The following is a 57,671-nucleotide window of genomic DNA, read 5'->3' on the forward strand; positions in this document are numbered from 1 at the left end:
ATTAGTGTATAATCCAGTTAGGCCTTTAGTCTCCAATCTTCGCTCCCAAGCAAAGATGGTGCTCGGGGCTGATATGTTGAAGAAAAGTGCTGTTTCTGGATACGAACTGTGGTTAGTGTGCATCCAATGCAGCACTTTTCGTTTATAATTTCCAGAATATACTTTAATTGGTTTTCTTACAATCAAGCCTTTAATGCCGAAGGCATTATACATATGAATCCAATTTAAAATAGTTGTTCTACTTTTAATATTATATTTTTTAGCAAGACTAGTAGAACCAATTCCTGCAGAAAAATATTTTTTAACTATTTTTTTCTTTAACTCAAAACTAAATTTTGCCATACAAAACCCCCTAAAGTGTTGTTTCACTTTAGGGGTTCACTTCAAGTGTGATTATTTTTATGCCCTAAAAGGGACTCGAACCCATACTTAGAAAAACTAAACAACGATCTGAACGTTGCGCGTCTGCCAATTCCGCCATTAGGGCATATAGTACATATTGTATACCTATATCATGGCTTTTAACAAATTTTAGCAGGAATATTATACTTTACAGAATTCTTTATATGTTTATACTTAATAATAGTTTGTGTACTAATTAATATTGTCTAACAAATTTTATGATTTATGGTTCATATTGCATAACATTTGGTACAATAATATTAGTAAGAATTTAAAATTAAAAATAAACTATAAAATAAAATTATTATGTTATATAAAAGGGGATAAATCGACATGTGTGGATTTTGTGGATATGTAAATCAAAAAGATGTTCCTACTGATACTATCAGTAAAATGGCAGATCGAATTAAACATCGTGGTCCTGATGATGAACAATATTTTCAAGATGAAAATATTTCAATGGGTTTTAGAAGATTATCAATTATTGATTTAGCCCATGGAGGTCAACCTTTATTTAGTAAAGATCAAAAGAAGGTATTAACCTTTAATGGTGAAATTTATAACTATAAAGAAATTAGAGCAGAACTACAAGAACAAGGATATGAATTTGAAACTGATGTTGATTCAGAAGTTTTAATTCGTGGATATGAAGCTTGGGGTTCCGGTTTATTAAAAAAACTTCGTGGAATGTATGCATTCGTTATTTATGATAAAGCTAATAATGAAATCTTTGGTGCAAGAGATCATTTTGGAATTAAGCCATTATATTATTATGATGATGGTAATACATTTATGTATGCTTCTGAAATTAAAGCTTTTTTGAGTAACCCAGCTTTTAACAAAGAATTGAATATTGGATTATTACCTATTCATTTAAGCTTTGAGTTCATTCCTTCAGAGGAAACAATGTTTAAGAATGTTTATAAAGTAATGCCCGGTACATACTTTGTTCATCATATCGATAGTAAACAAACAGAAACCCATCGTTATTACCATTTCAATTACGATCATATTGATAATTCACAAACTGTTGAAGGCGATGCCAAAAAAATCGAGAGTCTTGTGAAAGATTCAGTTAAAACTCACATGGTTTCTGATGTTGAGGTTGGTAGTTTCTTATCTAGTGGGGTTGATTCAAGTTACGTATTAAACGAAGCTTCTAAATTAAAACCTATTAAGTCATTTTCACTAGGCTTTGATAATTCAAAATATAGTGAATTATCTTGGTCAACTGATTTTGCTCACCAAATTGGTCAAGAAAATACACCAATTAAGATTACTGATGATGATTATTTCAATTTCTTACCAACCATGATGTACTACATGGATGAACCATTATCTAATCCTTCAGCTATTCAATTGTTTTATTTATCAAAAGGGACTAGAAAACAAGTTAAAGTTGCTTTATCTGGTGAAGGTGCTGATGAATTCTTTGGTGGATACAACACTTATCTTGAAGCTAAACCATTCGAAAGATATCAAAAATATGTTCCTGGATTTATTAGAAAATCATTAGCTTCAATGGTTACTAAGTTACCAAGATTTCATGGTCGTCGTTTCTTAATTCGTGGTGCGCAACCATTAAGTGAACGTTATTATCGAGTTAATTATGTATTTAATTATGATGACAGAAATCGTTTATTAAAAGATCCTAGTATAAATCGTGATTCTGGAGCATATTCAAAACATATCTTTGATGAAGTTAAAGATAAAGATGAAATGACCCAAATGCAATATTTTGATATTAATACTTGGTTACCATTTGATATTCTACAAAAAGCTGATCGTATGAGTATGGCTAACTCTCTTGAAGTAAGAACACCATTGGTTGATAAAGAAATTGCTGAATTTGCTTCAACAATGCCAATTAAAACGCGTATTAATGATGAGGGAACTAAAATTTCATTGAGAAAAGCTGCTGAAAATGCACTTCCTGAAAAAGTTGCAATGAAAGAAAAATTAGGTTTCCCATCACCAATTGCTTCTTGGATTAGAGAACCTAAATTCCATAAGCGTATTGTTCGTGCATTTACTTCAGATGTCGCACAAAAGTTCTTTAATACTGATGAATTGATGAGAATTCTTAAAGAGCATGATGAAGGTAAATCTAGTATGCAAAAAATTATGACACCTTATCTATTTATTATCTGGTATGAGGTTTACTTCCCAGAAAATACTGATGCAGATACTATTAATAAAGTAGAATTACAAGCATAAATTTAAATGTTAGGAAATGAATTTTAATGTCACTTGGAATTAATGAAATCAAAACAATTTTATCTGAACATAATTTACTAATTAAAATTGTTCCTAATAAAAATGAACAATTTGATGATGTGACTTATGATTCAAGAAATGTTCATAACAATGCTTTATTTTTTTGTAAGGGAAACTTTAAACCAGAGTATTTAACAATGGCTAAAGCTGCTGGTGCTTCTGGCTATGTATCTGAAAAAAAATACGCAGAAGGAAGCAACTTAACGCAAATTATTGTAAAGAATGTACAAAAGGCAATGTCTCTTATAGGCGCTGCCTTTTATCGCTATCCAGAGAATGACTTATTTACGATCGCTTATACTGGGACAAAAGGTAAAACTACGTCTTCATATTTTGCCAGAAGTATTTTAGATAATACTACTAATAACAAAACAGGATTACTATCAACAATTGATACCATTGTTGGCAATAATCCTGATCAACAATTTAAATCACATCTTACGACACCTGAGTCTTTAGATATCTTTAAATATATGCGTATGGCTGTTGATAATGGGATGACTCATATGGTTATGGAGGTTTCTTCTCAAGCATATAAGAAAAATCGTGTTTATGGTCTTAAATATAACATCGGATTATTTTTAAATATTTCTCCTGATCATATTGGGCCTAACGAACATCCAACATTTGCTGATTACTTGCACTGTAAAGAACAACTTTTAGTCAATTCAGATATTTGTATTATTAATGCTGATACTGATCATTTTGAAGATATTTATATGGCTGCCAAAGTTACTACTCAACCGGAAAATATTTATTTATTTAGTGATCATGATCAATCTTTGATTGACAATCGTCATCCAGATTTTATCTTTGATAGTATCTCAGACACTATTAGTGATAATAAAATTAAGCTAGTTTCTAATAATAAAAAAGCTAAAGCCATGAAATTGGACGGCGAATATAAAATTGCTGTAGCAGGAGATTATAATGAATCTAATGCGACTTCAGCAATTATTGCTACTGGATTGTCTGGTGCAAGCAGTGATGATGTAAGCAACGGATTATCCACTGTATTTGTTCCAGGTAGAATGGAATCTTATGATGCTAAAAGTCATGGGAACGTTTATGTTGATTATGCTCACAATTATGCTAGTATGCATGCATTATTGAGTTTTTTAAAACATGGTAATCCTGATGGAAAAGTAATTGTAGTTGTGGGTAGTCCTGGTAATAAAGGAGAAGATCGTAGAAAAGGATTTGGAATGGCATTAACTGAAAATGCGGATGAAGCCTTTTTAACGACCGATGATCCTGCATTTGAAGATCCAGCTACAATTGTTGATGAAATTGATTCCTATATTAATCATGATAAAGTTAATGTGCATATTGAATTAGATCGTCGTTTAGCTATTAGTAAGGCTATTCATTCTGGCGATAAAAATTCTATAATAGTAGTAGCAGGTAAGGGCAGAGACCCCTATCAAAAAATAAACGGTGTTGATACTCCTTACGAAACCGACTCCGTTGTAGTCAAAAATGTTTTGAAAGGAATAGAAAATGAGTAATAATACATCAAATTTTACGGTTATACTATTAGGTAGTGATTTTAATGCTTATGGTATGGCTAGATCTTTATATGAAAAATATGGTAAGCCAGTTAAAGCTTATGCTGAAAAAGCTTTGGCACCTACAAGATATACTAAAATTGTAGATTTATCTTTAATTGATGGGTTTAGTGAAGATCCTAAGTGGATTGAAGAGATGCTTAAACTAAAACAAAAGTATTCGAAACATTCTGAACCAGTAATTTTAATTGGTTGTGGTGATGGATATGCAGAGTTAATTTCTAAGCATAAGGATGAATTAGACGATGTATTTATTTGTCCATATGTTAATTATGAATTGATTAAAAAATTAAACAGCAAAGAGAACTTTTATAAAGAATGTGAAAAGTTTTCTTTACCATATCCTAAAACCAGAATTATTAGTAAAAGTGAATATGAAAGCGATGAAGATATTGAACAGCCATTTGGCTACCCAGTAGCTTTAAAACCTACTAATAGTGTTGAATGGCTAGATATTCATTTTGAAGGGCGAAAAAAGGCCTTTACGATTAAATCAGAAGCTGAATTTAAAGATATTGTTAGCAAAATATATGATAATGGATATACATCTGACCTAATTTTGCAAGACTTTATTCCTGGCGATGATAGTAATATGAGAACTTTAAACGCTTATGTTGATAAAAATCATAAAGTTAAGATGATGTGTTTGGGTCATCCTTTATTAGAAGATCCATCACCATCTTCAATTGGTAATTATGTAGCTATCTTACCTGAATATAATGAGAAATTATATTCAATGGTAAAAACTTTCCTAGAAGCAATTAATTTTACTGGATATGCTAATTTTGATATGAAATATGATATTCGTGATAATTCATTTAAACTATTTGAAATTAACTTAAGACAGGGGAGAAGTAGTTTCTTTGTTAGTTTAAATGGCTATAATCTTGCTGATTGGGCTGTTCAAGATTATGTTTTTGATAGCTTAAAGGATAAAGATACAGTTTATGCTAATAAGGACAAATCCAAATATTGGTTATGGTTAGGTGTTGGTAAAGAAGTCTTTAAAAAATATGCTAAAGATAATGAAGACAAAGAATATGCCATGAAACTAATAAATAATCATCAATATGGAACAACTTTTTGGTATAACAAAGATCGTAACTTCAAACGATGGATGTTGGTAACTTGGATGAAGCATATTTATGCTAAAAATTTCCAAAAATATTTTACAAATAAATAGGAAATGATTTTATGAAAAACTTTTTTTCAATTATTGGTGGAATGGGGACAGAAGCAACTGAAAGTTATATTCATGTTTTGAATAAGCGGACCCCCGCTCATTCTGATCAAGATTATTTAAATTATATATTAGTAAATCACGCTACGATTCCTGATCGTACTGATTATATTTTGGATAATTCTAAACCCAATCCATTAGTACCACTTATGGATGATATTAAACAGCAAAGTTCTCTAAAACCTAATTTTTTTGTTATTCCATGTAATACTGCCCATTATTTTTATAGTAAACTTCAATCAATCACTGATATACCTATTTTGCATATGCCCAAAGAAGCAGTTAAAGAAATAGGGCGAGTATATCCTAAAGCAAAAAAAGTTGGCTTAATTGCTACTCGGGGAACTATTTATGACGGTATATATGATAATGAAATTAGTAATTTCAATTATGAATTAGTGAAACCAACTAAGCATATTGAAGATGAAACTATGGATTTAATTTATAAATATATCAAAGAAAAAAATATAGTGAATGCTGAACTATATCATCATATTTTGGATGAAATGATTAATGAAATGAAATGTGATGTAGTTATCCTGGGATGTACTGAGCTATCATTAGCTCAAGAAAGAGCTTCTGATCATAATTATCCTTTAGTGGATGCACAATCTGTGCTTGTGGATCGAACCATTGATATGGCTTTGCATAATGAACAAAAATAAAAATAACGTAACTCTTATATTTTGAGAGTTACGTTATTTTTTTACAATTATTAGATTGAAAGTTAATAGTAATAGTATGGATAATATAAGAAGTAGCATATTTATAGTCATTAGATGACTTCTTTGCTTATTTGAATAATTTATTTCTACCATTATGGATGAAATTATTACTAAAATAACAGTAATAAATGATTCTATATTATTGTTGTGAAAAACTCGTATTGATAAAATGCCATCGAACATAAACAACAGTATATATAAAATTCTATTAATGATTAACCAATTAATAATTCTTTTGACTGAAATTCTAGTGAGTCCTATTAATATTGATAATATATATATAAACATTATTGTAAACACAAGAAATATAAGCATTCTATCATCTCCTTTTTAGTAATTTTAACATAAAAGTTATTTATAGTTTGAATTTATAAATTATAAATGGTAATATAAGCGAAAACTAAAGATAGAAGTGATTTAATTTGACTAGAAAAATTGGTGTAATCGGAATGGGACATGTAGGATCTACAGTTGCCCATTATATCGTTGCAAGTGGTTTTACTGATGATTTAGTATTGATTGATAAAAATGAAGAAAAGGTGAATTCAGACGCATTAGATTTTCAAGATGCAATGCCTAACTTACCATTTCATACAAACATCTATGTTAATGATTACTCAGCTTTAAGTGATGCTGATGTTATTATTTCAGCTGTAGGTAATATTGACTTGATTAGACAAGCTAATGGAAATGATCGTTTTGCTGAATTATCAAATAACGTAGAAGCAGTTAAATCGATATCTACTAAAATTAAAGATTCTGGATTTAATGGTATTTTAGATGTCATTACAAATCCAGTGGACGTTATTACTTCAATTTATCAAAAAGAAACGGGCTTACCTAAAGAAAAAGTTATTGGAACTGGAACTTTACTGGACTCTGCTAGAATGAAGCGAGCAGTGGCTGCAAAACTTAATATAGACTCCAGATCTGTTGATGGATATAATCTGGGTGAACATGGTAATTCTCAGTTTACCGCTTGGTCTACAGTAAAAGTATTTGGTGAACCCATTACAAATTTAGTTAAAGAAAATAATTTAAACTTAGATACTCTTGATAAAGATGCCAGGGATGGTGGCTTTGAGGTCTTTAAAGGTAAATTTTACACTAATTATGGTGTGGCAACTGCTGCAGTTAAATTAGCAAATGCAATTATTTCGGATGCTAAGTCACAATTAGTAGTATCAAATTATCGCAAGGAATATGGTGTTTATTTATCATATCCAGCAATTGTTGGTAAAAATGGAATTGAAAAACAAATTAACCTAAATTTAACAAAAGAAGAACTAGAAAAATTACAATATTCTGCTGCCTTTATTAACCAAAAATTTGAAGAAAATAAATAATATATATTTATTACAATTTATTCTTGCTATTGTTGAAATTGTTTGATAATATCAATAACACAAATTTATCAAATGAGGTGAAAACTTTGGCTGAATTAAAAATTGGTGACTATATATCTGCTCCACGTTTTGGTTATTTGAAGCATGATTTCGCTGGAACTGTTGACAAAATTTATGAAAATTCTGTAATGGTTCTTATTAATGAACATCATAAAGATGATGATGTAGTAATTAATGAATATAACCAAAGAGCAATTGTAAGTAAAAAGAAAGCAAAAATTGCTAAAAAATAATATCAACTAAATTGTATATGCATTATTGTGCAACGTATGATATAATTTATTTGTATCTGCGGGTATAGTTTAGTGGTAAAATATAAGCTTCCCAAGCTTAAGTCGCGGGTCCGATTCCCGTTACCCGCTTAGTGATTATCACTACCTAAGTGGATTTTATATATTCTGTAATAAAAGATTAGTAGGTATGTTTTGATATTTAGCGACTTCGGATTTGGTGAAAGCCGAAGAATCAAGCATATTGAATTCGTACTTTTTAGAATATTTTATAATAAAATAAGCGGATATATAATATCAAATAGAGTGGTACCGCGGGTTATCTCGTCTCTTGCAGTCTTTTTACTGTAAGAGACTTTTTTATTGGAGGAAAATATAATGGAAAATAAAGAACTAGTTGCCAAAGCATTGTCCAATGCTTTAGATGGTACATTGAATGTTGAAGACATTGTAAATAAAATTGAACGTCCTAAAGATTCAAAAATGGGAGACTTAGCTTTTCCTACTTTTATTTTAGCTAAAAAATTCAGAAAAGCACCTCAACAAATCGCATCAGATATTGTAGAAAAAATTGATCAAAATGATTTTGATCATGTTGAAGCTGCAGGACCTTATGTTAACTTCTTCTTAGATAAGGCTAAATATAGTGAAAATGTTATCGCAAATGTTTTATCACAATCATCAAATTATGGTCAGAATAATGATGGTAATGGTGGTAACGTTACTATTGATATGTCATCACCTAACATTGCTAAACCAATTTCAATGGGTCATTTAAGATCTACTGTAATTGGTAATTCAGTTGCTAATATTTTAAGCAAGAATGGTTATAAACCTATTAAGGATAATCATTTAGGTGATTGGGGAACTCAATTTGGTAAGTTAATTACTGCATACTTAATGTGGGGTAATGAGGAAGACGTCAAAAAGGATCCTATCAATAATTTAGTTAAATACTATGTTAAATTCCATAAAGTTGATAAAGAAAAGCCTGAACTAGACGATGTGGCTAGAGATTGGTTTAGAAAACTTGAAAATGGTGATGAAGAAGCAACTAAGCTTTGGAAATGGTTCCGTGAAGTATCTATTGAAGCATTCGAAAAAATATATGATAAATTAGGTGTTTCTTTTGATACTTATAACGGGGAAGCTTTTTATAACGATAAACTTCAAGGGGTAGTTGATGACCTTGATAAAAAAGGCCTATTGACTAAGTCTCAAGGTGCTACCATTGTTGATTTGGATAAATACAATCTAAATCCAGCACTTATCTTAAAGAGTGATGGTGCTTCATTATACATTACTAGAGATATTGCCACTGCAATGTATAGAGATGAAACTTATCATCCAGCAATGAATTTATATGTTGTTGGCTCAGAACAAACATATTACTTCAAACAATTGAAGGCTGTTTTAACTGAAATGGGTATTCCTTCAGCTAAAGATTTACATCATATTCCATTTGGCTTAATTACAGTTAATGGTAAAAAACTTTCAACTAGATCTGGAAGAATTATTTTATTAGATGAAGTATTAGATGATTCGATTGAAATTGCTAAGAAACAAATTGCTGAAAAGAATCCAGACTTACCTAATAAAGATGAAGTTGCTAAAGAAGTTGGAGTTGGAGCAATTGTCTTTGGTGATTTACAAAATGAAAAGATAAATAATATTGATTTTAACCTAGAAGATCAACTAAGATTTGAAGGGGAAACAGGTCCTTATGTACAATATGCACGTGCACGTGCTGAAAGTATTTTAAGAAAATCTGGTAAGACCGAATTCAGTATTTCTGATAATAAACTTAATGATGCAGAATCATGGAATATTGTTAAACTGCTTAATGATTTTCCTCAAATGGTTAAATTGGCATGTTCTGAATTTGAACCTTCAGTTATTGCTAAGTACTCATTAAGACTTGCAAAAGCATTTAATAAATATTATGCTCACACCAAAATCTTAGATGATGATGATGAAAAAGATGCACGTTTAGCATTAGTTAAATCTGTATCTATTGTTCTAAAAGAATCATTAAGAATATTAGGTGTTAAATCTCCTGAAGAAATGTAAGATATAAGAAAGCACCATTTAACTTTTGTTAAATGTGCTTTCTTTTTTTACCCATATTTTGTCATTTTGGGTTAAAATAGAACTATTATAATTTCCTACTAACTAAAGGAGAAAATTTAATATATGAAAGAAAGTTATACTAAAAAGCATCAGCTAAAAAATATATGGCATAAATATCAAATTACAAGATGGATTATTGTAACTATATTATCCTTTATTTTTATAGTAAGTGCTTATTGTACCTATGTAGCCAAGACAACCGATGTTCGTAATTTACAGTCTTCGCTTGAAAAATCTACAGTAATTTATGATGCTAATAATAACAATGCTGGTAAAATATATTCACAAAAAGGAACTTATGTTGGATATAAAAATATTTCTTCAAATCTTCCTAATGCTATTTTATCTACTGAAGATCGTAATTTTTATCATGAATATGGATTTTCTGTAAAAGGCTTTTCAAGAGCTATGTTATCAGTTGCTAAAAATAAAATTATGCATCGTAATTATATTAGTGGTGGAGGTAGTACTTTAACTCAACAATTGGTTAAGAACGCTTATTTAACTCAAGAGCAGACTTTTAGTCGTAAATTAAAAGAACTATTTCTTTCTATTCAAGTAGAAAATATTTATTCTAAAAAAAGTATTTTAACTATGTATATGAACAATGCCTATTTTGGTAATGGAGTTTATGGTGTTCAAGATGCATCTAAGCGATATTTTGGTATGGATGCTAAGGATTTACCAATACAAGATGCGGCAGTGATTGCCGGAATGCTAACTAATCCAAGTGCATATAATCCAGTTGATCATCCAGGATTGGCTTTTCAAAGAAGGAATACAGTATTGCAGCTAATGGTGGAAAACGGTAAATTAACCCAAGCAACTGCTAATAATCTTAAAAAGATGCCAATTCATGTGGTAAATGATTACAAATATACTGATAGTTATAAATATCCTTATTATTTTGATTCAGTTATTGATGAGGCAATTAATCAGTATGGACTTTCCGAATCGGATATTATGAATCGTGGTTACAAGATTTATACTAATTTAAATCAAAATCAGCAATCTAATATGCAAAATGATTTTGCTAACGATAGTATGTTTCCTAGTAATGCTAGTGATGGAACTAAAGTACAGGCTGCTTCAGTTGCTGTTAATCCAAGTAATGGTGGGGTTAGTGCAGTTGTTGGTGGTCGTGGTGAACATGTCTTTAGAGGATATAACCGTGCCACCCAAATTAAAAGGCAGCCTGGTTCCACTATGAAACCTTTAGCTGTTTATACTCCAGCTCTGCAAAATGGTTATAATTATGATTCCACTTTGGTTAATAAAAAACTGTCATATGGTAAGAATAAATATACACCTGAAAACTATGGTAATTCTTATACAGGTAGCGTTCCAATGTATAAAGCTTTAGCTGATAGTATGAATGCTCCTGCTGTATGGTTATTGAATAAAATAGGTGCCAATGAAGGATATCAATCAGTTAAATCATTTGGATTACCTATTCATAAAAGCGATAATAATTTAGCTTTAGCTTTAGGTGGGCTTTCAAGTGGAGTGTCACCACAACAAATGGCTGGTTCATATACCGCTTTTGCTAATAATGGTAATATGACTACACCTCATTATATTAGGAAAATTGTTGATTCTTCTGGAAAAGTAATTGTAAATAATGATCAAAATCAATCCAAAAAGATTATGTCCAAAAAAGTTGCACAACAAATGACAAGTATGATGTTAGGTGTATTTAATAATGGGACTGGTGTTGGTGCTAAGCCATATGGATATCAGATTGCCGGTAAAACAGGTAGTACAGAAGCAGATAATACAGGTGATTCTGATGCTACTCGTGATAAATGGATAATTGGGTATACTCCTAAAGTAGTTGTTGCTACTTGGGAGGGATTTGATAACACTAACAAAAATCATCATCTAGAAAACCTTAGTGGTAGTGGAGTTGGTCCTTTATTTAGAAATGAAATGCAACATATATTACCTAATTCAGGTGATAATAAATTTGATGTACAGGATGCTCAAACTCAATATGAAGATGAACACCAACCAAAAGCCAAAAAATCTCAATCTGGTATTTGGCATGATGTACAAGAAGGCGCAAGTAATTTCACTAATAATGTTGGTAAAGGATTTAACAGTTTAAAAAAGGGTGCTAGTGATTTATTTAATAGTGCAAAAAAATATATTGACCAATAGAAATTGACCAATATATACAAAACGTCGTATCATTAATATACTAATGATACGACGTTTTATTTATAAGGAGTTATTACATTGAAATTTATTCATGCTGCAGATTTACATTTAGAAAGCCCATTTGAAGGACTTATGGATGATGAAATACCACAAAAATTATGGGAACAAATCTTTAATTCAACTTTTTTGGCTTTTAGTAATCTTGTTCAAGATGCTATTAATCAACAAGTTGATTTTATATTATTGGCAGGAGACTTATTTGATCGTGATAACCAAACTCCTAAAACTTATAATTTTTTTTATGAAGAATTAGATAAATTGAATGCAGCTGACATTAAAGTATTTATGATATTTGGAAATCATGATTATTTAAATATATCTGCTTCTGATCTAAAATTACCCAACAATGTTTATGTATTTGGTAATCAGGTTGAAACTAAAACTTTTAATTTAAATGATAAGAAAATTGCAATTACTGGTTTTAGTTATGAAAATCGTTGGATTAACGATAAAATGATTGATAATTATCCTGTGAAATCAAACGTTGATTTTCAGATTGGGATGTTGCATGGTAGTGAAGCTAACACTGGTGATAACTATGCACCATTTACTATTAGTGATTTATTAGATAAGAAATATGATTATTGGGCATTGGGTCACATACATAAAATGCAACAACTTAATGCCAATCCTCCTATTTATTATTCTGGAAACATTCAAGGACGTCATAAAAATGAGTCAGGAAGCAAAGGGTACCTTTTAATCAACGATGTAAATGGTAATTTGGATGTTTCATTTCATGAAACATCAGTTATTATTTGGGATAATTTAACAATGAATATTAATGAAAATAATACCAATCAAATTATCAATGATTTGATGAGCCAAATTTATAAAAATAAATATTCTAAAATTCATTTATTAGAGATTACATTTAATATAAAGCAGAATCTATTGAATATTAATCACGATGAATTATTATCAAAAATTCAAAATACATTAAGAGAAGAATATGATAATTTAAATGCTTGGGTTTATGATATTCGATTTAGTATTAACGATAATGAAAAAATATCAAGTATCGATGATGATATTTGGCAAGAAGCTGCTGAATCTATCTTTACTAAAGATAATATTATTTATATATCAAAAAGTTTATCTAAATATGATTTCATTCAAAACCACTTGGATAATGATGATATTCAAGATAATCTACTTAAACAAGCTAAAATTAATTTGTTGGGCAATAAGGGGAATATAGATGAAGATTAATCAGATAAAAGTTTATGGATATGGTAAATGGCAAAATCAAAGTTTTAATTTAAATAAAAATAATTTACAAATTATTTATGGAAATAATGAATCAGGTAAAACAACATTATTAAGTTTAGTAATTGGTATATTATTTGGATATAAAGATGGTCGTGGACATTCTTATGAGCAATATATTCCTAAAGAAACTAGTTCTTATGGTGGCAGCTTATCTATTACTACAGACGATAATCGCAATTTTTTAGTTAAAAGGATATCTGGAACTTATGGTGGAAAAGTAAGTGTTTATGATTTAGATAATGAGTGTGATACGGATTCAAATATCTTGTCTGATATATTAGGACCAATTGACCGTGAAACTTTTGAACATATCTTTTATTTTGGCGATTTAAAAATTAAAGATATTTCAAAACTAAATAACAATGAATTAATTGAAAGAATTCAAAAGGTAGGATTTGTTGGTAGCAATGAATGGCTTGCAATTAATGATAAATTAGATAAAGAATCTAGGTCTCTATATGCTCCAAATGGTAGGAAACCACCGTTAAATAAAAAGCTAAAAGATTACGAAAAACTATTAACCAAAATTAATGATAGTAAGGGTAACCTTAATGAATATGAAAATTATTTATATAATAATCAATTAGCCAATAAGAAAGTTGAACAGTTAAATAATCAGATTAAAGATTTAGATAATAGAATCTATACATTAAATAATCATAAAAATAATTGGTCTTTATATGAGCAATTAAATAATCATCAAAGCTTAAATTTAAAGTCTGATTTTGATGATGCTTCTAAAAATAAATTATATTCAATTGAAAATAATATTGAATTAAATAATAAGCAAATTGAAATTATTAATAACCAGATAAATGATGCTAAAGATAAGGTTAATCATAGCGATCAATTAAATTTTTATGAACAAAGTGAGGATAAAATTGATAGACTATATAATTTATCTGACTCCATTAACGATCTGGTTACTTCATTTAATACTAAAAAACAACTAATAAATGATTATCAAACTAAACAAGAATCATTTATTAATGAACATAATGTTGAATTAAGTATAGCTGATAAAAATAATATAATTAGGCTAAACAACTTTAACAATAATAGGGAATCTAGTAATTTAATGAATACTATCAAATTAATATTAATTTTTTTAGGAATAATATTGGTTGTACTTTTACCTGGTATCTTAAAAATAATAGGTTTATTTTTAGCCAGTTTATCCATATATTTATATATTATTAAATATAATCAATCGAATAATTTTAATAAAAAAATTCAATTTTACAAAGACAAATATGGCTTTAGTAGTAATGATCCTAAACAATGGCTTGTGCAAAATAATAATATAACTAATAATTTTCAAGATGATATTAATAAATATAAAAATGAATTAGTTGAAATTCAGCAAAAAATTAATAATTATTTTGATAATTGGCATTTTGCTGAAGAATATCTTAAATTAGACGATAATTATGGTAATAATATGTCTATAATCGATGACTTTGTTAAAAAAAATAAAAAAAATATCGATGAAAATAATAGTTTAACAAAGATAATTAATAAATATTTATTTCAAAAAAATGAATTAGTAAATAAAAAAGAAAAACTAAAAAATCAATTAATTAAATTTTTTGAGCAAAGAAATATTAATACCTCGAATGAATTTAATGATGAGTTTAATAAACAACAGTCCATTATTCAGGAAAATAACAGACAGGCTGATATTAAAAAGCAACTTGGTGAAAATGAAATTCAATTACTTAAAAATTTCAAAAGTAAAACTGAAATTGAAGATAAATTAAATGAGTATCAGATTTTACAATCGAATGTAAAACAACAAATGCTAGATAATAGTAAAAATATTGAAAAAAATAAATTTAATATTAAACATTTGACCTCAGATGGTACTTATCAAGATTTAGAACAAAAGAAAGCCAACTTAGAAACTGAAATTAATGATATGGTTGATGAGTGGTTGACTATGAAATTATCAGGACAATGGATTGATAAGTCATTGAATATTGCAACTGCAGATAGAATTCCAATGTTTCAAGAAAAAGCTAATGAATATTTTGGATTATTAACCAATCATAATTATATAAAAATAACCTACTACAAGAGTAAATTGAAAGTTACTAGAAAAGATAAATTGCAATTCGATGCAGGAGAGTTGTCAAGAGGAACAATCGAGCAATTATACTTATCATTAATATTATCATTATCAGTTGTATTTGGTCGTGATTATAAAATGCCTATTATTATTGATGATGGTTTCAATGAATTTGATTTTGATCGTTCACATAATGCGTATAAATTACTTGATAAAATTAGTGAATCATTACAAATAATATATGTAACTTGTAATGAAAATGTTTTTGAACATTATAATCTAGATAATATAATCAATCTAAATGAAAAATAAAAGAGGCTGTGACATAAGTCTCTTAAAAATAATGCTCGTTGGAACTTAAGTTTTCCAACGAGCATTATTTATGTATAATAAAAACGATATCGACACAACCGATATCGTTTCAATAAATTCCCCCAACGAAAGGAAATTTCAATGAATAATTATATTTTAAATATTCAAAATTGGCAACCTAAAAATAATCATCAAGTAAAAATTATCAATCAAATTGTTGAAATGATTGGTTTAGAAGAAAAATATATATTTGGTAGACCACGAAAATATGACCTACGGTCACTATTAAAATTAACCTTATTTGCCTATTCAAAAGGAATTTTTAGTAGTCGCCAAATTAGTGAGTTGGCAGAAGAAAATTTACCTGCACGTTGGTTAACTAAAAATTCATTTCCTTCATATCGAACAATCTGTCGATTTAGGATTTCAGATGAAGCAGAAAATTTAATTAGTAAATGCATGAATCAATTAACTAAATATCTCAGAAAAAATTATTATATTGATGATGTAAGTTTTATTGATGGGACTAAAATACTAGCGAATGCTAATAAGTATTCTTTTGTTTGGCGTAAAAATATAATCAGATTCGATAAATTAAATCGCGAAGCGATTATAAAATTACTACATGACATGAATGATGTTAAATATTTAGGTAAACTTCCAGATAACTCTGACATTTCAACAAGTGAGTTAGATGAAATTATTATCCATTTAGAGAATTGTTTAGCTGATTTAAATTATCAAATTAAACAGAATAAAAAAGTATCACCTAATCCCAATAAACAAAATCGTCGTAAGTTAAAATCCATTAAAAGAAAACTTCGTTTTCGTAAATGTAAACAAATGGAATATCAAAAAAGGTAATAAAATATTTGCTAATCGTAATAGTTATTCTAAGACTGATCATGATGCTACCTTTATGCGTATTAAGGAAGATCCTATGTTAAATGGAAAACTTAAACCTGCTTATAATCTACAAATTGCTACTAGTGGACAATTCATAACTAATTTTGATATTTATCAAAATCCCACTGATACTCGTRCTTTAATTCCATTCTTAAATAAACAAATTGAGAATAATAGTTTGGGTAAATATATTGTTGCCGATGCTGGTTATGGATCTGAAAGTAACTATCGTTTTATGGARGATAAACTAACTAATCACATTCCTTTAATTCCCTATGGAACAATGTTAAAAGAACAAAGTCGTAAATGGAAAAGTGATGACCGTAAGGTCATGAATTGGTATTACAACGAAAAAGATGATTATTACCTAGATCCTAATGGTATTCGATTTAATTTTAATGGTTATCGTAAAAGAACTGATAAGAATCAATTTACGCGTGATTTTAAAKAATATGAGTCCGAAAAATATGATATTAATCAAAATATAGATTCTAATGCATTAACCAAATCTGGTAATACCAGAAAAATTAGAATTAATTATGCATGGGAATATTTTAAAAATAAACAAAAAGAATTTCTTTTGGCACCAAAAACAAGTGATATCTACGCAAAAAGAAAAATAGATGTAGAATCAGTTTTTGGTAGGCTAAAGGCTTCTTTGCGTTTTAATAGATTCTCCATTAGGGGTAATCGAAAAGGTAAAAAAAGAAGCTGGGTTTGCTATAATGGCATTAAACATAAGAAAGTTAATGACAAAAGTCATTAATTTTATAAAATTATATACAAAAACAGGATTTACGTTAAATATTAAACGTAAATCCTGTTTTTGTAGAGACTTATGTCACAGCCCCTTTTATTTTTCGCTTTAATTAGTTATTTGAATTGCTTAGGAATGAAGATAAGATGTTTTGTAGATCCTTATCTTTAATTTCTACTCCACCATTCTTAAGAATCTTAGCAACAACATTCTTTTGAAGAGTAGGGTCTTTGATTTTACTTTCAGCAATTTGATCTTTTAATTCTGAAGTATAATCTTTGTATGATGAACCTTTCTTAGGATGGTTAACCATTTGAATAATTTGGTATCCAGCCTTAGTCTTTACAGGTTCTTTGGTGTATTCACCATTTGATAGCTTGTATGCAGCCTTTACAAATGATGAGTCAAGACTTGTATTTGTATTATCAAATGCAGCTAATTTACCACCATTGTTCTTGTTAGAAGAATCCTTGGAGTACTTCTTAGCTAATTCAGCAAAGTTTTTGCCTTTCTTGTCGTTAAGTTGGTCAATAACCTTGTTAGCAGTATCTTTATCTGATACTAAGATTTCATTAACAGTAACCTTAGGTTCAAATGATTTGAATTGCTTTTCAAGATCTTTATTTGAAATTTTAACATTGTCTTTTAATGCAGCTTGTAATAATAGATTAGATTTAATTCCATCTTTGTATGATTGTTCAGTCATACCTTGTTGTTGTAAAGCAGCATCAAATTGTGAACCATATTGACTCTTAGTTTGGTTAAATTGAGCATTGATATCTTTTGATGAAACTTTATCACCATATTGTTTGTTTAAGACTTTGTCTAAAATCATTTGTTGTAAAACTTGTTTACCATTAGAAGTGTTTTTCATACTACTATAGTATTCACTTTGTGTAATTTTACCACCATTGGTAACAGCAACTGTTTTGCTACCACAAGCAACTAATGAAACACTCATTAAAGCAGCAGCCATACCGACTAACCATTTTTTATTCATAAATTTAACACATCCATTTCTAAAATTTAGATAACCATTTTTAACTATAACATACCAATGCATATGATTTTAATAGTATAAAATACTTTTATAAATTATTTTTGTAAGTGATTTATTCTATCTTTTATCATATCTATTCTTGGAGATGTTTTAAATTGAAAATCATTAATATCTTTTTGCAATTGTTCAATAACTGGGGTAGATTTTTTAAGTTCTTGTTGTAACTTTTGAACATTTTTTTGTAATGATTTTCTAGAATCATTGACTCTTTTTGATCTTTCAAACGATTCTTTTGCATCTGTTGATAGATTTTTAAAGAAATTTTTTGGATCTTTCTTATTTACATACAAGTATGTAGCTAATCCAGCAGCAGAAATCCCCATTATTTTTAAAATGTTTTTCATTTTATTAACCCTCCAAATTTTTTGAAATATTCTTTTGAATGTGGGTCAATGTTTCTTCATTGTATTGATTAGAGTTATCAGTAAACTTTAATGCAAATCCATCATCTTCACTATATCTTGGAATCAGATGGAAATGGGAATGAAATACTGATTGCGAAGCAATCTTCCCATTATTATTAATAATGTTCATTCCCTTGATATCTGGAGCAGAATTTTTAATAGCTCTAGCAATCTTAGGAATTCGAGCAAAAACTTGTTCAGCCATTTTTGCATCGTAATCATAAATATTAGCAACATGCTTTTTAGGAACAACTAGAGTATGACCAGGGGTTGTTTGTGAAATATCTAAAAATGCTTTTACTATATCATCTTCATAAACAGTATAATTAGGAATTTCATTATTAACTATTTTACAAAAAATACAGTCATCCATATTAAAATCTCCTTCCTTTATTAATTTACCGTACTATAACAATAATAACATAAAATAAACTTAAAATAACTTAACTAAAATTATGATATAATTGCGATAATAATAAGTTTTTAAGGGGCGATATTTTATGGCATTAGATGTTTCGCACTTGGTAGGTGGATATTCACAAATTCCAGTTCTTAAAGATATTTCTTTTAATATTAAAGATGGTGAATTAGTGGGCTTAATTGGCTTAAATGGTGCTGGTAAATCTACTACTATTAATCATATTATTGGAATTTTAACTCCATTTTCTGGAGAAGTTAAAATCAATGGAACTTCAATTACTGATGATGTTAATAAATATAAAAATCAAATTGCATATATTCCTGAAACACCAATTTTATATAAAGAATTAACTTTAAAAGAGCACATTGAAACTACTATTATGGCATATCAATTGGATGAAAATGTTGCTTGGCAAAGAGCTAACAAACTACTTAAGATGTTTAGACTTGATAATAAGCTTGATTGGTTTCCAATTAATTTTTCAAAAGGAATGCGTCAAAAAGTTATGATTGTTTGTGCTTTCATTACTAACGCTAAATTGTTTATTATTGATGAACCATTTTTAGGATTGGATCCATTAGCAGTGAATGATTTATTGAAATTAATCAATAATCAAAAAGAACAGGGGAGTAGTATTCTTATGTCTACTCACGTTTTAGATACAGCGCAACGTTTTTGTGATCGCTTCGTTCTAATTCATAATGGGCAAGTTAGAACAGAAGGCGATTTAAATGCATTAAAAGATAAATATGGTGATGAGAATAGCTCTTTGAATGATATATACTTAAAATTAGCTGAGGAATCAAATAATGAATAGTTTATTTAAAAATCGTTTCAATGCCCATTTAATTGAAATAACTAAGTATCTTAAATATGTATTTAATGATTTTTTTGTAATTGCTCTAATGTTTATCTTTGGTGGATTATTATATGAATATTCAATTGCTATAAAACATTTATCAATTGGTATATGGTGGAGCCAACCATTAGTATTAATAATTCTATTTATATCTTTACAATTAGGTGGTTTGGCTAATTTTATAAAAAAAGCTGATTATGTTTTTTTATTGCCACAAGAGAAGCAATTTTATAATTATTTTAATTCAGCAATGAAATATAGTTATTTAATGGCATCTATTATTCAAATATTTATATGGTTGATACTTATTCCGTTAATATCTAAAACATTTGTTAATTTTAGTAAGGTTTATATAATAATATTATTAATATCGTTATTAGTTAATAAATATATAATACTAGGAACATCTTTTATAGATATGTACAATAACTTTAGTAATAAAAGAAATTTAATTTTTAAAATTGTTTTCCCCATTATTAGTTTATCTATTTTTATATGGCTTTCTGATATTTTATCGATTGCTTTATCTTTAATAGTTTTGGGTTATATTATTGTATTAAAGAAAAGATGTGTTAGCTTATCAATTCACTGGAATAAAGTTATTAATAATGAAAACAGTAGAATGCATCGTATATATCAATTTTTTAATATGTTTACTGATGTGCCAATGCTTGATGGAAAAGTTAAGCGTCGTAAATATTTAGATTCATTCTTGAAATTGTTTAAAAATGATAATGTTTTTTCATATCTTTTTATAAGAGGAATATTCAGAGATAAAGAAATTAGTGGATTATATACTAGATTATCTTTGATTGGTTCATTACTAATACTTTTTATTAACAATAAATATGTTGTAATACTATTAAGCATGTTATTTATATACTTAACAGTATTTCAAATGATTCCTTACTATTTTAATTTTGATGAAAATGTATTTACTTATATCTATCCAATTAGTAACAAAAATAAGTTAAGTAGTTTTGTTAATATCATTAATAAATTAATGTATCTAACAATTGCTTTGTTCTTTGTTGTATCAATATTTAGTAATGGGGTTTATACAGCTCTGATATTATTAATAATTGATCTTGTGGAACTTTTCTTATTAACCCATTTATATATGAATAAAAAAATCAATAAGGCTGAATTAAAAAGTTAATACTGTCTTGACTGAATGATACAGTAAACATTAAAATGAAAGATAGTATTTTATCGATAATTAATTTGGCATATTCAATGGTCAAGACAAATTGTTTTGACCATTTTTTATAAGGAGGATAAATTTTTGAGAGTAAGAAATAAACCATGGGCAAAAGATTTTATTAAAGACCATTCAGAATATATTGTGGATAATCCAGAACAATGGAAAGGAAAATGGTCTAATCGTTTTAATAAAAAGCAACCTATCCATGTTGAAATTGGGACTGGTAAGGGTCAATTCATTGTTGAAATGGCTAGAGAACATCCAGAAATCAATTTCTTAGGAATTGAAATTCAAGAAACGGTAATTGCCATTGCATTGAAAAAAGTTGTTGCATCAGAATTACCAAACTTACAAATGGTGCATACAGATGGTGCTGGTATTGATACTTTCTTTGATGAACATGAAATTGACACCATTTATTTGAACTTTTCAGATCCATGGCCTAAGAAAAGACATGCTAAGCGCCGCTTAACTTCACCTAAATTCTTGGATAGTTATAAAAAAGTATTGAAGAAAGATGCACCAATTGTTTTTAAAACAGATAATCGTGGTCTCTTTGAGTATTCTATAATTACATTTAATAACTATGGAATGTATTTTGATTTATTATCTTTAGATTTACACAATAGCGAATATATGGAAGATAATATTGAAACTGAATATGAACATAAATTTAGTGCTAAAGGACCTATTTATAAAGTCATTGCATATTTTAATAAAAATAAAGAAGACTAATATTGATTAGTCTTCTTGCCAAGATAGTTGGTATTTATTATTTATTACAAAGGGATGTTCAATAATCTGTTCATCTTTTTTGATGTTAATGGCGCCAACCCAATAGTTACTCTTTTTCATAATCCAATACCCATAAATTTCATTATTATTAAAAGTCATTTTTGCATTATTCACTTTAGTCTGAATAATTTTTTCTATATTATAATTTCTATTTTTATTTAATGCATAAGTAATAGTGATTATGCCTCCTACAATAGCTCCAATGTAGAAAGATTTATAATGTTTAATATTCATTACCTCCAAATTTAAATGTTATATAATAAACATTATAATCAAAGTTTTCAACAATATCCATTTTATAAGTTATAATATAACAATATTATAATATATAAGGAGTGAATATTTATGGAACAATTAGCAAAAATGGATTTAACAGATTTAAAAAAGAAAATTGAGAAGGGCAAGTATATCTTATTCTTCTCAGCTGACTGGTGCCCAGATTGCTCATTTATTAAACCTGCTATGCCAGAGATTGAAGCAGAATATAAAGATTACAATTTCTTAGCAGTTGATCGTGATGAAAATATTGATTTAGCAGCTGATTTAGGTGTTATGGGGATTCCCAGTTTTGTTGCTTTTAATAATGGTGAAGAAATTGGTCGTTTTGTAAATAAGGATAGAAAAACAAAGAAACAAGTTGAAGAATTTATTGATTCTTTAAATTAATGATTTGAGAGGTAAAATTGAATGTTAATTGCAAGTTACAACCCTAAACAAAATGGTGACATTTTGGTCGTAGTTTTGGATGAAACAACTGGTGAACAAAATGTAGAATATAAAGATGATGTAGTAATTATGTCTGATAAAGATAGTGGCAAAATTTTAGGATATAATTTTTTGAATGCTAGTCATATTCTGCCTAATTTATCAAACATGAATGGACAAATTAAATTAACTTCCAATGATGTTGATTTATTAAATTCATTTTTAAAAAAACAAAGCTTATCAGCTAACATTGAGTTAGATAATGATCCTAAGTTTGTTGTAGGCTATGTAAACAAAATTAGCGAGCATCCAAAGTCTGACCATTTAAAAATTACTGAAACTACGGTTGATGACGGTAAAACTCTACAAATTGTAAGTGGATCTCCAAACATGCAAGCAGATATTAAGGTTGTTGTTGCTAAAGTTGGTGCTATGATGCCTGACGGATTAATAATCTGGCCTGGTGAATTAAAAGGGGAAGAAAGTAATGGAATGATTTGTTCTGGTCGTGAATTACACTTACCTAATGCACCACAAAAACCAGGAGCATTAATTTTACCTGATAATTATGAAGTAGGAACTAAATTTGATTTTGATAAAGCTGCTACTTTGTTTGACAAATAAAGAGATATTATATCTCTTTATTAATACATATATAATATTAATTATTTTGAGGATGACAGTTATATGGAACATTATGATGGTCCTGCTTTTTATCGCAAGTATCGTATTAAAAACAAGAAGCAGGAAAATAGACATATAAATAAAATAAGTGAAAATAAAAAGCATAACTATGATCGTAAAAAGGATGTTAATCAATCTGATATCGTTGATGATGAAAATCCTATTGCGCAAAGAGCTGCTGCATTTAAACCAACGAAGCAATCTCAAGCTAGTGATACTCCATACTATAGTTTAAAACTTTCTTATCCTTATCAAAATATTAAAAGGAATTTGAAACAATCTAATGATGATTTGATTCTTTATGCAGATGAATCTAATGATTCAATTGACTTAGATAGCTATGAAACAAGCGAAAATGAAGATTTAAGTTCTTTAGATGAAGTTAATGAAAATAAAAATATTGATCATTCAACAATAGCAGATAAAAATTTAAAAGAACAGAAAACTTATGGAGATTCTGATTTAGCAAATAATGATAATGAATCACAAATTTCTAATGATAATGATAATTTAGATAGTGAAGAAAATGTATCATCAAAGTTTGAAGATAATAATTTTGATCAATCTTCTAATGATGATAGTGAAGAAGTTGATGTTAAACCAGTTGAAGATGAAGAAGATTACGATTATGAAGATTTAAAAAATACAACTCCATATAGTAAGTATGTAGATTTATATTCTAATGATTTTGAATATATTAAAAACAAAGAAACTCAAGGTAAAGATTTTGTTGCTGCTAAGCCTGACGATGTGAGTGGCTTAGATAAACCAGAAGTCTTTGATAATGATGAAAACTACTATAATGATAAATCTTCTGAATCAAATGATTCTGAAGATGAAATATCGGGTGTTCCAGAGGGATTAAATGAATCACCAAATAATGATAACCAATCATCTGAAATTATGGAGCAAGATGATAAAAGCTCACATAAATCACATTCTAATAATATAGATTCTGATTTAGAAAATGGTAATGACAATGCCGTAGAACCAAAAGCGAAAGAAGAGTTTGGATTAGGGCATTCTTTGTCATCAATATTGGATTCAGAGAATGATGCTCAAAAAGATCTATCTTTATTTAAAGATGATGATAAAAAAACTGATGATAATGAAGACAATAATTTAATAAATCATAACTATCAATTCCCTAGCCTAGATTTATTATCAGAGCCTAACAATGATAATGATGATAGTTTAGATGATTGGATTGAGAGTCAAGCACAAAAATTAGACGATACACTTAGTGCATTTAATGTAAATGCTAACGTTGTAGATTGGACAAATGGGCCAACTGTAACTCAATTTCAAATTAAGTTACAATTAGGAGTTAAAGTAAGTAAAATAACTAATTTAAATGATGACTTGAAAATGGCACTTGCTGCAAAGGACATTAGAATTGAAGCTCCAATCCCTGGTAAGACAACCGTAGGAATTGAAATTCCTAATCCACATCCAAGACCAGTTATGCTATCTGAAGTTCTAGATTCACCACAATTTAAAAATAGTAAAGATCCATTAACTGTAGCCTTAGGAGTTGATCTAACGGGTAAACCACAAATGACTGACATTCGTAAAATGCCTCATGGATTAATCGCTGGTGCTACTGGTTCTGGTAAGAGTGTATTTTTGAATAGTTTATTAATTTCTTTACTTTATAAAGCAACTCCTGCTGACTTAAAATTAATTTTGATTGATCCTAAAGCTGTTGAAATGGCACCTTATGATAACTTGCCACATCTACTTTCTCCAGTTATTTCAGATCCTAAGCAGGCTTCAGCAGCTTTGAAGTGGGCGGTTAAAGAAATGGATGAACGTTATGAAAAATTAGCTGCTGCTGGTGCTAGAAATGTTGAACAATTTAATAAGATGGCAGAAGAACATGAGGACTATGGACTTAAAATTCCTTATATTGTAATTGTTATTGATGAATTAGCTGACTTAATGATGGTTGCATCTAGTGAAGTACAAGATTACATTGTTAGAATTACTCAAAAAGCAAGGGCTGCTGGAATTCACTTACTTGTTGCTACTCAAAGACCAAGTGTTGATATCATTACTGGAACTATTAAAAATAATATTCCTACTCGTGTTGCATTTATGGTATCTAGTCAAGTGGATTCTAGAACCATTATTGATACTGCTGGAGCAGAAAGATTACTTGGAAAGGGTGATATGCTTTATTTAGGTAGTGGTTCTAGCCAAGCAACTAGACTACAAGGTACTTTTGTTACTGATGATGAAATTGAAAACATTACTAGTGAAGTCAGAAAGCAAGGGAAGCCTAAGTATGCCTTTCAACCTGATTCATTATTAAAACAAGTTAATAAAGTAGAACAAGAAGATGATTTAATGCCACAGGTATTGAAATATATTTCTCAAGAAGATAATGTTTCTACTTCAAAATTACAAAGAGTATTTTCTATTGGGTATAATCGTGCTGCTAGTTTGATTGATACCTTGGAACAGAGTAATTATGTTTCTGGACAACATGGCTCTAAGCCAAGAGATGTATATTTAACAGAAAAAGATTATAAAAAATTGAACATTTAGCTACTATATTGAAAAAAGTTTGCTATGATTGAATTAATGACAATTAAAAAGGGGCGTTTAGATTATGGATACAAGTAAGACATATCATTTTGTAGGAATTAAGGGTACAGGTATGTCCGCAATGGCCAGAATTCTTCGCGATAGAGGATGTACAGTCCAAGGTTCAGATATTGAAAAATATACTTTTACTCAAAGAGGTTTAGAACAAGCTGGTATTAAAGTTTTACCATTTGATGAAAACAATATTCATGAAGGTTTAGTTGTGATTGCTGGAAATTCATTTGATGATGATCATCCTGAAATCAAAAAAGCCCATGAAATGGGACTAGAAGTTTATCGTTATCATGAATTTTTAGGTAAAATGATTGAAGGTCACACTAGCATTGGAGTTTGTGGGGCTCATGGTAAAACTAGTACAACTGGTTTATTGGCACATGTTTTATCAGGTATTGCGCCTACTGATTATTTAATTGGTGATGGTACTGGTAAAGGTGTTCCTAATGCTAGATTCTTTGCATATGAAGCTGATGAATATAGAAGACATTTCTTAGCCACTAAACCGGATTATGCTATTATGACTAATATTGATTTTGATCATCCTGATTATTATACCGGAATTGATGATGTTCGCAGTGCATTCCAGACTTTTGCAAATCAGACCAAAAAAGGTATTTTTGCATGGGGTGATGATAAGAACCTTAGAAAGTTAACTGCTAATGTACCAATATATTATTATGGTACTGGTGAAAATGATGATTTTAGAGCAACTAACATTACTCGTAGTACTTCAGGATCTTCATTTGATGTTGAATATCATGGTAAAAAATTAGGTAATTTCCAAATTCACTTATATGGTGAACATAATGTTTTAAATTCATTAGCAGTTATTGCAGTTTCATATTTCGAGCATGATAACTTAGATGAAATACGCAGAGAATTAGAAACATTTAAAGGTGTTAAACGTCGCTTTGCTCAAAGAAAAGTTGGCGATATGACCATTATTGATGATTATGCTCATCATCCATCAGAAATTAATGCTACTTTAGATGCTGCTAGACAAGAATATCCAAGTAAAAAAATTATTGCGGTTTTTCAACCACATACTTTTAGTAGAACTATTGCTTATCTAGATGAATTTGCAGAGAGTCTAAATAAAGCTGATTATGTTTATATTACTAAAATTTATAGTTCTCCCCGTGAAAAAGCTGGTAAAGTATCCAGTTCTGATTTAGAAGCAAAAATTACTAAAAATGGTAGCTTAATTAAAGCTGAAAATATGTCTCCGCTTTTAGATTATCATGATGCAGTGGTTGTATTTATGGGAGCTGGAGACATTCAAAAATATGAAAAGATTTATGAAGAATTATTAAATGATGTTACAAATAATGTAAATTAAAAAACTTGTATTATTAGCTCTTTGTTTGGTAAAATATATTAAACCTTATACTTTATATAAAGGAGGATTAATATATGAATGATTATGATCAAACAGGTCGTCGTATGGTAAATAATTCATTTGGTATGAATAAATTTTTAACTAAAACATATGGATGGATGGCTTTATCAGTGTTCATTTCAGGAATAGTTTCTTATTTAATGGGTTCTGTTTACCATGCTTCTTTAGGTCTTATTCCTAGTATTGTTGGAATTGTTATATGGTTTGGCCTTGCTATGGCTACTTCTTCTGTTGCAATGAAGAATTCTTCATTAGGTTTTATCCTATTTATGGCATTTTCAGTGCTAACAGGAGGTCTGTACTCATATATCTTTATATCTTATAGTACAACTGTTATTGCACAAGCTTTTCTAACTGCTACTGTTGATTTTGTTGTAATGGCTTTAATAGGTATTACTACTAAGAAAAATTTAGACAAAATTGGGACACAAGCATTGGGGGCACTTATTGCATTAATTATTGTAAGTATTATTAATGCATTCTTAAGAATTCCTGCATTTGGCTTTGTTATTTCAATTATTGCAGTTATAATTTTTACAATTTTAATTGCATATGACAGTCAAAAAGTTAAAGATGCATATAATGAATATGGATCAGATATTCCAGAAAATGGTTTGGCCATTTATGGTGCTATGACATTGTATTTAGATTTTATTAATCTATTCTTACAATTATTAAGTATCTTTGGTGGCAATGATCGAGACTAATAATAAAAAAGATGATGTTTTTACAACATCATCTTTTTTATTTTGTATATAATTAATAACATGAAGAAAGTGTTAAAATTTAGTTAATATATAAATATAAAAGGAGAATTTTATGGCTGAAAAAAGATTATTATTGATAGATGGTAATAGTATAACTTATAAAGCTTTCTATGCTTTAATTAAACAAGTTGAACGTTTTACCAATAATAAAGGTGTTCATACAAGTGCCATTTATGGTTTTAACAATATGCTGGATATTATGCTAGATAAAGTAAATCCAACACATGCGTTAGTTGCATTTGATGCTGGAAAAACAACCTTTAGAACGAAAATGTACTCTGGTTATAAATCTGGAAGACATAAGACTCCTGATGAATTATTGGAACAATTTAAATATGTAAAACAAATGTTAGATGCTCGTGGTATTAAGACCTACGAATTAGATAATTATGAAGCAGATGACATAATTGGAACCTTATCAAAAAAAGCTGATGAAGCAGGATTTGAAACTACAGTTGTAACTGGTGATAATGATTTAACACAGTTATGTTCAGACAAGACGACAGTCTCTATTTCTAATCGTGGAGTATCAGGAGTGACTCATTATGATACTGATTATGTCAAAAAAACTATGGGGATAACGCCTTCACAAATTATTGATTGGAAGGCATTAAAAGGTGATTCATCCGATAATTATCCTGGGGTTCAAGGTGTTGGGGATAAAATCTCTTTAAAGTTAATTAAGCAATTTGATAGTGTAGAAAATTTATACAATCATTTAGATGAAGTAAGTGGTAAGAAATTAAAAGAGCATTTAATTGATGATAAAGAAGAAGCGTTTTTGGATAAGAGATTAGCACGCATTGATCGTGATGCTCCTATTGAAATAGAATTGGATAATCTTAATTACTTAGGTGATGATCGTGATAAATTAGTAAATTTCTATCGCGAAATGAATTTTAGAAAATTTCTTAGTCAAATGGACTTCGATGAGTCAGAATCTATGAAAAAAATTAAATATTCAGAAATTAATAATGATAATTTAAAAGTGATATCTGACAATGTTCCATCTGAAGTTACTTTCTATTTGGGAATAGATGGTGAAAATTATCATATTGATCCATTTATTGGTTTTGCTATTAAAATTGATGAAAATATTTATGTGTCAGATAATATTGATATGTTAAACAGGCCAGAAATAAAAGAAATTTTAGAAAATGATAAAATAACCAAAAATTTATTTGATGCTAAAAGAACATATGTTGGCCTAAATAGATTAGGTATTAGTTTAAAAAATGTAAGATTTGATTTATTATTAGCATCTTATTTACTTAATACCAATGATAATAGTAATGATTTGGGAAAAGTAGCTAATGAACACGATTATTTTGAAGTTCAATCTGATGATGATGTTTATGGTAAAGGTGCAAAACGTAAAATTCCATCTGAAGATAAATTATTTGAACACTTTGCAAGAAAATTGATGGCTATTAATTCTTTAAAAGATAAATTATTTAGTGAACTTAAAGATAATAATCAATTAGATTTATACAATAATATTGAATTGCCACTTACATTTGTTTTGTCTAGAATGGAAATTGCTGGAATTGTTGTCGATAGTGATGTTCTAAAAGAAATGAGTAGCAAGCTTACTGAAAGATTGAATGAAATTCAACAGAAAATTTATAATGAAGCTGGGACTGAATTTAATATTGCTTCGCCTAAACAGCTTGGTGAGATTTTATTTGAAAAGCTTCATTTACCAATCTTGAAAAAAACTAAGACGGGTTATTCCACAGCAGTTGATGTTTTAGAAAAACTTGCTCCAGACTATCCAATTGTGCAGGCAGTTTTAGATTATCGTCAAATTGCTAAAATCCTATCAACTTACGTTGAAGGATTATTAAAAGATATACATTTAAATGACCATAAAGTGCACACTAGATATCTACAAACACTTACTCAAACTGGTCGTTTGTCATCAGTTGATCCTAATTTGCAAAATATTCCGGTTAGGACTGAAGAAGGACGAAAAATTAGACAAGCTTTTGTCCCAAGTCATAAAGACTGGGAAATATTTTCATCTGATTATTCACAAATTGAATTACGTGTTCTAGCATCTATTTCAAATGATAAAAATATGCAAGATGAATTTATTCATAATGATGACATTCATGCATCCACTGCTAGAAGAATTTTTGGCTTATCTAATAATAATGAAGTTACTCCTGAGCTTAGAAGACAAGCAAAGGCGGTTAATTTTGGAATTGTTTATGGAATCTCTGATTTTGGCCTAGCTAGGAATACGGGCATTAGTCGTTCAGATGCCAAAAAATTTATTGAAAAATATTTTAATGAATATCCAGATGTTAAAAATTATATGGATAATATTGTTCAAAAAGCTAAAGAAAATGGTTATGTTGAAACCATTTTAAATCGTCGTAGGTATTTACCAGATATTAATTCTAGAAACTTTCATCAAAGATCATTTGCTGCTAGAACTGCAATGAATTCACCAATCCAAGGTAGTGCAGCTGATATTATTAAGATTGCAATGCTAAAAATGGAAAAGGCTTTAAAGGATAATCATTTAAAGGCAAAAATGTTATTGCAAGTTCATGATGAATTAATATTTGAAGCACCTAAAGAAGAAATAGCAATTTTAAGCAAATTAGTACCTAAAGTGATGGATTCAGCTGTTAAATTACAAGTACCATTAAACGTTAAGAGTCATTATGGTAGTAATTGGTACAATATTAAATAAAGAAATGAGGTTTTTTAAATGCCTGAATTACCAGAAGTAGAAACTGTTAGAGAAGGATTAAATCAATTGGTTAAAGGATCACATGTTAATAGCATTGATGTTTTATATCCTAAAATGATTAATGTTACTCCAGAAAAATTAAAAGTTACTTTAACTAATCAAGATATAAAAAAAATAGATAGAAGAGGAAAATACTTACTTTTCCGTTTTTCTAATGACATGACATTAGTTTCCCATTTAAGAATGGAAGGAAAATATGATGTTGAACCCGAAGGTACAGAACCAACAAAACATACACATGTCATTTTTCATTTAAACGATGATCGAGAACTAAGATATAAAGATAGTCGAAAATTTGGCAGAATGTATTTGATTAAAAATGGTGATGAACATACTTTATCAGGACTTGGAACAATTGGTCCTGAACCTACCGATGATGATTTAACATTTGATTATATGAAATCAATTATGAATAAAGGTAGAGGTAAAATAAAACCATTTTTATTAAATCAAAGTCACATTGCTGGTTTAGGTAATATTTATTGTGATGAGGTTTTGTGGTTAAGCAAAATTCATCCAGAAACCATTACTAACACAATTTCTGATAATCAAATAATGGAACTTAGAAAAAACATCATTGAAGAAATTAAAATGGCTATTAAGGGTCATGGTACTACTGTTCATTCATACTCCAATGCATATGGAGAAGCTGGTCAATTTCAAAATAGCCTTCATGTTTATGGAAGAGCTGGAGAGCCATGTGAAAGATGTGGAACTAATTTGGAAAAAATTAAAGTAGCTCAAAGAGGAACAACTTTTTGTCCTAACTGTCAACATAAAGTGACTAAAAATGGTTAAAGTAATTGGACTAACAGGCGGAATTGCAACTGGAAAATCTAATGTTTCTGATTGTTTATCAAAAATGGGATATCAAATAATTGATGCTGATAAAATAACTTATCAGCTGCAACATAAGGATAATGATTGCTTAAATGCAATTACAAAACATTTTGGTAATGATATTCTAGAAAAAAATGGTGAATTAAATCGTTCTCGTTTAGCTAAACTTGTTTTTGCAAATAAAGAAAACCTAACTAATTTAGTGCGAATTATGGATCCATATATTAGATCCAACGTTCAATCAATTATTAATAATACTCATGAAAAACTAGTTGTATTCGATGCGCCTACTTTATTTGAAAATGGTTATGCTTTTATGTGCGATAGGATAATTGTTGTTACTTGTACACCTATTAATCAGTTAAATAGATTACAAGTTAGAAATAATTTGAGTATTTCTGATTCCATTAAGCGGATTAAAAGTCAATGGCCTTTAAATTTTAAGGAAAAATTGGCTGATTATTTGATAGATAGTAATGGTTCTATTATGCAAACTCGTAATCAAGTGATAAAATTGTTTAATAAAATAGATAATTAAAAATTTGGGGTGAAAGTAAATGCAATGTCCTCATTGCCATAAAAATTCATCTAGAGTAGTAGATAGTCGTCCCACTGAAAATGGACAAGTAATTCGTCGTCGTAGAGAATGTGAAAAGTGTGGCTATAGATATACTACCTTTGAAAGAATTGAACAAACACCATTATTAGTAGTTAAAAATAATGGTAATAGAGAAGAATTTAATCGTGAAAAAGTTTTAAAAGGAATTATCAGATCAGCAGAAAAGCGTCCAGTTTCTATGGATTCTATGAAAACAATTGTTGATAATGTCGAATCGAAAATTAGAGCTATGGGTGAAAATGAAATTCCAAGTCAATCTATTGGTGAATATGTGATGAAAGAATTAGTAAATGTTGATGAAATTGCATATATTAGATTCGCTAGTGTATATCGACAATTTAAAGATATGACTGTCTTTTATAATGAATTAAAAGAAGTCTTAGATAATGATCATCAAAAGAGTCAAAAAAATAACGGAGAATAGACATGGAAGAATGGCGTAATATTAGTCCTCAAGATAATTTTATTCTAACTTCTGATTATTTCATTTCTGATTTAGAAAGAAAAGCTTTAGACATTCTTTATCAACCAATTATTGGGATTAATGCTTATGCTTTAATAAATAATCTTTGGAGAATGTATGAACGAGATAAAGATTTTGAATTACATGTTAATTTTGAACTGCTTGCTTATTTAAACATTGATATTCAAGCATTTTATGAAGCTAGATTAAAGCTTGAAGGTGCCGGATTGGTTAAAACTTATGTAAATGATAACCATCGTTATGTATATAAGCTTATAAAGCCGCTTGATATTAATCAATTTTTTAGTGACGATTTGTTAAGTGTTACTTTATTACAGACCATTGGTGAAAATCGTTATGAAGATATCGTTAATGATGTAATAACAGATAATTACGATTTAGAAAAATATAATGATATCTCAAAAAACTTTTTGCAAGTTTTTCATATCAAGAGCAGTGAATTATCTAATACACCTAAGGATGTTAGCGAAGCCAAATCATTAGTTGTAAACTCCACAAAACCGGGTACAAATGATGTTAATTCTGATGACGATTTTGATTTTAGTTTGGTTTTATCAATACTAGAGCAATCTTTTGTAAATATTTCTGATGTTAAGAAAAATCATCATTTAATTCAATCTGAGCATTTATTATACGGAATTAATGAACCAGAGATGGCCAGATTTATTGAAAAAGCCACTAATGTTAATAATAATGTTTTTGATCCTAATAAACTAAAATTATTGGTTGATAGGGACTTTTCTAATAATAATGTTAATCTTAATGAAGATAATAGAAAATCTTATGTTGCTAACGATGATAATAATCTTAATCAAGGTGAAAAACAGATAGTTAATATGGCTAAAGAATTTTCTCCCTTAGATTTTTTGCAGGGTTTAAAAAAACAAGTAGATGGCTTTGTTCATGATAATGAAATTAGAACTATTCGCGATGTAATGGATGTTTCTGTATTAAAACCAGAAGTTATAAATATGGTAACTTATCATATAATTATTGATCAAAAAAAGTCAGGACTAAGTAGAAATCTTTTTACTACCATTGCTGATAATTGGTCTCAAAAGGGTATTAGAACTGCTGAAGATGCAATTTCAGAAATTAGAAATCGCAAAAAGACGTCTGATGAAAAGAAGCGTGAGCATAAGAGAAGTTATCGTAAACCAATTAAGGAAGAACTTCCTGACTGGGCAAAAAATAATGATGCAAAAGATAATTCTGTGAAAAAAGACAAAAAGAATACCCAAGATAAAGATTCGATTCCGGATGAATCTAGAAAAAAAGAATTAGAAGGTAAACTAAAAAGAATTAGAAGTTGGGGTAAAAAGTGAGGGTAGACAATGGAAAATTTAAGTGATGAGCTATCAAGGTTAATGATTAATAAGAAGTTTGGTGAGCAATTTAAAAAGCTTGCTAATAATGTTTTAAAAGACAAAGATGTAAATGAATTTTTGAATGCTAATAAAAATAATTTAGATCACCAAACAATTATTAAATCTATTTCTAAATTATATGAATTTGTTAATGAACGAGATAAAGTTATTTCTGGTAAAAATTCTACAATTCCAGGATACGAACCTAAATTAGAGCTTAGTAAGGACTCAATTAATGTTGCTTATGTTCCAACAAAAAGTAAACTAGCTTCTATTAAGAATGCAAAAATGTTAAAGAAAATGCATTTAGTTTCTTTGCCCAATGCATTAAGAAAAATTGATTTAAAACAATTTTATACTGATAAAGATCAGGAACGTATAGATGCATATAACGATATATTGCAATTTATTGTTGATTATGAACAAGATTCTAAAAAATATCATCAAGGAATTTACCTTCATGGTGAATTTGGAGTTGGGAAAACATTTCTAATGGCTGCAATGGCAAATGAACTAGTTCAAAATGGATATGAAGTAATGCTATTACATTTTCCTAGTTTTGTTACTGAAATGAAAAATTCTATTAAAAACAATACTGTTGCCAAAAAGTTAGATAGAATTAAGAAAATGCCTTTACTCATATTAGATGATATTGGTGCTGATGATATGTCTTCTTGGATTCGGGATGATATTTTTAGTGTAATATTGGAATATAGAATGCAAAATTCACTGCCTACATTTTTTACATCTAACTATTCAATGAGTGAGTTTGAGCATAATCATCTGAAATTTAATAATAAGGGTGATGAAGAGCCATTGAAAGCTCAAAGAATTATGCAAAGAATTCGCTTTTTATCCAAAGAAGTTAAAATAACTGGTGATAATCGTCGTCCACAATAAAATAGACTTGACATTTTATCTCCAAATAATCATAATTATAGACATAAAAGATATAATTTAATTATTTAAATTTTCAGGGAGAAGAAACATTAACTGTAAGTTTCTTTATATTTAATTTTTAAATTACCACTTTTATAAATATTTTAGAGGAAATTCTAAATCGGGTTGTTACCGTTAAAGACTAACTATGAGGTCTGCATATAATCTATGTAGATAGAATTCGGGTGGAACCACGTAATTTACGTCCCTAGTGTCACTTTTTTGTGACGCTAGGGATTTTTTTATTCCTTTTCCCGTATAAATTAATCAAAGAGGAGAGATATTTATGGCTAAGCTTTCTTTTGAATTTCCAGATGGAAATGTAAAAGATTTTGATGAGGGTGTAACTACTGAAGATATCGCTAAATCTATCTCCATTAGTTTAGCTAAAAAAGCAGTTGCCGGAAAAATTGACGATAAAATGGTTGATATAGATTTACCATTGAATTCTGGTGGCAAAATTGAAATTGTAACTAAAGATTCCGATGATGGTTTAAAAGTATTACGTCAAACAGCTTCTCAACTATTAAAGGCTGCATTAGCTGATCAATTTACAAATATTAAATTTGGTGAAAGTACTTCTGATGAAGATGGATTCTTTGTTGATACTGATAAAAGAGAAACTCAAGTTAGTGCTGATGAATTGCCTCAACTTGAAGAACGTATGCATAAAATGGTTAAAAATAATGTTCAAATTGAACGTAAAGTTTTAAGCAAAGAAGATGCCTTAAAGCAAGTTGATGGAGATCCATATCAAGCTAAGTTAGTTAATAAATTAGCTATGAACGATCAAGTTGTATTTTATCAAATTGGCGATTATTTAGGTTTAGGTGAAGGCGTTGTTCTTCCCTCTGCTAAACAAGTTAAAGAATTTAAGCTACTATCAGTTGCTGGTGCATACTGGGAAGGTAAGTCATCAAACCCAATGTTACAAAGAATTTTTGCAACTGCATTCTATAAGAAAGCAGATTTAGATGCTGATGTTAAAAAACGTCAAGAAGCTAAAGAACGTGACCACCGTGTTATTGGTAACAAACTAGACTTATTCTTTGTTGATCCTAAGGTTGGTGCGGGTTTAGCATATTGGATGCCTAATGGTGCTACTGTTCGTCGCGTTGTTGAAAGATATATTGTGGACAAAGAATTGGCTAATGGCTATGAACATGTTATTACTCCAGTTCTTATGAATCTTAATGCTTATAAAACTTCAGGACATTGGGCACATTATCGTGATGATATGTTCCCACCAATGGATATGGGAGATGGTGAAGAACTAGAGTTACGTCCTATGAACTGTCCAAGTCATATTCAAATTTATAAACATCATATTCGTTCATATCGTGAACTTCCAATTCGTATTGCTGAATTAGGAATGATGCATAGATATGAAAAATCAGGTGCCTTATCAGGATTACAACGTGTACGTGAAATGACATTAAATGATGGTCACACTTTCTTAGCAATTGATCAAATTCAAGATGAATTTAAGAAAATCTTGCATTTAATGACTGAAGTATACAAGGACTTTGATATTAGTAATTATCACTTTAGATTAAGTTACCGTGATCCAAAGAATACCGAAAAGTATTTTGATGATGATGAAATGTGGAACAAGTCTCAATCAATGCTTAAGGGCGCTATGGATGATTTAGGTTTAGAATATGTTGAAGCTGAAGGTGAAGCAGCATTCTACGGTCCTAAACTTGATGTTCAAACATACACAGCTATGGGTAATGAAGAGACACTATCTACTATTCAATTAGACTTTATGTTACCTGAAAGATTTGATCTACATTATGTTGGTGAAGATGGTAAAGAACACCGTCCTGTTATGATGCACCGTGGTTTAGTTTCAACTATGGAAAGATTCATTGCTTATCTAATTGAAGTTTATAAGGGTGCTTTCCCAACATGGTTAGCTCCTCATCAAGTTAAAATTATTCCTGTAAGCATGGATAAACATGGTGATTATGCTAAACAAATTAATGAAAAATTAGTTAAAATGGGTATTCGCTCAAGTGTTGACGACCGTAATGAAAAAATGGGTTACTTAATTCGTGATGCTCAAACTAATAAGATTCCTTATACATTAGTTGTTGGTGATAATGAAATGAATTCCAATAGCGTTTCTGTACGTAAATACAGTGAAAAAGATAGTAAAGATGAATCTTTTGATGAATTTACTAAAGAGATTCAAAATGATATTGATAATTATTCTAGAGGAAATAAATAATTTGTTGACAATTAATTATTTATTTGGTAGTATTAAATTATCGAAAAAGCAGAAGCCTTCCCGCTTCTCGCCTCAGTGACAATTAAGTTGCTAGGCATGATATCGGATGAACCTTTGTTTATTTTACAAAGGACAGATGCGGGAGCCTTCTTAGGTTCCCGCATTTTTTCTGCTTTTTAATATACTTGGAGGTGAATTACCATAGCAAACGATATGATGGTTAATGATGGAATTCGAGCACGTGAAGTTCGTTTAATTGGTGCAAATGGTGATCAATTAGGAGTTAAGTCAAAGGCGGAAGCAATGAAACTTGCTGAAGATGCAGGATTAGATCTTGTAGTTGTAGCTCCTAAAGCTAAGCCTATGGTTGCTAAAGTATTAGATTACGGTAAATACCGCTTTGAACAACAAAAGAAAGCTCGTCAAGCTCGTAAGAAACAAAAAGTTGTCAGTGTTAAGGAAATTAGACTTAGCCCAACTATTGATACTAATGATTTCAACACTAAGTTGAAAAGAACTCAAAAGTTCTTATCAAAAGGTGAAAAAGTTCGAGTATCAATTCGTTTCAAGGGACGTGCCATCACACATAAAGAAATTGGTCGTGATGTGTTAAACAGAATGGCAGAATCTACATCAGAAGTTGCTAATGTTACTCAACGAGCAAAAATGGATGGAAGAAGTATGTTCCTAATGCTCGCACCTAAATCAAGCGATAAAAAATAGTTAGTATTTATATAATACTTTAAAGAATTTAAGGGAGGATTTCACAATGCCAAAGACTAAAACAAATCGTGCTATTGCTAAGCGTTTCAAAAAGACCGCTAAGGGTGGTTTAAAGAGTGCTAATGCATTTACAAGTCACCGTTTCCATGGTAAGACAAAGAAACAACGTCGTAACCTACGTGGAACTAGCATGATCAATAAGACAACTGCTAATAAATACGAAAAAATGTTTTAATTAATAAGACATAATTATAGGAGGATTTAAACATGCCAAGAGTTAAGGGTGGAACAGTTACTCATGCACGTCGTAAACGTGTTTTAAAACAAGCTAAGGGTTACCGTGAAGGTAAACACAGTCTTTTCAAGACTGCTAAAGACCAAGTTATGAAGTCACGCGAATACGCATTCCGTGATCGTAAAGCAAACAAAAGTAATTTCAGAAGATTATGGATTGCTCGTATTAACGCAGCAGCTCGTATGAATGGATTAAGCTACAGTAAATTAATGCACGGTTTGAAACTTTCAAACATTGAAATGAACCGTAAAATGTTAGCTGATTTAGCTGTAAATGACGAAAAAGCATTTGCTTCATTAGCCGAAACTGCTAAGAAAGCTGTTAAATAATTTTCAAAAATAAAACTTTCACCACTTAAGGTAAGTAGGTGGGAGTTTTTTTCTTATTAAGTAAGTAATTAAAATTGCTTACTTTACATATATTTATTAAGAGGAGTTTTATTATTATGATATCTAAATTTAAACCAACCTGGATGATACCTATGATTTATAATATATCACCAGTTAAATTAGAAGACATGGGAATAAAATATGTTTTTACAGATTTGGATAACACTTTAATCCCATGGAATAATCCATATGGAACTCCTCAGCTTAGAAATTGGTTGAATAATCTAAGCAAACATAATATTGAACTTGTTGTTATATCTAATAATAAACGATCAAGAGTTAAAAAAGCTTTAGAAATGCTAGATTTAGATTTTATATCTAGATCTTTAAAACCATTTCCAAATGGTATTAACAAGGCATTAAAAAAATATCACTTAAATAAAAAACAAGTTATAATGGTTGGAGATCAACTTTTAACTGATGTTTGGGCATCCAATAATGCTGGAGTTAGAAGTGTCTTAGTTAAACCATTAATTGAAACGGATGCTTGGAATACAAAGCCAAATCGTTTTATTGAAAAAAAGATTTGGAAAAAGTTAAATAAAAAATATGTTGATTTAAAATGGCAGGAGGATATTAATGACTGAAAATTTAGAAAACGAAGATTTGCGTTGTATTGGATGTGGAGCTCAAATTCAAACGGATACTCCTGATGAATTAGGCTATACTCCTAAATCAGCTTTAGATAAAGGGAAAGAAACTGGTGAAATTTACTGTCAAAGATGTTTTAGATTGCGTCACTATAATGAAATTTCTCCTGTAAGTTTGACTGATGATGATTTCTTAGCGCTTTTAAATCAAATTAGAAATGCTAATGCATTAATCGTTTATTTAGTAGATATCTTTGATTTTAATGGTAGTTTAATTCCAGGACTGCATCGTTTTGTTGGTGACAATCCAATTATGTTAGTTGGGAATAAGGCCGATCTTTTACCAAAATCATTAAAAAATCGTAAATTAAGAGATTGGATTAGGCAACGTTCTAACGAAGCAGGAATTAGGCCTATTGATGTAGAATTAGTTTCAGCTAGAACTAATGAATCTGTTGATAATTTATTAAATAATATTGATAAATATCGTAAAAATAGAGATGTTTATGTTGTCGGTGTAACTAATGTTGGTAAGTCAACCTTAATTAACCAAATTATTAAACAAAATACTGGAATAAAAGAGTTAATTACAACTTCAAGATTTCCTGGTACTACTTTAGATAAAATTAGTATTGATTTAGAAGATGGACATAAATTAGTTGATACTCCTGGAATTATTCATAAAGAACAAATGGCTCATTATCTTACTGGAAAGGATTTAAAAGTTGTTGAACCACAAAAACAAATTAAACCTAAAGTATATCAATTGAATCCGGAACAGACCTTATTCTTTGGTGGTGTTGCTAGGTTTGATTATGTTAATGGAGATAAAAAGCATGGATTTACAGTTTATGTTGAAAATAATCTTTTCATTCATAGAACTAAACTTATCAATGCAGACGCATTTTATAGTAAACATTTTGGAGAAATGTTAACTCCACCTAGTAAAGATTCTATTGAAGATTTTCCAGAATTGGTTCGATATGAATTTAAGACAGATCAAAAAAGTGATTTAGTAATTGAAGGGTTAGGATGGATTACCGTACCTTCAAATGTTGTAGTAGCTGGATGGGCTCCCAAAGGAGTTTCTGTGTTGTTAAGAAGAGCAATGATTTAATTATAAGGAGAATTTCAATGAAATTAAGAGGGAAACAAAAGCGTTATTTGAGATCACAAGCTAATCGTATGAAGCCTTTATTTTCTGTTGGTAAAAATGGGTTAAATGAAATTTGGTTAGATCAAATTTTAGATGCATTACAAAGAAGAGAGTTAATTAAAATTAATATTCAACAAAATGCTGATGAAAGTGTATCAGATGTAAAATCATTTATTGAAGAAAATAGTGATGTATCTGTAGTTCAAACTATTGGAAAAACACTATTATTATTTATGCCAGCAAGTAAAGAAAAATTTCAAAATTATTCTGTAGAAGTTAAAAATATTTAAAGAGCTGTTTAAGATGCGCAAAAAGAAAATTGGTATTTTGGGTGGGACGTTTAATCCTATTCATAATGGACACTTATTTATTGCTGAACAAGTTAGAACTAAATTGAATTTGGACAAAGTTTTATTTATGCCTGATTATATTCCTCCTCATATTGATCAAAAGTCTGCAATTAGTTCTGTTGATAGGGTTAATATGGTTCATTTGGCAATCAAAGATAATCATAATTTTGGTATTTTGATGGATGAAATTGATAGAAAAGGTAAGAGCTATACTTATGATACAATGAGTGCATTGGTGCGTAATAATCGAAATGTTGATTATTATTTTATTATTGGTGGGGACATGGTTCATTATTTGCCTAAATGGTATAAAATTGATGAATTAACTAAAATAATAAAATTTGTTGGTGTTCAAAGAGAAGAATACGATAATAATTCAAAATATAGTATTATTAAATTGAATGTTCATAAGCTTGATATTTCTTCAACACTTATTCGTAATAGTATTAAAGACGGACAATCTGTACGTTATTTGATTCCAGATGAGGTTTTACAATATATAAAGGAGCATCGTATTTATGAATGATATCGAATTAGAATATAAAGAAAATATTGTTCCATATAGCAGAAAAGAATTAATTAATAAATTAAAATCAGCTCTAAAGCAATCTAGATTTGAACATGTTTTAAGAGTTGAACAAATGGCTATTAAGTTAGCTAAATTAAATGATTTTGATGAAGAAATGGCTAGTATTGGCGGATTAGTTCACGATTATGCTAAACAAAGACCTGATGAAGATTTTATTGCTGCCATTAAAAAATATCATTTGAATGAAAATTTATTAAATTATGGTAATGCAATTTGGCATGGAGCAGTAGGATATTTGTTTGTGCAAAATGAATTAAGAATTTCCAATGTGGAAATTCTTAATGCTGTAAAATATCACACAACAGGTTCTAAATATATGTCCACTTTATCTCAAATCGTTTATATGGCAGATTATCTTGAAATGGGTCGTGAATTCCCAGGTGTTGATGAAGCCAGAAAAATTACATTTAATAATTTACAAGATGGAGTTGCATATCAAACTAAACATACACTTGAATATTTAATTTCTAATAATAAATCAGTTTATCCGAAAACTATTGATACTTATAATCAATGGGTTGTTAATTCAAAAATAAAGTAATAAGGAGCAATTTATAAATGAGTAGTAAAGATACTTTAGAAGTAGTAGTAAAAGCTGCAGATAGTAAACGAGCAAATAATATTGTTGCTTTAAATGTACATGAAGTTAGTTTAATGTCAGATTATTTTGTGATTATGGATGCAACTTCAAATCGTCAAGTAAAATCAATTGCTGATGAAATTGTAGATCAAGCGGAAGCAGCAAATGTTGAAGTGCAACAAGTAGAAGGCAAAGATACTGCAAAATGGATTTTGGTTGATTTAGGGGATGTAATTGTTCATGTATTTCAAAGTGATGAGAGAGAATATTACAATCTAGAAAAGTTATGGTCAGATGCACCATCAGTAAAAATTGATCAATGGGTAAAATAATATGATTTATCAAGAATTTGCAGAATTATATGATGAATTATTTGATCCAACCATGTATGACAAGTGGTTGGATTTTGTTGAACATAATGCTAATGCAGATGATGATATTTTAGATGTTGCTTGTGGTACAGGTAGACTAATTTCTTTGTTGAGAAACAAAAAATATAATGTTAGTGGACTTGATATGTCTTCGGATATGTTAACAATTGCTGATGATAATTTAAGAAGAAACAATCAGACTGCCAATTTAATTCAAGGCGATATGTTAGATTTATCTTCTTTTCCCAATTATGAAGTAATTACATGTTTTGATGATTCTCTATGTTATTTAAAAAACTTACAAGAGTTAAAAATCGCTTTTGAAAATGCATATAATCACCTTAACAATAAAGGAAAATATTTATTTGATGTAATCACCCCTTATCAGACCGATCAGATTTATCCAGGATATATGTATAATTTTCATGACGAAAATAGGGCTTTTATGTGGACAACTTATATTGGGGATGAAGAGCATTCTGTTGATCATGATTTATCATTTTTTAACTATAATGAAGAATTAGATGCTTATGATGAATTTAGTGAGTTGCATCATGAACGTACTTATAATCTAGAAGATTATATTTCATCATTAGACTCAGTCGGCTTTTCTAAAGTAAATGTTTTTAGTAATTTTGGAAAAAATAAAATTGACGAAAATACTACTAGATGGTTTTTTGTTTGTGAGAAGTGATAATATGTTAAATGCAGTTGGAATAATTAGTGAATATAATCCTTTCCATAATGGACATTTATACCAAATAAAAAAAGCCAAAGAACTTACCCATGCCGATTTATGTATTGTAGTTATGAGTGGAAATTGGGTTCAAAGAGGCCAGCCAGCTTCTTTTGATAAATGGAATCGTGCTAAAATGGCACTAGAAAATGATGTTGATTTGGTTGTAGAGTTACCATTTCAATATTCTGTTCAGCCAGCTAGCATATTTGCTAAATCTGCGGTCAATATATTAGGCGCTTTGCAATGTAAATGGTTATCATTTGGCAGTGAAAATCCAGAAATGAATTTTTCTAAATTAGCTACTGTTAATTTAGAAAATCCTGAATATTTTAAAAATTATGAAGAAAATTATACTTCAGCAATTCAGCAATTAATTGCCGAAAAAACTGGTTTTTTTATAAACAAACCGAATGATATTTTAGCATTTAATTATGCTTTATATAATAGACAACTATCTATACCTATGAAACTAATTCCTGTTAAACGAAAGAGTAGTAATCATAATGATGTTGAAATAATTGATTCTAGTTTAAATATTTCTAGTGCAACATCTATTAGAAAAAATATTAATAATGTTTCTAAAATTTATAATGTAATTCCTAAATCTACCTTGGAAGTCATTGAGAATAATCAATGCATTGATTGGAATACTTTTTGGAAATATTTAAAATACAAAATATTAACCAATTCTGTTAATGAATTAAGAAGCATTTATCAAATGACAGAGGGCTTAGAGTATAGATTCAAAAAATATATTAAAATATCTAATGATTTTGACGAATTTTTAAATAATTTAAAGACCAAAAGATATACATTTTCGAGACTAAGACGACTTTGTGTATACGTTTTAATGAACTTTAAATCTATTGATTTTGAAAATTCTTCTGAGTATATTCGTATATTAGGTTTTAATAGTGTAGGCAGAAAATATCTTAAACAAATAAAGAAAAAAACTAATATGATTATTATTTCAAACCCTAGCAAAGCTTTGCTAGAAAAAGAGCTTAAGTTTGACTACTTATCTGGTAATATATATGGTATTGAAAGTAAAAAGAATGAAGATTTATATAAAGTACCGTTAATATTTTAGTAATTTTAGGTATCAAGGAAAACACCTTGACAAACCATCTTGTTACTATGTATAATTAACGTCGTTGCATTAGGAGGTAAACCTATGAAATGGGTATTAAGAGAATTATCAGATTACAAGAATAAACCACTTTATGTTAGTGAAAAGATGGATTTATCTCAAGATATTATGGAAAGATATAGTAAATATGTCATTTCTGCTAATGATAAATTTAGTGTGGATGCTTATGTATTCTATGACAATGGTAATGCCATTGTTAATGCTCATGTTCGTGGTAATATCGTAGTGCCTTCATCAAGGTCTTTGACTCCAGTTGATCTTCCTTTAGACTTTAAAATAGATGAAGTTTATGTGGATACAAAAGCTCAATTGAAGAAATATGAAGAAGAAGATGAAGCTGCATTTTTATTAGATGATGATGGTGTTATCGATTTTGATAAATCAGTTGCAGACAACATTATCTTACAAATTCCAATGCATATTCTGTCGCCTGATGAAAAAAATGGTAGTGAAATGCCTAAGGGTAATGATTGGGAAGTTATTTCTGAAGAAGAATATGACAATCAAAAGACAGATAATAAAAAAGTAGATCCACGTCTTGCTAAGCTAAAAGATCTATTGAACGATAGTGATAAGTAATTGGTAAGACTTAAAATTTTTCACTAGTGGATATTTTATTTTAAAGAGTAAGGGGGGTCTTTGCATTGGCTGTACCAAAGAGAAAAACTTCAAAAGCTAAAAAGGGTATGCGTCGTGGCCACATTAAGTTGGCTAACCCAGGTTTGAGTGCTTGCCCAAACTGTGGTGAATTACGTAAACCTCATATGGTTTGTCCTAGTTGTGGATACTATGATGGAAAACAAGTTGTTAAAACTAACGACTAATTATTTTTTAAAGTTATCAGATCACCATGGAATCTGATAACTTTTTTATTTTCTAAAATAAAAAGAGTCCTTTTCTTAATTTGAAAAGGACTCTTTTTAATTTGAAAAGGACTCTTTTTAATTTTTTTAATTATTTAGTGAAATCTACAACCATTCTACCAACAATTTTATTATTCTTCATATCATCAATAACTTGATTAATATCTTCTAATTTGCATGTTTGAACAATTGGTTTTACTTTTCCTTCACTACCGAATTGGAAAGTTTCTGTTAAATCTTGTCTAGTTCCAACAAGTGAACCAGCAACTTGAATTCCATCAAGAACAGTTTTATCAATGTTTAAGGCCATATCTCCTTTAGGCAATGCAACTGCAACTAATTTACCATCAGGTCTTAGAGCATTGATAGCAGTGGTAAATGCATCTTTGTTAACTGCAGTAACAACTGAGCTATGAACTCCACCAACTTTTTCTTGAATAGTTTTTGATACGTCTGAATCATGACGATTAATTAATAATTCAGCGCCATTTTCTTTTGCTGCTTGTAATTTCTTTTCATTTCCGTCAACAGCAACTACATGTGCATTAAACACATTATGAGCAAATTGAATTGCTAAATTACCTAAGCCTCCAGCACCAACAACTTCACTCCATTGTCCTGGTCTTAAATTACCAACTTTAAGAGCTTTATATGTTGTAACACCAGCACAAGTTAGTGATGTTGCTTCAACTGGATCTAAATTTTCTGGTACTTTAACAGCATAATCAGCATCAACAATCACTTGTTCTGCCATTGCACCATCAACAGTAAAACCAGCATTTTCAACATTACGGCATAAAGTTTCACGTCCAGTTAAACAATATTCACAGTGTCCGCATCCTTTAAAGAACCAAGCAATTGATACACGGTCACCAATTTTTAAATTAGTTACGTCATCAGCAACTTGTGATACTCTACCCACACCTTCATGACCGATAATTCTACCAGGTTGTTCACCAAAGTCACCAGAAGCAACATGCAAATCTGTATGACAAAGTCCACAGTATTCAACGTCAACTAAAGCTTCACCATTTTTGATTGGTCTTAAGTTTACATCCTTAATATCTACATATCCATCTGAATTGTTTCTAACTACAGCAGCTTTCATAAAAAGTACCTCTATTCATTAATTTTAAACATTAAAAATTATAAATAAATTTACAGATATAATCAATAACATTTATTAATTAAATAATAAACCTTATAGATTATAATATTCATATATATAAATTAAAATTTTATAAAATAAAATGTTCATAGTTGTTATGCAGCTATTATTGAACATTTTATTGTGATAGAATATATTAGTATATTACAATTTTATAAATTATTTAGGGGTGTACTCGTATGAGTCGAATCTTAATAGTAGAAGACGAAAAAAGTTTATCTAGATTTGTTGAACTAGAACTTAAACATGAAGGTTATGAAACCAAGGTAGCGGTCAACGGTAGAGACGGATTAGATGATGCCATTAATGAAGACTTTGACATTATATTACTTGATTTAATGTTACCTAAACTAAATGGTATGGAAGTAGCCAGAAGATTGAGAGAAAAGAAAAATACTCCAATTATTATTATGACTGCTAGAGATTCAGTTATTGATAGAGTTTCTGGATTTGATCATGGTGCTGATGATTATATCGTAAAGCCATTTGCTATTGAAGAATTATTAGCTCGTGTTCGTGCTTTATTGCGTCGTATTAATATTGAAGGCGATGAAAAAACTGAAAATCAAAAAGTTGTTCATTTTAAAGATATTACTGTTGAAAAAGAAAGTCGCATTGTCAAACGCGGTGAAGATATCATAGATTTAACTAAACGTGAATATGAACTTTTATTAACATTAATGGAAAATGTGAACGTGGTGTTAGCTAGAGATGTATTACTTAATCAAGTGTGGGGATATGATTCTAATGCTGAAACCAATGTAGTTGATGTATATGTTAGATACTTAAGAAACAAAATTGATCGTAGCGATCAAAAAAGTTATATTCAAACTGTTAGAGGCACTGGGTATGTGATGAGGTCATGATTGTAAAAAAATACGGTAAAGTTGATAATGTGAATGGCAAAAATAAATGGATATCTATTAAATGGAAATGGTCTATTGGTTCTGCCATCATAATTTTCTTAATTTTATCTATTTTTTCTTTCTTAATCTATAATAGATTTTCTGATGTTTTATTAAATCAAGAATCAGTTCATACTAGTGAAACTTTAAGTGCTTTATCTGGAAAATTGACAGGATTTAATGATAACCTTTCAGAAAAAGAAGTTATAAGTATACTTAGTCCTCATAATGAAAATATTAATAAATCTAAGAATGAAGATGGAGTTCATTCAAATTCTTTATTTAGTAGTATTTCCAGAGATGACATAATAGTTAATGTTTTTGATAAAGATGCTAATCCTATCTTTTTTTCTAAACAAACCGAAAAGAAATTTATGAAAATTGGTCATATAAATAGTAAAATTGATAAAAATAGTATTTATAATAACAATTATTCATTAATTGAAGAAACACCAATCTATTCTAAAAAAACTGGTAACAAGATAGGTTATTTAAGGGTTATAAATAATTTAGTTGATTATCACATTTATACTAAAAAATTAATGATAATATTAATTGTAATATTGTTATTAGGTGTGTTTTTTGCTTCATTATTATCATATGTATTAGCTGCATATATGTTAAGGCCAATTAAAATGATTTCTGATACGATAAGTAGTGTAAACGATTCACCAGAGACAAATGTTAGGGTACCTAGGCTTAATCAAAATGATGAGTTAACTGATCTGGGAAATATTTTTAATGATATGCTTGATACTATGCAACGTTATATTGATCAACAACAACAATTTGTTGAAGATGTGTCTCATGAATTGAGAACTCCAGTTGCCGTTATTCAAGGGCATTTAAAAATGTTATCTAGATGGGGTAAAGATGATCCTGAAATTTTAGATGAATCTATTCAATCTTCAATTGATGAAATTAATCGTATGAAAAGTTTGGTTCAAGAAATGCTTGATCTCTCAAGAGCTGAACAAGTCGAAATTAATTATAATAACAAATTAACTGATGTTCAGGATATTGTTCATCAAGAATTTAATGATTTTAAAATGATTCATCCAGATTATACTTTTAACTTAGATGATGATATTGATAAGGAAACTATTATTCAAATTTATCGTAACCATTTAGAACAAATCCTTATTATCTTATTGGATAATGCAGTTAAATATTCAAAAGATCGTAAAGAAGTCCATATTTCATTATCTAGAAAATATCGGTATGTTGATATTGCTGTTCAAGATTTTGGTGAGGGTATTAGTCAAGATAGCGTTAATAAAATTTTTAATCGCTTTTATCGTGTCGACAAGGCCAGAAGCCGTAATCAAGGTGGCAATGGTTTAGGCTTATCTATTGCTAAAAGATTGGTAGAAGCTTATCACGGAAAAATTTCTGTAGAAAGTTCTGCTGGATATGGTTCAATATTTACAATTTCATTTCCTTTGTTAAGTAAAGAAAAAATTGAACATATTAAAAAATTAGATGATAAGAAAGAATAACTTAAAATAAAAGGAGGCTGTGACATAAGTCTCTTAAAAATAATGCTCGTTGGAACTTAAGTTTTCCAACGAGCATTATTTATGTATAATAAAAACGATATCGACACAACCGATATCGTTTCAATAAATTCTCCCAACGAAAGGAAATTTCAATGAATAATTATATTTTAAATATTCAAAATTGGCAACCTAAAAATAATCATCAAGTAAAAATTATCAATCAAATTGTTGAAATGATTGGTTTAGAAGAAAAATATATATTTGGTAGACCACGAAAATATGACCTACGGTCACTATTAAAATTAACCTTAATTTGCCTATTCAAAAGGAATTTTTAGTAGTCGCCAAATTAGTGAGTTGGCAGAAGAAAATTTACCTGCACGTTGGTTAACTAAAAATTCATTTCCTTCATATCGAACAATCTGTCGATTTAGGATTTCAGATGAAGCAGAAAATTTAATTAGTAAATACATGAATCAATTAACTAAATATCTCAGAAAAAATTATTATATTGATGATGTAAGTTTTATTGATGGGACTAAAATACTAGCGAATGCTAATAAGTATTCTTTTGTTTGGCGTAAAAATATAATCAGATTCGATAAATTAAATCGCGAAGCGATCATAAAATTACTACATGACATGAATGATGTTAAATATGTGGGTGAAATTCCAGATGGCTCTGATATTTCAACAAGTGAGTTAGATGAAATTATTATACATTTAGAAAATTGCTTAGCGGATTTAAATGATCAAATTAAACAGAATAAAAAGTTATCATCTAATTCTAATAAGCAAAGACGTCGTAAGTTAAAATCTATTAAAAGAAAACTTCGTTTTCGCAAAGATAAGCTAGTTGAATATCAAGAAACTAATAAAATTTTTGATAACCGTAATAGTTATTCTAAAACCGATCATGATGCTACTTTTATGCGTGTTAAGAAAGATCCTATGTTAAATGGACAACTTAAAACCTGCTTATAATTTACAAATTGCTACTAGTGGACAATTCATAACTAATTTTGATATTTATCAAAATCCCACTGATACTCGTACTTTAATTCCGTTCTTAAATAAACAAATTAAGAATAATAGTTTAGGTAAATACATTGTTGCCGATGCTGGTTATGGATCTGAAAGTAATTATCGCTTTATAGAAGATAAACTAACCAATCACATTCCTTTAATTCCCTATGGAACAATGTTAAAAGAAAACAAAGTCGTAAATGGAAAAGTGATGACCGTAAGGTCATGAATTGGTATTACAATGCAAAAGATGACTATTACCTAGATCCTAATGGTGTTCGATTTAATTTTAATGCTTATTGTAAAAGAACTGATAAGCATCAATTAAAGAATATGAAGCTGAAAAATATGATATTAATCAAAATATAAACTCTAATGCATTAACCAAATCTGGCAATAACAGAAAAATTAGAATTAATTATGCATGGGAATATTTTAAAAATAAACAAAAAGAATTGCTTTTAGCACCGAAAACAAATGATATCTACGCAAAAAGAAAAATAGATGTAGAATCAGTTTTTGGTAGACTAAAGGCTTCTTTGCGTTTTAATAGATTCTCCGTTAGGGGAATCGAAAAGGTAAAAAAAGAAGCTGGGTTTGCCATAATGGCATTAAACATAAGAAAGTTAATGACGAAAGTCATTAATTTTATACAATTATATACAAAAACAGGATTTACGTTAAATATCAAACGTAAATCCTGTTTTTGTAGAGACTTATGTCACAGCCCCCTTTTATTTTATAATTAATGTTTATTGTTTTGTTTTCCAGAATTTCGCTTTCTCAAGTCAGTATTTTTTTTGCTTTCAATGGCTTTTTCTTGAGAATCATCCTTTATAGACGTTGAATCTTCTTCTGTAATGTCGTGAATTTCTTGCTTTTCTTGATCTGCCTGTTCTTTGGCTTGTGCAGCCACTTCTTTTTTAATTTTTGGACGGTACAAGTTAATAATAAGAGTTTGAATACATGCAAATATACCACTTACAAAGAAATAAAATCCTAGTCCTGCAGGAGCACTAAAAGTAATTAATGCAATCATAACAGGAGTGATATATGACATCATTTTCATTTGTTTCTTTTGATCTTCAGGTAAACCTAGTGTCATTAGGTATCCTTGAATAATATAAGCAACAAATGAAAGGGCAACTAAGATTAAACTTTTATCTCCTAATTTAATACCTAAAAACATTGTATGTGATACTTCTGGGGAAAAACGAATACCATTATATAATGCAATATAAATTGGCATTTGAATTATTAGTGGTAAGCAACCAATTCCACCAGTCATACTAATATTATTATTTCTATACAGTTGCATCATTTCTTGTTGAATTTGCATCTGTTCTTCTTTAGTCTTAGCATTTCTTTGACGTTCTTGAATCTTTTTCATTTGTGGTCTAACAAAACTCATTTTCTCTTGCATCATAGTAGACTTTTTCATCTGACTGATCATAGCGGGTAATAAAATCATTCTAACAATTATTGTTAAAAGAATAATTGCCCATCCATATCCACCAACAAACTTTGCTATAAAATCCAAAATGTGTTGAGCAGGTAATGCTAAATATTCATATGTTAGTCCATATGGTTTACCAGACCCATCTTGTCTAACACAACCAGTTAATGTTAATGCTGCAAGACCAACAAATGAAAGAACACTATATTTCTTTAAATTCTTCATTTATAAAAACCTTTCCTAACTTTTTTCATTTACTAATAATACCAGAAATGTGTTACTAAATTAAATTTTAATTGAAAAAGTTTTATATTCTTTATAATTCAATAAAGTGTAATCTATATTTATTATGTTAATAAAAGGATTATTTAATGATTTTATACCATTTATAAAACTGTTTACATCTTTAATATTAGCCACAATTTTTACTGATCCATCTGAAAGATTTTGTACATAGCCTTTGACATTAATTTTATCTGCCCAATTTTTTGTTGACCATCTAAAACCAACGCCTTGAACTTTTCCTTTTATTATAAATTTAACGGTTTGTTTCATAAATTATTACCTCACTTTTTGCAATCATTTATATATTATTATAGTATTGTGATAAAATAATATGAATAAGTTACTATATTAAAAGGGGCTAATCCTTACTATGGAAAAAATAGTTTCTGTTAAAAATGACAGAATAAAAGCTTGGAAAAAATTAAATAATAAAAAGGGCAGAGAAAAACAATCTGCTTATCTTCTTGAAAGTTGGCATTTAGTAAATGAAGCATTAAATACCAATCAAGATGTAAAAGTAATATTAACAACAACAAAACAATTGTCTCTACATCAAAATGAACTATCACACTATAATGGTGAGTTAATAGAAATAAACGATGAAGTGGCTAATCATTTAGGATCCACTATCACTCCACAAGGAATTTTTGCGATTGTAGGGCTTCCTAGTAAAGAAGATATTAATGAAACTAATATTAATGGATCCTGGTTATTGTTGGATAATATACAAGATCCAGGTAATATTGGAACGATGGTTAGAACAGCAGATGCTGCTGGTATGAGTGGGGTTATTTTTGGTAAGGGAACATCTAGTCAATTTAATCCTAAAGTTTTAAGATCTATGCAAGGAAGTCAATTTCATTTAAAAATAATTGAAGGTAATTTACAATATTGGATAGATATATTAAAAAATAAAAACTATCAAGTTTATGGTAGTGAATTAAACGAAAACGCTGTTATTTACAGTGAAATTGTTCCTAGTGATAATTTTGCATTAATTATGGGAAATGAAGGAAATGGTATGCAAGATGATCTACTTAAAATAACAGATAAAAATTTATATATTCCTATTAAGGGAAACGCGGAATCATTAAATGTCGCTATTGCATCTGGCATATTAATGTTTCATTTAAAAAAATAATTTTAAATAAGGGAGATACTTTGCATGAATACAAAAGCATGGAAAAATGATAAAGTTTATATGTCTTATGTTTCTGACTTATTGAATTCATCAATGGTAAAAGAGCTGTCTAATTATACTCAGCATCATTCATCTACTAGACTAAAGCATTGTATTGATGTTTCTTATGAAAGTTATCAAATCGCAAAAAACTTTAATTTAGATGCTAAGTCAACTGCTAGAGCCGGATTATTACATGATTTATTTTATTATGATTGGAGAACCGATAAATTTCATTTAGGTTCACATGCATATATGCATCCTAGAATTGCTTTACGTAATGCTGAAAAGATAACTAACTTAAATGACAAGGAAAAAGATATTATTATTAAGCATATGTGGGGACTTACTTTAAGTAAACCCAAGTATGCTGAAAGTGTTATTGTTTCTTTAGTTGATGATTACGATGCTGTAAGAGAATATTTTGCACCTAAATATAGGAACATTAAGCAAATATTTAGTACTAAAAGTTTGTAAGGGGTAATAATATTGGAATCAAGTAAAGAATTACAGTCAGAACTTGACTGTAATTTATGTCCAAAATTTGAAAAAACTTTTTCTATTCTAGGTAAAAAATGGAATGGATTAATTATAGAAACATTATTAGTTAATGGTCCTCAAAGATTTAAGACGATTGCTAAAACTATTGATAAATGTAGTGATCGTGTTTTAGTTGAAAGACTTAGAGAACTAGAAAAAGATAACATTGTATCTAGAAACACTTTTAAGGATTCATCGTTAATTCAATATGAATTAACTAAAAGGGGTAAAGAATTAGAACCTATTATGTATGAAATCCATAAATGGTCAGATAAATGGTATAAATTATAAAACTTATCTTGACCGGAGTTTTAAATTGCATTATTATTTTAAATAAGAGTGACGAAGAAAAAGTAGTAGACTAATATTCACAGGAAGATTGTGTATACTGAGATCAATCAATAGATTAGTTGAATTCATTTTCTGAGCTGATATTGGGAGTTATTAATAACAAAAATTATCCGGTTAATTGCCGTTATGAAGATTGAGTGTATGAATTTATTCTGATATTTTCATAAACTAGGGTGGTACCGCGAAGCTTCGTCCCTTATGGGATGGAGCTTTTTTTATGTATGAAGGGAGAAATTTATGAGTTTAAAAGATGATTTGACCAAATTACGTGATGATGGTCTAAAAAATATTGAAAATGCAACTGATGTCAAAAAAATGAACGATGAAATAAAAGTTCATTTATTAGGTAAGAAGGGCCTTATTACTAAAGCTTTAAGAGGAATTAAAGATTTACCAGTTGAAGAACGTCCAAAAGTGGGTAGTTATTCTAATAAGATTCGTGATGATATTCAAACTGCTTTAGATAAGAAGCAAGAAGAATTAGAAACTATTGCTTTGAATAAGAAGCTAGCATCAGAAAAAATTGATGTCACACTACCTGGGGATTCCGTAACTAAAGGTCATCCACACGTTATTCAATCAATTATTGATGAAATCTCTGATATGTTCATGGGTATGGGTTATGAAGTGTTAAGTGGACCAGAAGTTGAAGAAGATAAATATAACTTCGAAATGATGAATTTACCTAAAAATCATCCCGCTAGAGATATGCAAGATACTTTTTATATTACTAAAGATATTTTGATGAGAACACAAACCTCTCCAATGCAAGCTAGAACTTTAGAAAAACATGATTTTTCTAAAGGACCCTTAAAGATGATTTCTCCTGGAGTTGTTTATCGCCGTGATACTGATGACCCTACTCATTCTCATCAATTCCATCAAGTTGAAGGGATTGTAATTGATAAACATATTACAATGGCTGATTTAAAGGGTACTTTAGAATATTTATTACATCAATTATTTGGTGATAAATATGACATTAGACTAAGACCTAGTTACTTCCCATTCACTGAACCATCAGTTGAAGCTGATGTTACATGTTTTAAATGTAATGGTAAGGGTTGTGAAGTATGTAAGCATACTGGATGGATTGAAGTGTTAGGTGCTGGAATGGTTCATCCTAATGTTCTAAAAATGGCTGGTGTTGATGCTGAAACTTATGGTGGATTTGCATTTGGTTTAGGCCCAGATCGTTTTGCAATGTTGAAATACGGTGTTGACGACATTCGTGATTTCTATCTAAATGATGTACGTTTCTTATCACAATTTAATTAAGGAGAATTTTATATGCGAGTATCTTATAAATGGCTTAAGGAATATATTGACTTAGATATTCCAGTTGATGAATTAGCCGAAAAAATTGAACGTTCTTCTGTTGAAGTTGATTCTGTTATAAAACCTAGTGAAGGACTTAAAAAAATTGTTGTTGGACAAATTTTGAACTTAGAAGACCATCCTGATTCTGATCATTTACATATTTGTCAAGTTGATGTGGGTGATGATGAACCAGTACAAATTGTTTGTGGTGCTCCTAATGTTGAAAAAGGTAAAAAGGTAATAGTTGCATTATCAGGTGCTCGTATTGCCGACAATATTAAAATTAAAAAATCTAAGATGCGTGGCATCCAATCAAATGGAATGTTATGTGCATTAGATGAAATTGGTTATCCAAAAGATGTTGTGCCTAAAGAATGGGCTGATGGAATTTACTTTTTACCTGAAGATGCTAAAGTTGGTAACGATGTGTACAAATATATAGGGATGGATGATGAATTAATAGATTTAGATGTTACTCCTAATCGTGGTGACATGTTAAGCATGTATGGTACTATTCATGATTTATCAGCCATTTATAATAAGCCAGCTAAGTTCGACAATGTGAAAGTTCAAAAAACTTCTGGTAAAAAGACCGCTGATCAAATTAGTAGTGATGTTGACAGCCAAATTGCTTTAACATATAAAAATCGTATTGTTAATAATGTTGAAATTAAGCCAAGCCCATTATGGTTACAAATTCGTTTATGGAATGCTGGTATTAAACCAATTAATAACATTATTGATATTACTAATTATCTAATGCTTAAATTTGGTCAACCTATGCATGCATATGATTTAGATAAATTACGTGGCAATAATATTTCTGTTAGAAATGCTAAAAAGGGTGAAAAAATTACTACTTTAGCTGAAGATGAAGTGGACTTAGACGAAAATGATATTGTGGTTGCCGATGATCGCCCAATTGCATTAGCCGGGGTTATTGGTGGAATTGATACCTCAATTACTAACGATACTAAAAACGTATTATTTGAATGTGCAGTGTTTGATCCAATTAAAGTTAGAAAAATGGCTCGTAAACATGTTATCCACACTGAAGCTTCACAAAGATTTGAACGTGGTATTAATCGTGGCGGTCTAGATGAAGTAATGGAAAATGCTTGTCAAATGAGTAATGAGTTGGCTAATGGTGAAGTTTGTGATGATACTTTAAACGGTAGTGAATTTAATGCTCAACCAGTTGTAGTAAACATTACTTTAACTAAAATAAACCATGTTTTGGGAACAAATCTTTCAAGTGAACAAGTAAAAGATATATTTGAACGATTAGGTTTTGATACTAAAGTTGATGGGGATGCTTTTGTAATTACTGTACCAACACGTCGTTGGGATATTCATATCGATGCTGATTTAATTGAAGAAGTAGCTAGAATTTATGGATATGACAATCTTCCTTCAACATTACCAACAACTACAATGACAACTGGAAAATTACAACCAAAACAACAACTAATTCGTAATAGTAGAAGTATATTAGAAGGCTTAGGATTAACTCATGCTATTTCTTATGCTTTAACTAGCCAAGACAAAGCTAAAATGTTTATGATGCAAAAATCATTTGAAACAAATTTAAGTTATCCTATGACTAATGATCATGAAACTTTAAGAATGAACTTAGTTACTGGTTTATTAGATGATATTGCATATAATAAGGCAAGAAATGTTCATGATGTTGCTTTGTATGAACAAGGAAGAGTATTTTACAAAGAAAATGAAAATGAGGTTAGACCTTCAGAAATAGAACACATTTCTGGAGCAATTACTGGTTCATTGTTACGTAGTACTTGGAATGAAAAAGCAAAAGAAGTTGATTTCTATCAAATTAAAGGAATTGTTGATAAATATTTAGAAACAATTGGATTTATTAATCAAGTTGAATATGTTGCCAATGCAGACTATCCAGAAATGCACCCTGGTAGAACAGCTGATATTATGATTCATGGACATTATGTTGGATTTATTGGTGAAGTTCATCCTAATATTGCCAAAAAATTTAAGATTAATACGACTTATGTGTTTGATTTGAATTTACAATTATTGAATGATTTGCCTAAGACTGATCAAAGTTATGAATCTATTTCTAAATATCCTTCTATTTCAAGAGATATTGCCATCTTAATTGATGAAAATGTTACTAATAATGATATTTTGAAAGTTATTAATAAACGTGGTGGAGCATTCTTGAGAGATGTAAACCTATTTGATGTATACAATGGTGAACATGTTCCAAGTGGTAAAAAGTCAATGGCTTATAATTTAATATTCCAAAATAAACGAGATACATTAGTTGATGATGATGTAAATAAGGCAATGGATAAGATTCAAAGAAATCTTGAAAAAGAATTTGAAATTGAAGTTCGTTAGTTTAAAAATATGGAGGAATAAAATTGGCTAATAAATTAAAATCCAATGATTCTCCCAAGAAGCACAAAAATTTAGGAAGAAAAATTAGTTTTACTATTAT

55 protein-coding genes, 2 tRNA genes, 2 pseudogenes and 2 other annotated features (1 of these 61 running past the window's edge) are annotated in these 57,671 nt (G+C 29.2%); of the genes and pseudogenes, 49 read left to right on the forward strand and 10 right to left on the reverse strand.

Features of this window, described 5'->3' with window-relative positions:
• Together DY123_RS01845 and DY123_RS01850 are read right to left on the reverse strand one after the other, a co-directional pair.
• Positions 1-342: helix-turn-helix domain-containing protein (locus tag DY123_RS01845; RefSeq protein WP_140924991.1), on the reverse strand; the 342-nt coding region annotated here is incomplete at its 3' end.
• A 60-nt stretch (positions 343-402) separates the two neighbouring features.
• Positions 403-487, reverse strand: a tRNA-Leu gene (locus tag DY123_RS01850).
• A gap of 248 nt (positions 488-735) precedes the next feature.
• On the opposite strand from DY123_RS01850, the gene asnB reads away from it, so the two are divergent.
• From asnB to DY123_RS01870, 4 genes are read left to right on the forward strand one after another with little or no spacing between them, the layout of a single operon-like run.
• Entirely contained in the window at positions 736-2,619 is a 1,884-nt protein-coding gene (gene asnB, locus DY123_RS01855) for an asparagine synthase (glutamine-hydrolyzing) (protein WP_140924993.1), read from the forward strand.
• 26 nt (positions 2,620-2,645) lie between these two features.
• Positions 2,646-4,187 (forward strand): UDP-N-acetylmuramoyl-L-alanyl-D-glutamate--2,6-diaminopimelate ligase, encoded by a 1,542-nt coding sequence (locus tag DY123_RS01860; RefSeq protein ID WP_108983065.1) that lies wholly within the window; start codon positions 2,646-2,648, stop codon positions 4,185-4,187.
• Positions 4,180-5,430, forward strand: coding sequence for a carboxylate--amine ligase (locus tag DY123_RS01865; RefSeq protein ID WP_108983066.1), 1,251 nt, complete (start codon positions 4,180-4,182; stop codon positions 5,428-5,430). Before DY123_RS01860 ends, DY123_RS01865 begins: the two co-directional genes overlap by 8 nt.
• An 11-nt stretch (positions 5,431-5,441) precedes the next feature.
• Complete coding sequence (locus DY123_RS01870; RefSeq protein ID WP_108983067.1) at positions 5,442-6,152, forward strand: amino acid racemase; 711 nt, start codon at positions 5,442-5,444, stop codon at positions 6,150-6,152.
• A gap of 33 nt (positions 6,153-6,185) precedes the next feature.
• Here the strand turns inward: DY123_RS01870 and DY123_RS07765 are convergent, their stop codons facing one another.
• Positions 6,186-6,527 carry a DUF1516 family protein gene (locus tag DY123_RS07765; protein ID WP_108983068.1) on the reverse strand — a complete coding sequence of 114 codons (342 nt, stop codon included), beginning with the start codon at positions 6,525-6,527 and terminating at the stop codon, positions 6,186-6,188.
• A 107-nt stretch (positions 6,528-6,634) separates the two neighbouring features.
• Here DY123_RS07765 and DY123_RS01875 point away from each other — a divergent pair, with 107 nt between their 5' ends.
• The 8 genes and pseudogenes from DY123_RS01875 to DY123_RS07665 all read left to right on the forward strand — a co-directional run.
• On the forward strand, positions 6,635-7,558 hold the full coding sequence (locus DY123_RS01875; protein WP_140924995.1) for an L-lactate dehydrogenase: 924 nt from the start codon (positions 6,635-6,637) through the stop codon (positions 7,556-7,558).
• Between the two features lie 86 nt (positions 7,559-7,644).
• Complete coding sequence (locus DY123_RS01880) at positions 7,645-7,851, forward strand: DUF2187 domain-containing protein (RefSeq protein ID WP_105964475.1); 207 nt, start codon at positions 7,645-7,647, stop codon at positions 7,849-7,851.
• Between the two features lie 58 nt (positions 7,852-7,909).
• Positions 7,910-7,980 (forward strand) — tRNA-Gly (locus tag DY123_RS01885).
• Positions 7,981-8,226: 246 nt separating this feature from the next.
• Entirely contained in the window at positions 8,227-9,918 is a 1,692-nt protein-coding gene (gene argS / locus DY123_RS01890) for an arginine--tRNA ligase (protein ID WP_108983070.1), read from the forward strand.
• 123 nt (positions 9,919-10,041) lie between these two features.
• Positions 10,042-12,138: a transglycosylase domain-containing protein gene (locus DY123_RS01895; protein ID WP_140934744.1), complete on the forward strand. Its 2,097-nt coding sequence runs from the start codon at positions 10,042-10,044 to the stop codon at positions 12,136-12,138.
• A gap of 78 nt (positions 12,139-12,216) precedes the next feature.
• Entirely contained in the window at positions 12,217-13,410 is a 1,194-nt protein-coding gene (locus tag DY123_RS01900) for a metallophosphoesterase family protein (RefSeq protein WP_165807771.1), read from the forward strand.
• Positions 13,400-15,850, forward strand: a complete 2,451-nt coding sequence (locus DY123_RS01905; protein ID WP_140936334.1) for an ATP-binding protein — start codon at positions 13,400-13,402, stop codon at positions 15,848-15,850. The genes DY123_RS01900 and DY123_RS01905 overlap by 11 nt, the downstream gene beginning before the upstream one ends.
• Positions 15,851-15,991: 141 nt before the next feature.
• Positions 15,992-17,526 (forward strand): annotated as a pseudogene (locus tag DY123_RS07665) (IS1182 family transposase); the annotation flags it as partial.
• A gap of 99 nt (positions 17,527-17,625) precedes the next feature.
• Here DY123_RS07665 and DY123_RS01920 read toward each other — a convergent pair.
• From DY123_RS01920 to DY123_RS01930, 3 genes are all read right to left on the reverse strand, one after another.
• Complete coding sequence (locus tag DY123_RS01920; protein ID WP_108982892.1) at positions 17,626-18,513, reverse strand: peptidylprolyl isomerase; 888 nt, start codon at positions 18,511-18,513, stop codon at positions 17,626-17,628.
• 95 nt (positions 18,514-18,608) lie between these two features.
• On the reverse strand, positions 18,609-18,917 hold the full coding sequence (locus DY123_RS01925; RefSeq protein WP_105964482.1) for a hypothetical protein: 309 nt from the start codon (positions 18,915-18,917) through the stop codon (positions 18,609-18,611).
• A gap of 4 nt (positions 18,918-18,921) precedes the next feature.
• Positions 18,922-19,350 (reverse strand): HIT family protein, encoded by a 429-nt coding sequence (locus DY123_RS01930; RefSeq protein ID WP_105964483.1) that lies wholly within the window; start codon positions 19,348-19,350, stop codon positions 18,922-18,924.
• Between the two features lie 127 nt (positions 19,351-19,477).
• Here DY123_RS01930 and DY123_RS01935 point away from each other — a divergent pair, with 127 nt between their 5' ends.
• The 3 genes from DY123_RS01935 (at position 19,478) to trmB (ending at position 22,196) form a co-directional block, all read left to right on the forward strand.
• Positions 19,478-20,215, forward strand: a complete 738-nt coding sequence (locus DY123_RS01935) for an ABC transporter ATP-binding protein (RefSeq protein ID WP_108982891.1) — start codon at positions 19,478-19,480, stop codon at positions 20,213-20,215.
• Positions 20,208-21,416 (forward strand): ABC transporter permease, encoded by a 1,209-nt coding sequence (locus DY123_RS01940; protein ID WP_140933873.1) that lies wholly within the window; start codon positions 20,208-20,210, stop codon positions 21,414-21,416. Before DY123_RS01935 ends, DY123_RS01940 begins: the two co-directional genes overlap by 8 nt.
• 126 nt (positions 21,417-21,542) lie before the next feature.
• A complete protein-coding gene (trmB, locus tag DY123_RS01945; protein WP_105964486.1) occupies positions 21,543-22,196 on the forward strand; it encodes a tRNA (guanosine(46)-N7)-methyltransferase TrmB in 654 nt (217 codons plus the stop codon).
• A gap of 6 nt (positions 22,197-22,202) precedes the next feature.
• On the opposite strand, the gene DY123_RS01950 is transcribed toward trmB, so the two are convergent.
• Positions 22,203-22,490, reverse strand: coding sequence for a hypothetical protein (locus DY123_RS01950; protein WP_108982888.1), 288 nt, complete (start codon positions 22,488-22,490; stop codon positions 22,203-22,205).
• A gap of 111 nt (positions 22,491-22,601) precedes the next feature.
• Between DY123_RS01950 and DY123_RS01955 the strand changes: the two genes are divergently transcribed.
• The 25 genes from DY123_RS01955 to rpmF all read left to right on the forward strand — a co-directional run bounded on the left by DY123_RS01955 (position 22,602) and on the right by rpmF (position 45,420).
• Positions 22,602-22,922 (forward strand): thioredoxin family protein, encoded by a 321-nt coding sequence (locus DY123_RS01955; RefSeq protein WP_105964488.1) that lies wholly within the window; start codon positions 22,602-22,604, stop codon positions 22,920-22,922.
• 21 nt (positions 22,923-22,943) lie between these two features.
• A complete protein-coding gene (gene ytpR, locus DY123_RS01960) occupies positions 22,944-23,585 on the forward strand; it encodes a YtpR family tRNA-binding protein (protein WP_108982887.1) in 642 nt (213 codons plus the stop codon).
• A gap of 63 nt (positions 23,586-23,648) precedes the next feature.
• Positions 23,649-26,195 (forward strand): DNA translocase FtsK, encoded by a 2,547-nt coding sequence (locus DY123_RS01965; protein WP_140925010.1) that lies wholly within the window; start codon positions 23,649-23,651, stop codon positions 26,193-26,195.
• Positions 26,196-26,259: 64 nt separating this feature from the next.
• The gene (gene murC / locus DY123_RS01970) at positions 26,260-27,591 is read left to right on the forward strand and encodes a UDP-N-acetylmuramate--L-alanine ligase (protein ID WP_140925012.1); all 1,332 of its coding nucleotides are present in this window, start codon (positions 26,260-26,262) and stop codon (positions 27,589-27,591) included.
• 74 nt (positions 27,592-27,665) lie between these two features.
• Positions 27,666-28,358, forward strand: coding sequence for a Bax inhibitor-1/YccA family protein (locus DY123_RS01975; protein WP_105964491.1), 693 nt, complete (start codon positions 27,666-27,668; stop codon positions 28,356-28,358).
• 112 nt (positions 28,359-28,470) lie between these two features.
• Positions 28,471-31,122 (forward strand): DNA polymerase I, encoded by a 2,652-nt coding sequence (gene polA, locus DY123_RS01980; protein ID WP_140925014.1) that lies wholly within the window; start codon positions 28,471-28,473, stop codon positions 31,120-31,122.
• 18 nt (positions 31,123-31,140) lie between these two features.
• Entirely contained in the window at positions 31,141-31,980 is an 840-nt protein-coding gene (gene mutM, locus DY123_RS01985; protein WP_140925016.1) for a bifunctional DNA-formamidopyrimidine glycosylase/DNA-(apurinic or apyrimidinic site) lyase, read from the forward strand.
• Positions 31,973-32,560 (forward strand): dephospho-CoA kinase, encoded by a 588-nt coding sequence (gene coaE, locus DY123_RS01990; protein WP_140925017.1) that lies wholly within the window; start codon positions 31,973-31,975, stop codon positions 32,558-32,560. Before mutM ends, coaE begins: the two co-directional genes overlap by 8 nt.
• A 19-nt stretch (positions 32,561-32,579) precedes the next feature.
• Positions 32,580-33,065 carry a transcriptional regulator NrdR gene (nrdR, locus tag DY123_RS01995; protein WP_105964495.1) on the forward strand — a complete coding sequence of 162 codons (486 nt, stop codon included), beginning with the start codon at positions 32,580-32,582 and terminating at the stop codon, positions 33,063-33,065.
• Positions 33,066-33,067: 2 nt separating this feature from the next.
• A complete protein-coding gene (locus tag DY123_RS02000) occupies positions 33,068-34,450 on the forward strand; it encodes a replication initiation and membrane attachment family protein (protein WP_140925020.1) in 1,383 nt (460 codons plus the stop codon).
• A 9-nt stretch (positions 34,451-34,459) separates the two neighbouring features.
• Positions 34,460-35,392, forward strand: a complete 933-nt coding sequence (gene dnaI / locus DY123_RS02005) for a primosomal protein DnaI (protein ID WP_140925022.1) — start codon at positions 34,460-34,462, stop codon at positions 35,390-35,392.
• 325 nt (positions 35,393-35,717) lie between these two features.
• Positions 35,718-37,664, forward strand: coding sequence for a threonine--tRNA ligase (gene thrS, locus DY123_RS02010; protein WP_140925024.1), 1,947 nt, complete (start codon positions 35,718-35,720; stop codon positions 37,662-37,664).
• Between the two features lie 40 nt (positions 37,665-37,704).
• Positions 37,705-37,840 (forward strand) — a sequence feature (ribosomal protein L20 leader region).
• 37 nt (positions 37,841-37,877) lie between these two features.
• Positions 37,878-38,387 (forward strand): translation initiation factor IF-3, encoded by a 510-nt coding sequence (gene infC, locus DY123_RS02015; protein WP_105955927.1) that lies wholly within the window; start codon positions 37,878-37,880, stop codon positions 38,385-38,387.
• A 46-nt stretch (positions 38,388-38,433) separates the two neighbouring features.
• Positions 38,434-38,622 carry a 50S ribosomal protein L35 gene (gene rpmI, locus DY123_RS02020; RefSeq protein WP_105955928.1) on the forward strand — a complete coding sequence of 63 codons (189 nt, stop codon included), beginning with the start codon at positions 38,434-38,436 and terminating at the stop codon, positions 38,620-38,622.
• A gap of 32 nt (positions 38,623-38,654) precedes the next feature.
• Positions 38,655-39,011, forward strand: a complete 357-nt coding sequence (gene rplT / locus DY123_RS02025) for a 50S ribosomal protein L20 (protein WP_105955929.1) — start codon at positions 38,655-38,657, stop codon at positions 39,009-39,011.
• 116 nt (positions 39,012-39,127) lie between these two features.
• A complete protein-coding gene (locus DY123_RS02030) occupies positions 39,128-39,658 on the forward strand; it encodes a YqeG family HAD IIIA-type phosphatase (RefSeq protein ID WP_105964499.1) in 531 nt (176 codons plus the stop codon).
• On the forward strand, positions 39,651-40,778 hold the full coding sequence (yqeH, locus tag DY123_RS02035) for a ribosome biogenesis GTPase YqeH (protein ID WP_140925026.1): 1,128 nt from the start codon (positions 39,651-39,653) through the stop codon (positions 40,776-40,778). Before DY123_RS02030 ends, yqeH begins: the two co-directional genes overlap by 8 nt.
• Before the next feature lie 17 nt (positions 40,779-40,795).
• Complete coding sequence (gene yhbY, locus DY123_RS02040; RefSeq protein WP_105964501.1) at positions 40,796-41,107, forward strand: ribosome assembly RNA-binding protein YhbY; 312 nt, start codon at positions 40,796-40,798, stop codon at positions 41,105-41,107.
• Positions 41,108-41,120: 13 nt separating this feature from the next.
• A complete protein-coding gene (locus tag DY123_RS02045; RefSeq protein WP_140925028.1) occupies positions 41,121-41,693 on the forward strand; it encodes a nicotinate-nucleotide adenylyltransferase in 573 nt (190 codons plus the stop codon).
• On the forward strand, positions 41,686-42,297 hold the full coding sequence (gene yqeK / locus DY123_RS02050) for a bis(5'-nucleosyl)-tetraphosphatase (symmetrical) YqeK (protein ID WP_108982875.1): 612 nt from the start codon (positions 41,686-41,688) through the stop codon (positions 42,295-42,297). Before DY123_RS02045 ends, yqeK begins: the two co-directional genes overlap by 8 nt.
• A gap of 17 nt (positions 42,298-42,314) precedes the next feature.
• Positions 42,315-42,668 (forward strand): ribosome silencing factor, encoded by a 354-nt coding sequence (gene rsfS, locus DY123_RS02055; RefSeq protein ID WP_105987767.1) that lies wholly within the window; start codon positions 42,315-42,317, stop codon positions 42,666-42,668.
• A 1-nt stretch (position 42,669) separates the two neighbouring features.
• Entirely contained in the window at positions 42,670-43,401 is a 732-nt protein-coding gene (locus DY123_RS02060) for a class I SAM-dependent DNA methyltransferase (protein WP_140925031.1), read from the forward strand.
• A gap of 4 nt (positions 43,402-43,405) precedes the next feature.
• Positions 43,406-44,536, forward strand: coding sequence for a nucleotidyltransferase (locus tag DY123_RS02065; protein WP_181398816.1), 1,131 nt, complete (start codon positions 43,406-43,408; stop codon positions 44,534-44,536).
• An 84-nt stretch (positions 44,537-44,620) separates the two neighbouring features.
• Entirely contained in the window at positions 44,621-45,175 is a 555-nt protein-coding gene (locus DY123_RS02070; RefSeq protein WP_140925035.1) for a DUF177 domain-containing protein, read from the forward strand.
• 65 nt (positions 45,176-45,240) lie between these two features.
• Positions 45,241-45,420: a 50S ribosomal protein L32 gene (gene rpmF, locus DY123_RS02075; protein WP_105955939.1), complete on the forward strand. Its 180-nt coding sequence runs from the start codon at positions 45,241-45,243 to the stop codon at positions 45,418-45,420.
• A gap of 130 nt (positions 45,421-45,550) precedes the next feature.
• Here the strand turns inward: rpmF and adhP are convergent, their stop codons facing one another.
• Positions 45,551-46,567, reverse strand: coding sequence for an alcohol dehydrogenase AdhP (gene adhP, locus DY123_RS02080; RefSeq protein ID WP_140925037.1), 1,017 nt, complete (start codon positions 46,565-46,567; stop codon positions 45,551-45,553).
• Between the two features lie 239 nt (positions 46,568-46,806).
• Between adhP and DY123_RS02085 the strand changes: the two genes are divergently transcribed.
• The 3 genes and pseudogenes from DY123_RS02085 (at position 46,807) to DY123_RS02095 (ending at position 50,806) form a co-directional block, all read left to right on the forward strand.
• A complete protein-coding gene (locus tag DY123_RS02085; RefSeq protein ID WP_105964510.1) occupies positions 46,807-47,493 on the forward strand; it encodes a response regulator transcription factor in 687 nt (228 codons plus the stop codon).
• Positions 47,490-49,031 carry a HAMP domain-containing histidine kinase gene (locus tag DY123_RS02090; RefSeq protein ID WP_140925409.1) on the forward strand — a complete coding sequence of 514 codons (1,542 nt, stop codon included), beginning with the start codon at positions 47,490-47,492 and terminating at the stop codon, positions 49,029-49,031. Before DY123_RS02085 ends, DY123_RS02090 begins: the two co-directional genes overlap by 4 nt.
• A 152-nt stretch (positions 49,032-49,183) precedes the next feature.
• Positions 49,184-50,806: pseudogene (locus tag DY123_RS02095) on the forward strand (IS1182 family transposase).
• Here DY123_RS02095 and yidC read toward each other — a convergent pair.
• Together yidC and DY123_RS02105 are read right to left on the reverse strand one after the other, a co-directional pair.
• A complete protein-coding gene (yidC, locus tag DY123_RS02100; protein ID WP_140923907.1) occupies positions 50,803-51,738 on the reverse strand; it encodes a membrane protein insertase YidC in 936 nt (311 codons plus the stop codon). The pseudogene DY123_RS02095 and the gene yidC overlap by 4 nt on opposite strands.
• Before the next feature lie 60 nt (positions 51,739-51,798).
• Complete coding sequence (locus tag DY123_RS02105) at positions 51,799-52,068, reverse strand: acylphosphatase (RefSeq protein ID WP_140923909.1); 270 nt, start codon at positions 52,066-52,068, stop codon at positions 51,799-51,801.
• Between the two features lie 100 nt (positions 52,069-52,168).
• Between DY123_RS02105 and DY123_RS02110 the strand changes: the two genes are divergently transcribed.
• The 6 genes from DY123_RS02110 to mltG all read left to right on the forward strand — a co-directional run.
• The gene (locus DY123_RS02110) at positions 52,169-52,939 is read left to right on the forward strand and encodes a TrmH family RNA methyltransferase (protein WP_140923910.1); all 771 of its coding nucleotides are present in this window, start codon (positions 52,169-52,171) and stop codon (positions 52,937-52,939) included.
• Positions 52,940-52,963: 24 nt separating this feature from the next.
• Positions 52,964-53,455, forward strand: coding sequence for an HD domain-containing protein (locus tag DY123_RS02115; protein ID WP_140923912.1), 492 nt, complete (start codon positions 52,964-52,966; stop codon positions 53,453-53,455).
• Positions 53,456-53,467: 12 nt separating this feature from the next.
• Positions 53,468-53,809, forward strand: coding sequence for a winged helix-turn-helix transcriptional regulator (locus DY123_RS02120; RefSeq protein ID WP_105964516.1), 342 nt, complete (start codon positions 53,468-53,470; stop codon positions 53,807-53,809).
• Between the two features lie 42 nt (positions 53,810-53,851).
• Positions 53,852-54,069, forward strand: a binding site (T-box leader).
• 37 nt (positions 54,070-54,106) lie between these two features.
• Positions 54,107-55,147 carry a phenylalanine--tRNA ligase subunit alpha gene (gene pheS, locus DY123_RS02125; RefSeq protein ID WP_140923914.1) on the forward strand — a complete coding sequence of 347 codons (1,041 nt, stop codon included), beginning with the start codon at positions 54,107-54,109 and terminating at the stop codon, positions 55,145-55,147.
• Between the two features lie 12 nt (positions 55,148-55,159).
• Complete coding sequence (gene pheT / locus DY123_RS02130; protein ID WP_140923915.1) at positions 55,160-57,571, forward strand: phenylalanine--tRNA ligase subunit beta; 2,412 nt, start codon at positions 55,160-55,162, stop codon at positions 57,569-57,571.
• Between the two features lie 23 nt (positions 57,572-57,594).
• On the forward strand, positions 57,595-57,671 hold the 5' portion of the coding sequence (gene mltG / locus DY123_RS02135; RefSeq protein WP_108983152.1) for an endolytic transglycosylase MltG. It continues 1,048 nt past the right edge of the window; 77 of the gene's 1,125 nt are visible here — the first part of the coding sequence; its start codon is at positions 57,595-57,597; its stop codon lies beyond the right edge, outside the window.

Origin of the sequence: Apilactobacillus micheneri (genome assembly GCF_006493595.1) — a bacterium.
Lineage (GTDB): Bacteria > Bacillota > Bacilli > Lactobacillales > Lactobacillaceae > Apilactobacillus > Apilactobacillus micheneri.

Excerpts from the sequence above, each read along its gene's own strand:
- asnB (WP_140924993.1), top strand. The coding sequence starts at position 736 with ATGTGTGGATTTTGTGGATATGTAAATCAAAAAGATGTTCCTACTGAT.
- DY123_RS01860 (WP_108983065.1), top strand. The coding sequence starts at position 2,646 with ATGTCACTTGGAATTAATGAAATCAAAACAATTTTATCTGAACATAAT.
- DY123_RS01865 (WP_108983066.1), top strand. The coding sequence starts at position 4,180 with ATGAGTAATAATACATCAAATTTTACGGTTATACTATTAGGTAGTGAT.
- DY123_RS01870 (WP_108983067.1), top strand. The coding sequence starts at position 5,442 with ATGAAAAACTTTTTTTCAATTATTGGTGGAATGGGGACAGAAGCAACT.
- DY123_RS07765 (WP_108983068.1), bottom strand. The coding sequence starts at position 6,527 with ATGCTTATATTTCTTGTGTTTACAATAATGTTTATATATATATTATCA.
- argS (WP_108983070.1), top strand. The coding sequence starts at position 8,227 with ATGGAAAATAAAGAACTAGTTGCCAAAGCATTGTCCAATGCTTTAGAT.
- DY123_RS01895 (WP_140934744.1), top strand. The coding sequence starts at position 10,042 with ATGAAAGAAAGTTATACTAAAAAGCATCAGCTAAAAAATATATGGCAT.
- DY123_RS01905 (WP_140936334.1), top strand. The coding sequence starts at position 13,400 with ATGAAGATTAATCAGATAAAAGTTTATGGATATGGTAAATGGCAAAAT.
- DY123_RS01920 (WP_108982892.1), bottom strand. The coding sequence starts at position 18,513 with ATGAATAAAAAATGGTTAGTCGGTATGGCTGCTGCTTTAATGAGTGTT.
- DY123_RS01925 (WP_105964482.1), bottom strand. The coding sequence starts at position 18,917 with ATGAAAAACATTTTAAAAATAATGGGGATTTCTGCTGCTGGATTAGCT.
- DY123_RS01930 (WP_105964483.1), bottom strand. The coding sequence starts at position 19,350 with ATGGATGACTGTATTTTTTGTAAAATAGTTAATAATGAAATTCCTAAT.
- DY123_RS01935 (WP_108982891.1), top strand. The coding sequence starts at position 19,478 with ATGGCATTAGATGTTTCGCACTTGGTAGGTGGATATTCACAAATTCCA.
- DY123_RS01940 (WP_140933873.1), top strand. The coding sequence starts at position 20,208 with ATGAATAGTTTATTTAAAAATCGTTTCAATGCCCATTTAATTGAAATA.
- DY123_RS01950 (WP_108982888.1), bottom strand. The coding sequence starts at position 22,490 with ATGAATATTAAACATTATAAATCTTTCTACATTGGAGCTATTGTAGGA.
- DY123_RS01955 (WP_105964488.1), top strand. The coding sequence starts at position 22,602 with ATGGAACAATTAGCAAAAATGGATTTAACAGATTTAAAAAAGAAAATT.
- ytpR (WP_108982887.1), top strand. The coding sequence starts at position 22,944 with ATGTTAATTGCAAGTTACAACCCTAAACAAAATGGTGACATTTTGGTC.
- DY123_RS01965 (WP_140925010.1), top strand. The coding sequence starts at position 23,649 with ATGGAACATTATGATGGTCCTGCTTTTTATCGCAAGTATCGTATTAAA.
- murC (WP_140925012.1), top strand. The coding sequence starts at position 26,260 with ATGGATACAAGTAAGACATATCATTTTGTAGGAATTAAGGGTACAGGT.
- DY123_RS01975 (WP_105964491.1), top strand. The coding sequence starts at position 27,666 with ATGAATGATTATGATCAAACAGGTCGTCGTATGGTAAATAATTCATTT.
- polA (WP_140925014.1), top strand. The coding sequence starts at position 28,471 with ATGGCTGAAAAAAGATTATTATTGATAGATGGTAATAGTATAACTTAT.
- mutM (WP_140925016.1), top strand. The coding sequence starts at position 31,141 with ATGCCTGAATTACCAGAAGTAGAAACTGTTAGAGAAGGATTAAATCAA.
- coaE (WP_140925017.1), top strand. The coding sequence starts at position 31,973 with ATGGTTAAAGTAATTGGACTAACAGGCGGAATTGCAACTGGAAAATCT.
- nrdR (WP_105964495.1), top strand. The coding sequence starts at position 32,580 with ATGCAATGTCCTCATTGCCATAAAAATTCATCTAGAGTAGTAGATAGT.
- DY123_RS02000 (WP_140925020.1), top strand. The coding sequence starts at position 33,068 with ATGGAAGAATGGCGTAATATTAGTCCTCAAGATAATTTTATTCTAACT.
- dnaI (WP_140925022.1), top strand. The coding sequence starts at position 34,460 with ATGGAAAATTTAAGTGATGAGCTATCAAGGTTAATGATTAATAAGAAG.
- thrS (WP_140925024.1), top strand. The coding sequence starts at position 35,718 with ATGGCTAAGCTTTCTTTTGAATTTCCAGATGGAAATGTAAAAGATTTT.
- infC (WP_105955927.1), top strand. The coding sequence starts at position 37,878 with ATGATGGTTAATGATGGAATTCGAGCACGTGAAGTTCGTTTAATTGGT.
- rpmI (WP_105955928.1), top strand. The coding sequence starts at position 38,434 with ATGCCAAAGACTAAAACAAATCGTGCTATTGCTAAGCGTTTCAAAAAG.
- rplT (WP_105955929.1), top strand. The coding sequence starts at position 38,655 with ATGCCAAGAGTTAAGGGTGGAACAGTTACTCATGCACGTCGTAAACGT.
- DY123_RS02030 (WP_105964499.1), top strand. The coding sequence starts at position 39,128 with ATGATATCTAAATTTAAACCAACCTGGATGATACCTATGATTTATAAT.
- yqeH (WP_140925026.1), top strand. The coding sequence starts at position 39,651 with ATGACTGAAAATTTAGAAAACGAAGATTTGCGTTGTATTGGATGTGGA.
- yhbY (WP_105964501.1), top strand. The coding sequence starts at position 40,796 with ATGAAATTAAGAGGGAAACAAAAGCGTTATTTGAGATCACAAGCTAAT.
- DY123_RS02045 (WP_140925028.1), top strand. The coding sequence starts at position 41,121 with ATGCGCAAAAAGAAAATTGGTATTTTGGGTGGGACGTTTAATCCTATT.
- yqeK (WP_108982875.1), top strand. The coding sequence starts at position 41,686 with ATGAATGATATCGAATTAGAATATAAAGAAAATATTGTTCCATATAGC.
- rsfS (WP_105987767.1), top strand. The coding sequence starts at position 42,315 with ATGAGTAGTAAAGATACTTTAGAAGTAGTAGTAAAAGCTGCAGATAGT.
- DY123_RS02060 (WP_140925031.1), top strand. The coding sequence starts at position 42,670 with ATGATTTATCAAGAATTTGCAGAATTATATGATGAATTATTTGATCCA.
- DY123_RS02065 (WP_181398816.1), top strand. The coding sequence starts at position 43,406 with ATGTTAAATGCAGTTGGAATAATTAGTGAATATAATCCTTTCCATAAT.
- DY123_RS02070 (WP_140925035.1), top strand. The coding sequence starts at position 44,621 with ATGAAATGGGTATTAAGAGAATTATCAGATTACAAGAATAAACCACTT.
- adhP (WP_140925037.1), bottom strand. The coding sequence starts at position 46,567 with ATGAAAGCTGCTGTAGTTAGAAACAATTCAGATGGATATGTAGATATT.
- DY123_RS02085 (WP_105964510.1), top strand. The coding sequence starts at position 46,807 with ATGAGTCGAATCTTAATAGTAGAAGACGAAAAAAGTTTATCTAGATTT.
- DY123_RS02090 (WP_140925409.1), top strand. The coding sequence starts at position 47,490 with ATGATTGTAAAAAAATACGGTAAAGTTGATAATGTGAATGGCAAAAAT.
- yidC (WP_140923907.1), bottom strand. The coding sequence starts at position 51,738 with ATGAAGAATTTAAAGAAATATAGTGTTCTTTCATTTGTTGGTCTTGCA.
- DY123_RS02105 (WP_140923909.1), bottom strand. The coding sequence starts at position 52,068 with ATGAAACAAACCGTTAAATTTATAATAAAAGGAAAAGTTCAAGGCGTT.
- DY123_RS02110 (WP_140923910.1), top strand. The coding sequence starts at position 52,169 with ATGGAAAAAATAGTTTCTGTTAAAAATGACAGAATAAAAGCTTGGAAA.
- DY123_RS02115 (WP_140923912.1), top strand. The coding sequence starts at position 52,964 with ATGAATACAAAAGCATGGAAAAATGATAAAGTTTATATGTCTTATGTT.
- pheS (WP_140923914.1), top strand. The coding sequence starts at position 54,107 with ATGAGTTTAAAAGATGATTTGACCAAATTACGTGATGATGGTCTAAAA.
- pheT (WP_140923915.1), top strand. The coding sequence starts at position 55,160 with ATGCGAGTATCTTATAAATGGCTTAAGGAATATATTGACTTAGATATT.